The following is a 57,671-nucleotide window of genomic DNA, read 5'->3' on the forward strand; positions in this document are numbered from 1 at the left end:
CGTGAAGGGCGGCCCGCACTACGGCAGCCCCGACAAGGAACCCGCCGTCCGGCTGCGCGTGCTCACGGACGCGGGTCGGGTGAACGTGCCGTTCACCACCGGCATCCTGATCGGCATCGGCGAGACCGTCACCGAACGCGCCGAATCCCTACTGGCCATGCGGGGGATCGCGCGGCAGTACGGGCACATCCAGGAAGTGATCATCCAGAACTTCCGGGCCAAGCCGGACACGGCGATGCGCGGCATGCCCGACGCCGACCTGCACGAACTGGCCGCCACGATCGCCGTGGCCCGCCTGGTCATGCCCTCCTCCACCAGCGTGCAGGCCCCGCCGAATCTGGTGGGCGACGAGTTCGCGTTGATGCTGCGGGCGGGCATCGACGACTGGGGTGGGGTGTCACCGGTGACCCCGGACCACGTGAACCCCGAACGCCCCTGGCCCCACGTCGACACCCTGGCCGAACACACCCGTGCGGCCGGGTTCGAGCTCCAGGAACGCCTCGCGGTCTATCCCCGCTACGTCACGGCGACGGCGGGGCAGTGGATCGACACCCGACTCACCGCCCACGTCTCCGCCCTGTCCCGCGAGGACGGCCTGGCCGACCCCGATGCCCCGGTGGTGGGTCGGGAGTGGCAGGAACCCGACGGCGGCGTGGACACCTACGGCCGCGCGGACCTCAACACCGCCATCGACACCGAGGGCCGCACCGAGGACCGCCGGAGTGATTTCGACAGCGTGTATGGCGACTGGGCCTCGCTCACCGTGCCCAAGGCGATCGAGCGGCTACCGGAGGACACCGCCCGCGCCCTGCGCCTGGCGGCGGACAATCCGGCCGGGATCCTCGACGACACCGACGCCGCCATGGCACTGCTCACCGCCGACGGCGCGGCGTTGGAGACCATGACCCGCCTCGCCGACGAACTGCGGGCGGAGGTCGTGGGCGACGACGTGACCTACGTCGTGAACCGCAACATCAACTTCTCCAACGTCTGTTACGTCGGGTGCCGGTTCTGCGCCTTCGCGCAACGCGAGCGCGACGCCGACGCCTTCCGGCTCTCCACCATCGAGGTGGCGGATCGGGCGCAGGAGGCGTGGGACGCGGGCGCGACGGAGGTGTGCATGCAGGGCGGGATCGACCCGAAACTGCCCGTCACCTACTACGCCGACGTCGTCCGCGCGATCAAGACCCGCGTCCCCGGCATGCACGTGCACGCCTTCAGCCCCATGGAGATCGTCGCCGCCGCCGCCAAAGCCGGCGTCAGCGTCCGCGAATGGCTCACCGAACTGCGCGACGCCGGCCTGGACACCATCCCCGGCACCGCCGCCGAAATCCTCGACGACGACGTCCGCTGGGTGCTGACCAAGGGCAAACTCCCCGCCGCCACCTGGCTCGACGTCGTCGCCACCGCGCACGAGGTCGGCCTCCGGTCCTCCTCCACCATGATGTACGGCCACGTCGACCACCCCGGCCACTGGCTCGGCCACTTCCGGGCACTCGCCGCCCTGCAGGACCGCACGGGCGGCCTGACGGAGTTCGTGGGGTTGCCGTTCGTGCACCGCAACGCCCCCATCTACCTCGCCGGCGTCGCCCGCCCCGGCCCCACCCGACGCGACAACCGGGCGGTGCACGCCTTCGCCCGCCTGGCCCTGCACGGCCGCATCGACAACGTCCAGTGCTCCTGGGTCAAACTCGGCGACGAGGGCACCGCCGAAGTCCTCCAAGGCGGCGCCAACGACCTCGGCGGCACCCTCATGGAAGAAACCATCAGCCGCATGGCCGGCTCCGAACACGGCTCCGCCCGCACCGCCACCCAACTCCACACCACCGCAGCACTCGCCGGACGCCCAGCCCGACAGCGCACTACGACATATGGCCGAGTCGACGTCGTGAGGTAACCCCTGCGGGGAGGGGTGGGAGCGGTTGTGGTTAGTCTGCCGCCGGTCGCGTTTACCTGAACCGAACACCGCAGCCCCACAGCTTCGGTAGGTTCGCGGCCGTCCGTCAACAAGGTTCACTCCTCGGTGGAGTGGCACGGTGTTGGTGAGGAGGCTGGGCGGTGCGAGGTCGCGGTGCGGTCCTGGGTCTGGTCCTGGGCGCGGCGTCTTCCCTGGTCGTCGAAGGTGTCGCGGTGGCGGCCGACGGCGCGGTGGCGGCTCCCGTCTCCCTCGATGCACCGGTCGGCATCGCCGCGGTGGCGTTCGGCGCGATCGGCCTGGTGGCCGGTCTGGTCCGGCGTCGCCGGACCGCGGTGGTGCGCACGGCGGCGAACCAGCCCGTCGTCACCACCCCGGTGGTCGACGGCGGCGACCCGGCCGAGGTGCGGCCCGCCACCACGGGGGTCTGATCGGCCTGGGAGAATCCTCCCGTGGCCGTCGAAAACTCTACGGAGAACGCCGCAGGCGAGGCCGTGGGCCAGCCTGTCGAGAACCCGGCTCCGGTGAGCCGCCCCCGCGTGCTGTCCGGCATCCAGCCGACCGCGGGCTCCTTCCACCTCGGCAACTACCTCGGCGCGCTCCGCCAGTGGGTGGCGCTGCAGGAGACGCACGACGCGTTCTACTGCGTCGTCGACCTGCACGCGATCACCGTCGAGCAGGACCCCAAGGTGCTGCGCCAGAACACCCGCGTGTCGGCCGCGCAGCTGCTCGCGCTCGGCATCGACCCGGACCGCTCGGCGCTGTTCGTGCAGTCGCACGTGCCCGAGCACGCCCAGCTCGCCTGGGTGTTGCAGTGCCTGACCGGTTTCGGCGAGGCCAGCCGGATGACCCAGTTCAAGGACAAGTCCGCGCGGCAGGAGTCGGCCATCGGCGTCGGCCTGTTCACGTACCCGATCCTCCAGGCCGCGGACATCCTCCTCTACCAGGCGCACCACGTGCCGGTCGGCGAGGACCAGCGGCAGCACCTGGAGCTGACCCGCGACCTGGCGCAGCGGTTCAACACCCGCTATGGGAAGACGTTCCGGCTGCCCGAGCCCTACATCGTCAAGGACACGGCCAAGATCTACGACCTCCAGGACCCGACGTCGAAGATGTCGAAGTCCGTGCCGGCGGGCGTGGTGGAGCTGCTGGAGGACCCGAAGCGGTCGGCCAAGAAGATCAGGTCGGCGGTCACGGACACCGGCCGCGAGATCGTGTACGACCCGGAGCACAAGGCCGGCGTGAGCAACCTGCTGGTGATCTACTCCGCGTTGACCGGGCGTTCGATCGAGTCCCTGGTCGCGGACTACGACGGCAAGGGCTACGGGGACCTGAAGAAGGACCTCGGCGAGGTGTTCACCGAGTTCGTCACGCCGGTGCGGGCGCGGGTGGCCGAGTACCTGGACGACACCGCCGAGCTGGACAAGGTGCTCGCGCGCGGCGCGGAACGGGCGCGCGGCGTGGCCGCGAAGACGTTGGCGCGGGCCTACGACCGGATCGGCTTCCTGTCGAGTGGCGTGTGATCACCTGACGCACTAGCTTTTCCGTGTGGCGGAAAAGGCTGGGGCCGAGTCGAAGCTCGACCGGGTACGCCGTCAGCGGCCGTGGCTCGACCACCTGTTCCGGGCCGCCGAGCGGTACAGCGAGCAGTACGGGGCGCACTACGCGGCGGCGGTGACGTACTTCAGCGTGCTGTCGCTCGTGCCCATGCTGATGATCGGCTTCGCCGTGGCCGGTTTCGCGCTCGCCTCGGAGCCGGGCCTGCTGGACGAGCTGAAGGCCTCCATCGCGGAGGCGGTGCCGGGCACGCTCGGCAACACCATCAACGAGGTGGTCGAGCAGGCCATCGAGTCCAAGGGCACGGTCGGCGTGCTCGGCCTGCTGGCCGCCGCCTACTCCGGCCTCGGCTGGATGAGCAACCTGCGTGACGCGCTGACCGCGCAGTGGGGCCACGCGAAGGCCGACCGGCCGTTCCTGAAGACGATCGCGAAGGACTTCCTGGCGCTGATCAGCCTCGGGCTGGCGCTGGTGGTGTCGTTCGGCCTGACGGCCGCGGGCAGCGGGTTCGCCGAGCTGGTGCTGCGGTGGGTCGGCCTGGACGGCGTCGGGTGGGCCGAGGCGATGCTGAAGATCGGCACGATCGCGCTGGCGCTGGTCGCGAACTGGCTCGTGTTCCTCTGGGTGCTGGCCAAGCTGCCGCGCGAGCCCGTCGGCTGGCGCAGCGCGGTCAAGGGCGCGGCGGCGGCGGCGATCGGGTTCGAGACGCTCAAGCAGGTCGCGACGATCTACCTGAGCAGCGTCACGAGCTCGCCGGCCGGTGCGGCGTTCGGGCCGGTCATCGGTGTGCTGGTGTTCGCGAACCTGGTGGCCCAGTTCCTGCTGTTCATCACCGCGTGGACGGCCACGGCGCGGGAGAACGCGGTCAAGGAGCCGCCAGCGGCTCCGCCACCCGCCGTGATCCGGCCCGTGGTGGAGGTGCGGTCCGGGCCCAGCCCCCGCGCCGCCGTCGGGCTGGTCGGCGCGGGGCTGCTGCTGGGCGCGTTGTTCCGGCGGCGCTGAGGTCCCGCCTACGTCCAGAAGACGGCGATGCCGACGTTCACCACGACCAGGCCGGCCAGCACGGGCGTGAGCCAGGCGGCGGGCTTCTTCTTCAGGTTGACCGCGACCAGCGCCGCGATGACGACCAGGACCAGCAGCTTCACGCCGATCTTGATGTCGTTGTAGTCCTGGTCGGTGGCCGGGGCCAGGCCCATCAGCGCCAGGCCGGTGAGCAGCTGCAACGCGCTGCCGTGCAGCCAGCCGTTGTTCAGCGGGGCGTCGGCCCCGGACCGGCGCTGGACGAAGAACATCGCGATCAGCATGCCCATGCCGAGCAGGTGCAGGAACACCAGCAGTAGGCGCACGAACTCCACGGCGGAGCCTCCAGGTGTGGTGGGTTTACTCGCTCTTGGCGCTTCCGGCCGCACGCAGCCCGCGCACGCCCAGCACGCCGATGACCGTGCCGAATGTGAGCGACGCGACAACGAGCAGCAGGTGGACGGTGAAGAACGTGGTCGGGCCGCCGTCCCACGAACGGGGGTCCTTCCAGATGTTGCGCAGGAAGGTCGGCCAGATCACCCAGGACCACACCCCGAAGGCAAGCAGGAAGACGGACATGCCGCGGGAGAGCTTCACCTGAGCAGTATCGGACGTGGCGGGTGCAGGTCACTCATCCGGGGTGGATAGCCTGGGCGGGTGCGTTCCTCCGCGTTCCGACGGCCCGTTGCCCTGGTCCTGGCTGCTTGTGCGCTGATGGCCGGCGCGTCGTTCGTGGCCGCACCGGTCGCGGCCGCACAGCCGGCCTGCGAGAACAAGGTGTCACCGCCCCCTCCGGTCGACACCTCCGAACAGGTGGCGCCAGGCGAGAAGCCTCCACCACCGATCGAGGTACCGGAGAGCCCGATCGGGGGACAGCGCCTCGGTGAGTGCGGCCTCGTGCTGCCACCGAACGCGCCCGTGCCCCCGGACGGCATCACGGCCAAGAGCTGGCTGCTCGCCGACATGAACAGCGGCGCCGTGCTGGCGGCCCTCGACCCGCACGGCCGGCAGCGGCCCGCGTCGGTGATCAAGGTGCTGCTGGCCATGGTGGTGGCCAAGGAGCTGGCGCCCGACGCCACGGTGGCGGCGACGCCGGAGGACCTCGCTCAGGAGTGCACCTGCATCGGGCTGCGCAACGGCGCCGAGTACAGCGTCGAGCAGATGCTCCAGGCGCTGGTCATGGCGTCGGGCAACGACGTGGCGCACGCGCTGGCCCGTCGGCTGGGCGGGGTGCCGTCGGCGATCCGGAAGATGAACGCCCTGGCGGCCGAGCTGGGCGCGTTGGACACGCGGGCCGTGACGCCGTCCGGGCTGGACGCGCCGGGCACGTCGACGTCGGCCTACGACGTGGCGCTGATCTACCGCGAGGCGATGAAGTACCCGGACTTCGTCAAGGCCGTGATGACGCAGCGGATCGACTTCCCGGCGGCCAACGGCAACGGGACCGTGCCGATCGTCAACGACAACCGGCTGCTGACCACGTACCAGGGTGCGTTGGGCGGCAAGTCAGGGTTCACCGACGACGCGCAGCACACCTACGTGGGTGCGGCCGAGCGCAACGGCAAGCGGCTCGTGGTCGTGCTGCTGCGGGGTCAGCAGCAGCCGGTCCGGATGACCGACCAGGCCGCCCGCCTGCTCGACTACGGCTTCGCCCTGGAACCCGCCGCGGCGGGCAACCCGGTCGGCAGGCTGGTCGAGGGCGCGCCGCAGGCGAAGAAGAAGACCACCGAGCCCCGGCCGACGCCGACCAGCGCCGGTGTCGGCGAGGTCGCCAACTCCACGCCGGACGGCACCCAGCCCTCCGCCATGCAGACGGCGTTCGGCAACGTGGGCGGCCCGATCACCGCCGTCGCCGGCCTGGGCCTGCTCCTGGGCCTGCTGATGTACCTGCGCAACCGCCGCGCCAAAGCCGCCCGCGCCGCCCGCACCGCCACCCGACAACACCCCTAATCCCCGCGCGTGTCGAACCTCCAGGTCCCGCGTGTCGAACGCTCAGGACCACCGTGTCGAACGCTCAGGACCGCTGAGTTCAACGCTCAGGACAGCACCAGGCCGAAGTCCGTGCCGGCCCGCCTGTCCTGAGCGTTGAATTCGGGGGTCCTGAAGGTTCGACACGCGGGCGTTGAGCGTTCGACACGCGGGACCTGAGGGTTCGACACGCGGGGATGTGAAAGGGCCCCCGAGGGTGCTCGGGGGCCCGGGGTGGAGGGGGTTGGTCAGGTGCGCTTGAAGAGGAGGGCGCGCTTGACTTCCTGGATGGCCTTGGTGACCTGGATGCCGCGGGGGCACGCGTCGGTGCAGTTGAAGGTGGTGCGGCAGCGCCAGACGCCGTCGACGTCGTTCAGGATGTCCAGGCGCTCCTCGGCGCCCTCGTCACGGCTGTCGAAGATGAACCGGTGCGCGTTCACGATCGCGGCCGGGCCGAAGTAGGAGCCCTCGGTCCAGTACACGGGGCACGACGTGGTGCACGCCGCGCACAGGATGCACTTGGTGGTGTCGTCGAACCGCTCGCGGTCGGCGATGGACTGGACCCGCTCGCGCGTCGGCTCGTTGCCGTACGTGATGAGGTACGGCTTGACCGCCTTGAACGCCTCGAAGAACGGCTCCATGTCGACCAGCAGGTCCTTGTGCACCGGCAGGCCCTTGATGGGCTCGATGGTGATCGTGGTCGGCTTGCCGCCGCCCGCCAGCAGGTCCTTCAGCAGCACCTTGCACGCCAGCCGGTTCACGCCGTTGATGCGCATCGCGTCCGAGCCGCAGATGCCGTGCGCGCACGACCGGCGGAACGTCAGCGTCCCGTCGAGGTACCACTTCACGTAGTGCAGCAGGTTCAGCACGCGGTCCGACGGCAGGGCCGGGATCGCGAACGAGTCCCAGCGCGGCTCGTCGTCGAACTCCGGGTTGAACCGGCGCACCTTCAGGGTGACGGTGATCGCGCCGTCCGGCACGGGGGGCTGGTTCCCGCGCGAGCCGGTGGACACTTCAGCGGTAGCGGTCATCAGTACTTGCGCTCCATCGGCTGGTACCGGGTGAACGTCACGGGCTTGTAGTCGAGCCGGATGTCGGCCGCCAAGCCGTCGCCCTGCTTGTAGTACATGCTGTGGCGCATGAAGTTCGTGTCGTCGCGGTTCGGGTAGTCCTCGCGCGCGTGACCGCCGCGGGACTCCTTGCGCGCCAGCGCGCCCACGACGAGAACCTCGGCCAGCTCCAGGAGGAAGCCCAGCTCGACGGCTTCCAGGAGGTCGGTGTTGAACCGCTTCCCCTTGTCCTGCACGGTGATCCGCTGGTACCGCTCCTTCAACGCCTGCACGTCGTGCAGCGCCGTCTTGAGCGTGTCCTCGGTGCGGTACACCGACGCGTTGGCGTCCATGGTGGCCTGCAGCTCGGTGCGGATGTCCGCCACGCGCTCCTCGCCGTGCTCGGACAGCACCAGCGCCACCTGCGCCTCGACGGCGGCGGCCGGCTCCGCGGGCAGCTCGACGTGGTCGTGCGCCAACGCGTACTCGGCGGCGGCGATGCCCGCGCGGCGGCCGAACACGTTGATGTCCAGCAACGAGTTCGTGCCGAGCCGGTTCGCGCCGTGGACGGACACGCACGCGCACTCACCGGCGGCGTAGAGGCCGGGCACGACGTTGTCGTTGTCCCGCAACACCTCGCCGTGCACGTTGGTCGGGATGCCACCCATCGCGTAGTGCGCGGTCGGGTAGACCGGCACCGGCTCCGTCACCGGGTCGACCGCGAGGTACGTGCGGGCGAACTCGGTGATGTCGGGGAGCTTGGTCTCCAGCACCTCCGCGCCCAGGTGGGTGCAGTCGAGCAGGACGTAGTCCTTGTTCGGGCCCGCGCCGCGGCCCTCCAGCACCTCCAGCGCCATCGAGCGGGCGACGATGTCGCGCGGCGCGAGGTCCTTGATGGTGGGGGCGTAGCGCTCCATGAACCGCTCGCCGGACGCGTTGCGGAGGATCGCGCCCTCACCGCGGGCGCCCTCCGTCAGCAGGATGCCGAGACCCGCGAGACCGGTCGGGTGGAACTGGTAGAACTCCATGTCCTCCAGCGGCAGGCCCTTGCGGAACACGATGCCCATGCCGTCGCCGGTCAGCGTGTGCGCGTTGGACGTGGTCTTGAAGACCTTGCCGAAGCCGCCGGTGGCGAACACCACGGACTTGGCCTGGAACACGTGGATCTCGCCGGTCGCGAGCTCGTAGGCCACCGCGCCGGTGCACACCGGGCCGTCGGCGGTCTCGGTCATGCAGATGTCGAGCACGTAGAACTCGTTGAAGAACTCGATGCCGTGCTTGACGCAGTTCTGGTACAGCGTCTGCAGGATCATGTGGCCGGTGCGGTCGGCCGCGTAGCACGCCCGGCGCACGGCCGCCTCGCCGTGGTTGCGGGTGTGGCCGCCGAACCGCCGCTGGTCGATCTTGCCCTCGGGCGTGCGGTTGAACGGCAGGCCCATCTTCTCCAGGTCGAGGACCGCGTCGATGGCCTCCTTCGCCATGATCTCGGCGGCGTCCTGGTCGACCAGGTAGTCACCGCCCTTGATCGTGTCGAAGGTGTGCCACTCCCAGTTGTCCTCCTCGACGTTCGCCAGCGCGGCGCACATGCCGCCCTGAGCGGCGCCCGTGTGGGAACGCGTGGGGTAGAGCTTGGTGAGCACGGCCGTGCGGGCGCGCTGGCCGGACTCGATCGCCGCGCGCATCCCGGCGCCACCCGCGCCGATGATGACGACGTCGTACTTGTGGAACTGCATGGCTCTGAGCACTCCCCGCAGCGGGTCAGTCGGTGATGTTCGGGTCGAAGGTGAAGATCACGTACGTGCCGAGGGCGATGATCAGCACCATCGAGACGTAGAGCAGCACCTTGAGCCAGAACCGGGTCGCGTCCTTGCGGGCGTAGTCGTTGATCACGGTGCGCAGGCCGTTGCCGCCGTGGATCTGGGCCAGCCACAGCATGGCCAGGTCCCACATCTGCCAGAACGGCGAGGCCCAGCGGCCGGCGACGAAGCCGAAGTTGATGCGGTGCACGCCCCCGTCGAGGATGTTCATGATGAACAGGTGCCCGAGCACCAGCACCACCAGCGCGACACCCGAGATGCGCATGAACAGCCAGCTGTACAGCTCGAAGTTGCTGCGGCGGGCGGCGGGGCGGCGCGGTGCGCGCGGCTTGGCCAGGGTCGATTCGCTCATGATCAGTGACCCCCACCGAGCAGGTCGGTGACCGTGCGGACCATCATGTAGTAGGTGCCGGGGATCATCACCAGCACCCAGATGCCGAGCACCACCCACAGCATCTGCTTCTGGTAGCGCGCGCCCTTCTCCCAGAAGTCGACGAGCATCACGCGGATGCCGTTGAGCGCGTGGTAGAGGACCGCGCCGACGAGGCCGACCTCGAACAGGTTGACGATCGGGTTCTTGTAGGTCTCGATGACCTTGTCGTACGCGTCCGGTGACACCCGCACCAGCGCGGTGTCCAGGACGTGCGCGAACAGGAAGAAGAACGTCAACACACCGGTGATGCGGTGGGCGACCCAGGACCACATCCCCAGGTCGCCGCGGTAGAGCGTTCCGCCCCCTTTAGAGGTGCCCGCCCGCTCGGGTGCGGTGGTGCCGGCCATGCGCAACGGCCTCCAGCGTCAGTGGTGGACTGGTCTCCGGTACGTGCGTACTCGGACCTTGACCCCCGGATGCTAGACCCGCTCGAGCCACCCGACCCAACAGCCCGACCCGTCTGTGAGCGACGAGACACCGGGTGGTCACCGGACGGTTCCCCTCACACGCCGGGGCGTCCGGCTGTGCGGCGCCGATCACCCCGAAGGGTGACCGACACCGTCCACTGCGGACCTCGTCCGCTGGTCAGCGCGGCGGCGCCTCCGGCCGGCCGGAGGCCTCCGCCCGTTGACCGGGTGGCCCACGGACTCGCGGCCGCGGCGGTCGTGGCGGCGGGACCCGGAGCACGGCGGCCGTGCGCGACCGGGCGGGTGGCGAAGTCGGCCGGGACATCACTCCACCGGGTGTGGGTGGTGGTGTCCGTCACGTCGCCCACGCGGGCGACGGCGGCCGCGAACCAGGCGGCGGGGGCGCCGGCTGGTCCGCCTCGCCCGCGTCCCAGCGGGACAGCCACTCCCACGGGCCGGCGTTGGGCAGCCCGAAGGGGCGCGGCCCGGGTTCTTCGGCACGACGAGGGCCGCGTCGGGCATCTGGTCCCGGTGGTCACCCGAGGACTGCGCGGCACGGTCGTGCGGGCGAACCGTCAGCCGTTGGCCGGTTCGTTCTCCGGGGACGGGTCCACCGGGACCACCTCGTCGCCGTAGGCCCCCGCGAGGCGCCGCTCGGCCGCGCGGACGGCGGCGGGGAAGTCCGGTTCGGACACGGCCGGCCGCGGCCGGTGGAAGCGGGCCAGGACGAGGCTGCCGACGGTGGCCGTCTCCAGGTCGGCGAGGGAGCCCCGCACGGCGTCCAGCACGGCCACCTCGCCGTTGTCGTTGTGCGCGTAGAGCAGGTGGCCGGTCACCTCCACGCCCACCAGTTCCCGCCGCACCCAGATGACGCCCCTGGTGTCCGGTCCGCCGGCGCGCACCGCCTCGACCACCTCGGGCCACGTCGCGCAGGTCGCGACCTCCGCCGTCGGGAAGTGCCCGGCGCGGAGCCGGTCCCACCACCCCGGCTGTTCGTCGGTGGGACGCCACGGCAGCGCGGACGCCGGGGCGTGGTCGACGGTCGCGTCCAGGGCGATGACGCCGTTGCGCGCGTTGACGCGCCTGGTCCACTCGGCCTCTACCGGCGCGGGCCGGCCCGTCCCGTCCTCGTCGAGGCCCAGGTCGTCGAACGGGCGGTCGTTGGGCAGCGGGTACGGGGCCTCGCCGGTCGTCGGCACGGCGATCGCGGCGGCCAGCATCGGGTCGTGGCTCTCGCGGAACCGGCAGCCGAAGACCGCGACCCGCGTCGTCTCCAGGAGTGGGTGCCTGCTGGACTTCACCGCGCCGGCGTAGACCCGGTCGAGCCACTGGTCGGCAGTGTCCCGTGCTTGCGTCACGCGCACCTCTCGGCGTCGAAGGTCTCCATCTGCTCTGGTCGGTCGTCCGACGACGCTACGGGACGGAGCCGGTCGTCGGCGGCGCCGCGACCGGGGCGACCGTGCGGCGTCTCGGCGGTGGCGTTCACGCGGTCGGTGCGGTGACGTCGTGACCGGCGCCCTTCCTCTCGGAGTTCGTCCGGTTGACGTTCGAGAGGCCGGGGTAAGCCGTGTTCGCCCAGGTGCCCGCGGCATTCTCGTCGGCGAACGCCGCGAAGTGCTTCGTGCCCGACGGCAGCCACTCGGCCACCTCGGCCGCGTGCTCGGCGTCCTGCCGTGCGGTCAGCCGGTCCTCCGCGTCCTTGCGCTCCTCGGCTTGGCGGGTGTCGAGCGCCGCCTCGGCCTGCCGCAGCTCCACCAGGTGCCTGGCCTTGAGGTCCTGCTCCGCCTTGAGGCGCTCGGCGTCCTGCTTGACCTTGAGCTGCTGCGCGGCCTGCTGCCGCTCGGCGAGCTGCCGCTGGGTGAGCTGGTGCTCGGCGGCCCTGCGTTCGTCGTCCTGGCGGACGCGCAGGTCGTGCTCGACGCGCAGCCGCTCGGCGGCCTGCTCGTTGTCGAGCTGCTGCTCGACGTTGCGCAGGACGGCGGCCTGGTTGTTCAGGACCTGCTGCCGGACCTGGTCCGGGTCGAACGAGCCGGGCGCGGCGGCGAGCTGCTGCTGGATCCGCGCCTCCACCTGGTTTCGCTCCAGCGCCTGGTTCGCCAGGACCTGGGCGGCGACCCGCTGCCGGTGCGCCTGCTGGTCGGTCGTCAGCTCGGCGGCGACGCGGTGCTGCTCGGCCAGGAGCCGGGCGGCGACCGCGTTGCTCTCGGCGGTGTAGTCCTGCCGCTGCGTGGCGAGCAGGTCGGCCTCGGACTTGACGCGCTCGGCGTGGAACTTCGCGTCGGTGGCGGCGCTCTCGGCCTCGTGCTCGGCCTGCTGGTCCGCCTTGAGCACCAGTGCCGCGGCCTGCTTCTCGGCTGCCTGGCGGGCCGCGACGGCGTTGCTCTCCGCGGTCCGCTCGGACTGGTGGCGCGAGGCCAGGGCGGTGGGCGCGCCGGAGGTCTGCCCGACGGGCGGCGCCGCGGAGCTCGAGCCGGCGTTGGCGCTGCCGGGCGGGGGCGGAGGTGTGCCATTGGTGGACGGGGTGGTGTTGCTCGGCGGGGTGTTGAACGCCGCCAGCCGGCGGTCGGCCGCGGTCTTGGCCTGCCACCAGTTCGCCTGCTCGACGTCGGCCGCGTCCTGCTTCCCCGCCAGGTCGGCGAGGGTGGTGGTGATCCGCGTCTCCAGGTCGGCGCGGTCCCGCACAGCCTCCTGGTGCTCGCGCTCGGCCGCCTGCCTGTTCTCCTCGGCCTGGCGGGCCTTGGCACGGGCCTCGCGGAGCCGGTCGTTGGCCGCGTCGAAGTCGCGCCGCGCGTCGGCGGCGGTGCGCTCGGCCGCCTCCAGGTCGGCCGTGGCCCGGTCCGCCGCCGTCCTGGCGTCCCTGGCCGCGTCGGCCGCCGCCTGCTGCCGGTCGAGGGCGGTCCGGTGCTCCTGCCGGGCCTTCTCCAGGGCCGTCGCGGCCTTCTCCTGCTGGGCCTGCCGGTTGTCGCGGACCTCGGTCGCGTCCTGGACGTCCTTCACCAGGCCCGGCCGCACCTCGTCGGGTGCGGCGGCCGGGTCGGTGCTCGGCGGGTTGGCCTGGTCGTGCCGGGTGAGGGCGGCCTCGGCGTCGCGCAGGGCCTGGTCCGCCCGGGCCCGGGCGTCGTCGACGGCCCGCGCGTGGATCTCGGCCAGCTCGACGCCCTCCTGCGTCGTCCGGACGTCCTCCGCCGCGTCGCTCAGCGCCTTGTCGGCCCGCCGGGAGGCTTGGTCGAGGTCGACCGCGAGGGCCTCGGCGTCCTCCAGCGCGGTGTCCGCCGCGTCACGGGTGGTGCGGGCGTTGTCGATCGCGGTGTCGTGGGCTCCCAGAGCGTCGAACGCCGTCTCCGCTTCCTGCGCCCGAACGCCCAGCACGGTCTGGCGGTTGGTCACCTCGATGTCCGCGCCGGTGCGCTGGGCGAGCAGGTCCTGCGCCTGGTGGCGCGCGGTCTCCACGGCGGCCTCGGAGGCGCGCCACGTCTGCGCGGCGTTCCGCACGCCGTCCTGAGCGGTCGCCAGCTCCGGCGGGATGGTGCGGCCCAGCGCCGCCTCCACGGACGCCACCGGCATCCGCACGTCCACCGAGCCGGGCACGGTCAGGTCGTAGACGCCGACCTTGCCGCCGCCGAGGTCGGCGACGAACCGGTACACCACCGTGGACTCGGTCAGGCCCGTGCGCCCGGACGGCTTCAGGTTCTGCTGCGTGCCGCTGACCGGGCCGCCCGAGTCGGCGGTCGAGTCGTCGCCCGTGTGCTTGAACTCCGGGAAGGCGAACGCGGAGTTGGCCGAGTCGACCAGGTCCGGGTTGCCCTGCGCGTCGTCCGCCTTCTTGTTCACACCGCCCGTCGGCGCGACGACGACGTCCCCGCTCTGGGTGTGCTTCGCCTCGGACGTGGTGGTGTGCGTGGTGGAGGTCGGGTTCTCCAGCTTGACCCCGTCGCTGAGCGAGTCGAGCCGGGTGTCGACCACCTTCGCGTAGACCTTCAGGGTCGCGTGCTGCGCCTTGCCCAGCGTCGCCTCGTGCAGGCCGGGCACCTCCAGCGGGCTCGTCGTCATGCCGGGCAGCATCGACTGGAGCGTCTCGGAGCTGAGCGTGGACAGCAGCGAGTTGAGCGAGCCGGTGCCCTTGCCGGTGATGCCCTTGCCCGCGCCCGCGCGTTCGAGCGCCGCGATGGCCGCCAGCCGGATGTCCTGGATGCCGCGCATCCCCTCTACCGACGCGCCGTCGGGCACGTCGAGGCCGTCCCGCAGCCACTCGTCGATCTTGGCCTGCGTCGCCTCGGCCGGTGGTCGGCTGGTCGCCTCCGCGCCGTACGGGCGTCGGTCGTCCGGCACGTCCGGCGAGTCCGCGCGGACGTTGTCGGCGTGCAGCCGGACGGTGATCGGCGCCTCGTCGGCCTTGACCCGGCCGACCTCCTGGTCGCCCTTGTGCACCACCAGCTCGAACTCGACCGGCACCTCGTAGCGCACGGCCGGGCCGGTGGCGGTGTGCTTGTGGCCGAACAGCTCGGTCGTGGTGTCCGCGGTGGTCTTGCTCTGCGCGAAGGTGAGGCTCGCGCCGACCGCGCCGCCGACGGCGGGCGACTGGCCGTTCCGCACGTCCGGCAGGTGCTGACCGCCGGCCCTGGCGTTGACGCCCCAGGAGGAGCCCTTGGTGAGGGCGTCGGAGTTCTTGTTCGAGCCGGCCAGGATGTGCTCCATGTCGCGGCCGTCGTTGACCGCTTCCAGGAACTTCGGTTGCCCGACCTTGGCCTTCAGCGTGACCTGGTAGGTGTCCTTGCCGATCAGCGTGCCCGGCTTGTGCAGCAGCAGCGGCACGCCGCCGTCCACCGCGGAGTCGATCAGGCCCTTGACGCTCGTCGGCGACGTCAGGTCGACCAGCCGCTGGAGGTTGCGCATCGAGTCGTCCAGCACCGAGTCGGGGATGAGCCCGCCCTTGGTGTTCCGGTTGACGGCCGTCGCGAGCTGCGCGACCACGGGGGACAGGTCCGGCACGTCGTCCACCACGCTGAGGCCCAGCGCGCCGGGCTCGCCGGGGTTGAGCCGCTTGGGCGGGCGCATCGCGCCGTGGTCCGGCGAGTCGTGCGGCGGCACGTCCTCCAGCAGGCCCATGTCCCGCGCGACCTGCTCGCTGACCCGCACGAACACGCCGCCCGGCAGGGTCACCGTCTTGCCGTTGGCGTGCGGCGTGCCCTTGTAGAGCGCGTTGCCGGACCGGCTCTCGCCGACCATGGCGAACTCCGCGTCCAGCTGCACCAGCACGGTCCGCTCCCCGGACGGGCGGACCAGCTTGCGGTCGACGTTGCCACCGACCTCGCGGGCCGTCGTCTCCGTCTTCGACCACGGCGTCCACTTCGCGCCCGCCGTGAACGTCCCGCCGCCCTGGGGCGTCGTGTCGTTCGGCTTGCCGCCGAGCCCGACGCCCGCCGAGCCCTCCACCGACTGGCCGTGCGCGACGCTGTCACCGGCCTTGAAACCACCGGTGGTCCACGTCTCGACCGGTGTGGTGTCCGAAATGGACACCAACTTGGGCCGGCCGAGCTTGACGGTCAGGCCGATCGCGCCCGTCCGGTCGGTGACGCGGCGGTCGAACCGCAGGCTGTCGTCGACCAGGCCCGTCTCGGCCATCTTGCGCAGGTTCGCCTTGAGGTTCTCCGGGCTGAACATCCTGTCGATCTGGTTGCGCGCCTGCGTGCCGGGCACGGTCAGCGACCCGTCCGCGCCCGCCGAGGTGTTCACCAACCCGATCGCGGCGTCCCGCAACGCCTCCGCGTTCGTCACGGCCTCGACGTGCAGCCACTCGTGCCGTGGCGGGCGGGTCGTGCCCGGCTTGAGCAGGCCGGCGATGGTGGTGTTCGGCGGGAGCGCGCCGTCCACCGGCTCGCCGGGCTTGAACTCCGTCGACGGGGTCTTGAGCGCGGAGCCGTCCGGCACCCAGAGCTGCACCTTCCCGCTGATCTGCGGCAGGATCGTCGGGTTGTCGCGGGCGTTCGGGTCCAGCGGCTTCTTCGAGTCGACCGTCCGGACGACGGTCTTCTCCTTCGGCACCTGCAACAGCGGCGAGCCCGGCGTCATCCGCTTGACCCACGACTGGTTGCGGCGGAACGTGGTGATCTCGACGTCGAACTCGACGTCGTGCGCGAACACCTGGGACTTGGCGTCGCCGACGTTGAGCGCCACGTCGTTCACCACCGGACCGGCGACGGTCTTGTCGGCCGTCGTGCTGCTGTACTTCACGGCCGCGTTGCCGGTGGGCGCGAGCGCCGCGGTGCCCGGCTTGACGTTCGCGCCGCCGCGGCCCTCGACGCCCGCGCTCCAGCCCTTCGTCGTGGTGGTCGCGCTGTCCAGCTTCGGCGCGGAGGACGACAGGCCGCGCACCTGGCGGGCGTCCGCCTCCCCGAGGTGCTTCGCCCCGCTCAGCCTGGCCTTGACGGTGACGTTGACGAACTCGTTGGTGGCGAAGCCCTGCCGCTTGAGCTGCACCTGCACGCCGGGACCGAGCAGGCTGTCCATCTTCGCCTTCAGCGCGGTCGGGGACAGCTCCGCGTCGAGCTTGCGCTGGTTGTTCAGCATCTCCACGACGTCGGCGAAGTTCTTGCCGTCCGCGCGCGGGTCGGTGTCCCGGTTCCAGTCGGGCAGGAAGCCGTCGAAGCCGGGCAGGCCCTTGAGGGCGCTCTCGACCTGCGCCTGCACCTGGTTCGCCGCGGTGAACTCGCCGACGCGGATGTTGCCCCCCGCGAGGCCCTCGGCCAGGTAGGGCGGTTCGAACCGGGTGTTCTCCGTGTTCGGCTTGGTGATCGTGGTCCGGGTACCGGCCGGCACGGGCAGGCCGTGCGCGCCGGCCTCCGGCAGCCCGAGCCGCACGTGCGCGGTCGCCGGGATGGTCACGGTGTCGCCGTTGGGCGTGCGCACGTCGATGTCGACGGTCACCTTGTACAGGCCGGTCTGCCCGCCGACCTGCATGCCGGCGCGGTTGACCGACGTGACGCCCGCCGACGAGGTCTCTGAGGTCTTGGCGGACGCCGAACCCGTGATGCCCGCCGTGCCGATGGGCAAGCCCGGCGTGCCGACACCGCCGCCGACGGCCGCGTTCACCTCGACGCCCGAGCCGACGGTGGCCGTGACGCCCGTGTTGGTGGTCGCGGCGTCGTGCATCCGGAACTGCGTGCCGCCGTGCGTGCCGACGAGCTCGGCGTCCACCAGCGTCGCCTTCATCTGCACGGCCGAGCCGTACGCCGAGTGCGGGCTGGTCAGGTTCGGCGAGGTGACCCAGCCGTTCAGCATCACGTGCAGGTTGTCGCGGATGTTCGTGGCGGCGAGGAAGTCCCGGAGCACCGTGCGGCCGTCCGCGCCGGGCTTCGTGACCGACGGGTGCAGGTTCGCCGCCACGTCCTCGAACGCCTGGTCCACGTCGATGTCCGTGACCGCCTCCGGCACGAGGTGCTCGACCTTCGCGCCCCAGGCCGGGTCCGCGGGCCGCACCCTGCCCTGGGCGTTGTCGGTGTTCGCCAGGTTCCGCAGGTCGTCCGGGACCTGGAGGGCGACGCTGGTCCCGTCGGTGTGGACGTCCGTGCTGCCGACGACGCCGCCCTGCGCGTCGGTCAGCGTGACCCGGTAGGTGACCGGCACGTCGTGCCTGGTCGAGCTGTCGCCGCCGCGGATCTCGCGGTCGTCCGACGCGGTCGTCGTGGCGGTGCTGCTGGTGACGGGGGTGGAGAGCGTGGTCTTCACGCCGACCGTGCCGTACGCGCCCATGCCCTGGCTCGCGGTGGCGTTGAGCGAGACGTCGTTGCCGGTCGTCAGGCTCGTGGTCGTCGTGCTGGTCGCGCCGCTGTCCACCCGGCTGTCGACCTTGGCGGGCGACGCAGTGCCGGGGCCCGTCGCGGGGTCGAGGACCGCGGTGACCTTGGCGTCGTAGAAGTTCTTGCCGACCTGGACCTGGAACGTGCGGCCGTTGCCGAGGAAGGACTCGAAATCGTCGCCCAGCGCCTTGCCGATGCGGTCGAGGCCCTGCGGTGCCACGCCGCGCACCGCGGGCAGGAGGCCGTTCACGGCGGTCACGACCTGGTCCGCGCCCCGCACGTCGTTGACGGCGACCGAGCCGAGCGCCTGGTTGCCCTGGAAGAACGACGGCAGCGGCACGCCCGGCAGCACCGCGGGCATGTTCGGCGTCTTGCGGTCCGGGTCCGGGTCGTCGGCCCTGCTGTCGGGGGCGCTGATCGTGGGGTTGACCGGGTTGGTGACCTGGCCGGTGTCCGGGTCGACGCGGGACGGCGCGAGGAATTCCGGGCTCGGTCCGCGCTTGTCGGTCAGCCAGAGGTCGCGCGGCATGACGTGGGCGCCCGGCTGGTCGGCGTGGGGGCCCATGATGCCGAGGTCGTCGACGACGCGGCCCTTGCCGACGACCTCGGTGGTGCCGTCGAGGTGGGTGATCGTCTTGCCCGGCGAGTGCTGGAAGACGCTCGGGTTCTGGTCGGGCCCCTCGGCGTAGGTGTCGTCGAGGCCGCCGGAGTGCCCGCCGATCTCGTGGGCGAAGTGCGCCGGTGTGGCGTTGATCGGCAGTTCGAGCTGGTTGGGCCGGCTGCCCGGAGGGGTGATGGTGATGGCGCCGGTGGCGTCGTCGCGGTTCGTGGTGAACTCGATGTTGACGTTGAGCTGGTCACCGCGCGGCAGACCGAAGCCCTGGTTCCAGAACCGGTCGGCGCCCTTCTTGGCGTTGGCCTCGAAGTCCCGGAGCTGGTCGGGGGTGTAGGCGTCGGCGTTGGTCACGTAGAGCTTGAACGTGCGGTCTTGGACGACGGTGTCCGGCTTGCCGTCGACGCCCGGGAACTCGATGCGGCGCGCTTCGTAGCCGATCTGGTTGCCCCAGGTGGAGAGCTCGAACCTCGGCCGGCCGTCCGGACCGGAGGTGATCCTGCTGTCGTTCGTCAGGCCGCCGACGTCGGCGAAGTGCCGGACGGGCGGGACGTCGGCGCGCACGGCGTCGACCTCGGCCGGGCTGACCGGGTTCGGGTGCCGGGTCCAGGAGGTGCCGGGGTCGCCGTGGTCCTTGCCGCTGTGCCGCCAGCTCTCGTCGTCGATCAGCGCGTCGGTGCCGGGCTGGTTCGGGATCGGCGGTGCCGGCCGGGTGGTCGGCTGTGCTTGTGGTTGGGCCGGGGCCGCTGGTGCGGGGCGGGTGCTCGGCTTCGCCGGGGAGTCGGTGGTGGACCGGGTGTCGGCCGGCGGGGGCGGTGCCGGGCGGGTGGTCGGCGGTGCCGGTGGGGTGGTGGTGTCGGACGAGGTGCCGGCCGGCTGGGTGCTGTTCGTCGTGCTCGACGTGTCGGCCGGTGGGGTGCCGGCCGGCGGGGTCGGGCGGTTGAAGTCGGCGATCCGCTGGTCCACGTCGATGCGGGCGTTCCACCAGTCGCGCTGGCGGGCGTCGGCCTCGGCGCGGCGCTGGTCCAGCTCCACCTCGGCCGCGGTGATCTCCGCTTCCAGTTCCGCGATGGCGCTCTCGACCTGGTGGTGGGCCAGCGCCGCGGACTGCTGCGCGTCCGCCGTGCGCTGAGCGGCGTCACGGCCGGTCTCCAGGCCTGTTTCGGCGTTGTCGAGCTCGCCCTGAGCGGTCTCCAGGGCGCCGTTGGCCCGGTCGAGGTCGATCCGCGCCTGCTCGGCGGCGGTCCGGGCCTGGTCGACCTCGATCTGCGCGGCGGCACGGGCGTCGATCGCGCCGGTGTTCGCGGCCTGTGCCGCGGCGGCGACCTCGACCGCCGTCCCGACCTCGGTGGCACGGGTGTCGCGCGTGGCGCGGGCGTCGTCCACCTTGCCGACCAGGTCCTTGGCGACCTTGTCGTCGGCGATCGGCGGGGCGTCCTCGGGCCGGTTGTCGAGGTGCGCGTCGAGGTCGCCCTGGGCGACGTCCAACGCCGCCTGCGCGTCGTCGAGCCTGACCCGTGCGGCGTCCAGCTCCGCGTTCGCGTCCGCCAGGTCACGCCCGGTGGTGCGCACGTCCGCGTCGGCGTCGCCCAGCGCGGCCCGCGCGTCGCGGTGGGCCGCGTCGAGGCCGGGGATCCGGTCGCGCAGGTCCGCGACCACGTCGTTCGCGGCGTCACGCCGGGTCTGCGCGTCCTGGACCGCCTGCTCCAGGGCGGGCACGCGGCCGGCTTCGGTCAGTTGGTCGCCGATCGCGTGGTTGTGGTCGACCTGCGAGGTCGTCAGGTCGCTCTGGAGCCGCGCGACGTCGGCGGCCACCCGGTTGATCACGGCCTGCGCGTCGTGCCGCGCCTTGTCGACCGCCAGCTCCGCCTCGCGCCACGCCTTGGCGGTGTCCTTGACCGCGGTCTGCGCGTCGCTCAACCCGGCGTCGAACTCCCGCCCGAGCACGGTCTCGGCTTCGGTCGACGGCATCCGCACCGACGCCGAGCCCGGCACGCTCAGGTCGACCACGCTGGTCCGGCCGCCGACCGTGGCGACCACGCGGTACTCCACGTCGAAGTCGACCAGACCGGTGCGGCCCTGCGGCTTGAGGTTGTTGGTCTTGTTGGTCGCCGAGCCACCCGACACCGCCTCGGCGTCCTCGGCGGCGTGCCGGGTCTCCACGCCGCCGGTGGCGAAGTTCGCGGTGTCCTTCGGGTCCTGGCTCGGCGCGACCGCGGCGCTGCCGGTGGCCCAGCCCGCCGACACGTCGCCGGTCTCGCTGTGCTTGGCCTCGCCGGAGGTCGTGGTGACCGACGACTTCGGGTTCTCCAGGTTCACGCCGTCGCTCAGGCCGCCCAGCCTCGGGTTGACCAGCTTCGCGTAGACCTTCACGTCGGCGTGCTGCCCGAACGTCAACGCGGCCTCGTGCAGCCCCGGCACGTCCAGCGGGCCGTCGAGCATCCCCGGCAGGCTCGGCTGGAGGTTCTCCGAGCCGAGCGTCGCCAGCAGGGTGTTCAGCGGGCCGGTGCCCTTGCCGGTGATGCCCTGGTTCGCGCCCGCCGCGGTCAGCGCCTGGATCGCCGCGGCACGCAGGTCCTGGGCCCCGCGCAGGTTCTCCACCGACGCCTTGGCCGGCAACGTGGCCGGTGAGCCGTTCTGCTGCCAGGCCGTCGCGGCCTGCGGCGTGCCCTGCGCGGCCGGCCGCGGGGTCGTGGTCGACGTGTAGCCGGCCGGTGGCGTGGCGGCCGGGGTGAACACCTTCTGGTTGTCCCCGTGCAGCCGCACCACGACGTCCTGCGGCTGGGCGGTGGCCCTGGTGACGACCTGGTCGCCCTTCTCCACCACCAGCTCGAACTCGACGGGCACGGTGTACTTCACGGCCGGGCCGCCCCCGGCGCGCAGGTGGCCGAACTGCTCGGTGGTGGCCTTCGTGACGTTGCTGCTGTGCTGCTGACCGACGTTGGCCGCGGCGATCACGCCGACGCCGCCGGACACGTTCGGGTTCGCGCTGCCGGGCTGGGCGAGGCCGGGCGACTTGAGGCCGACGCCCCACCCGGTCGACCGGCCGAGGCCGTCGGTCGCCTTCCGGGCGCCCGCGATGGTGTGCTCCATGTCGACGCCGTCGTTGACGACGCCGGAGAAGCTCGGCGCGTCCGTGACCCGCGCCTTGAGCGTGACCTGGTAGGTGTCCTTGCCGAACGTGCCCGGCTGGTGCAGCAGCAGCGGCACGCCGCCGTCCAGCGCGCTGTCGATCATCGCCTTGACGCTCGTCGGCGAGGTGAAGTCGACCAGCCGCTGGAAGTTGTTCATCGAGTCCTTGAGGACCGAGTCCGGTACCAGGTCGCTCTTGAACGGACCGCTGGTCCGCTCGTTGAGGTCGGTGATCAGGCCGGAGACCATGCCCGACAGGTCCGGCGCGGTGTCCAGCGTGCTCAGGCCGAGCGAGCTGGGCCGGTCCGGCGTCACCGAGGCGGGCGGCGCCATCGTGCCGAACGCGGGCGGCGGCGTCGACGGCTGCACCTTCGGCAGCACGCCCAGCTCGCGCGCCACGTCCTCGCTGACCCGCACGAACACGCCGCCGGGCAGGGTGACCTTGGCGCCTTCGACGCGCGGGGTGCCGCCGTAGACGACGTTGCCCGACCGGCTCTCGCCGACCACGGTGACGTCCGCGTCGAGCTGGATCAGCACGGTCCGCGCGGCGGGCGGGGTGACGAAGTTGCGGTCGACGCTGCCGCTGACCTCGGTCGCACTGGTCTTCGACGACGAGTACGGCGTGATCTTGCCCGCCACGGCGACACCGCCCGAGCCCGACGCGGGCTTCGGCTCGCCCGCGGGCGCCGGCGCCGCGTTCGGCTTGACGGGCAGGTTGACGCCCGCGGTGAGGTCGACGGTGTGGCTGCTGGTCTTCGCGTCACCGGCCTTGTAGCCGCCGGTGGTCGCGTTCTCGGTGCCGGTGTTGTCGGAGATCGACACCAGCTTCGGGTTGCCCAGCTCGATCGCCATGCCGATGGCGCCGGTGCGGTCGGTGACCCGGCGGCCGTACTTCAGGCCGTTCTCCTGCATGCCGGTCTCGGTCAGCTTGCGCAGGTTGGCCTTGATGCTCTCCGGGCTGAACAGCTTGTCGATCTGGTTGCGCGCCTCCGTGCCCGCCACGGTGAGCGACGAGTCGCCCTTCGCGGCCAGGTTGAGCGCCTCGATGGCCCGGTCGCGCACCACCTCGGTGTTGACGACGGCCTCGACGTGCAGGAAGTCCGGCGCGGGCGGCCGCGGCACCGGCGGGTTGAGCAGGTCCTTGATCGACGGCGGCCGGTCGAGCTTGGTGGCCACCGGCTTGCCGGGCTCGAAGCCGGACGGGTCGTGGTCCATCGACGAGCTGTCCGACACCCACAGGTGCACCGGGCCGGAGATCTGCGGCAGGCTCACCACGCCGGGCGGGTTGGGGCCGCCGGTCTTGGCGACCGGCTTGGGGTCGGGCACCTGGAGGATCGGCGAGCCGGGCGTGACCCGCTTGACCCACGCCCGGTTGCGGCTGAACGTGGTGATCTCGACGTCGAACTCCAGGTCCTGCGAGAACACCTGGGCGTCCGGGCTGCCGACGTTGAGCCCCGTGCTGGTGACGGTCGGTCCGCCGGTGTTCTTGGCGCCCCACCCGTAGGTGTACTTCGCGCCGACCTGCGGCGTCGGGGTGAGCGACGCGGCACCGGTCTTGACCGGGAACACCGCCTTGCCCTCGACGCCGACGCTGACCGACTTCTGCGTGGCGGTGGTGCTGTCCAGCTTCGGCGCGGTGTTCGCCGAGCCGCGCACGTTGCGCGCGTCGACCTGGCCGAGGTGCCGGGTGCCCACCGGCCGGGCGCGGACGGTGATGTTGACGTACTCGTTGGTGCTCAGGCCGCGCTTCTTGAGCTGCACCTGCACACCGGGGCCGAGCAGGCTGTCCATCTTGGTCTTCAGGGCGGTCGGCGACAGCTCCGCGTCGAGCTTGCGCTGGTTCGCCATGGCCTCCGCGACGTCGGCCAGGCCCTGGCCCTTGCGCGAGCCGGTGGCCGGGTCGTTCCAGCCCGGCAGGAACTTGCCGAAGCCGGGTACGTCGCGCAACGTGGCCTGGACCTGCGCCTGCACCTGCGCGCCGGGGCCGAACTCGCCGACCTTGACGTTGCCCGCCGCCAGGTCCGCGGCCAGGTAGGGCGGGAGGTACTTGGTGCCCGCCGTGCCCGGCTTGGTCAGCCCGGCCTGGGTGCCCGGCGGCACCGGCAGGGTCAGGGAGGCGGCCTCGGGCAGGCCGACCCGCATGTAGCTGGTGACCGGCATGACGACGTCCGCGCCGTTGGGCGTGCGGATGTGGACGTTCGCGGTCACCTTGTAGAGGCCGGTGTCGCCCTTGAGCTGGATGCCGGTGCGGGTGCTGCTGGTCGTGCCCGAGTTCGAGGTGTCCGAGGTCCGGGCCGAGTAGCCGGCCGTGGCGCCGCCCGTGCCACCGATCACGCCGGGCACGCCCACACCGCCGCCGACGCCGGCCGCGACGTCGAAGCCGGTCTTGCTGGTGGCGGACAGGGAGCTGCCGGTGGCCTGGGACTCGTGCAGCCGCAGCTGGGCGGCGTCGGTCGTGCCGACCAGTTCGGCGGTCAGCAGGGTGGCCTTCATCTGCACGGCGTTGGCCTTGCTGCCGTGCGGGCTGACCAGGTCCGGGGAGGTGACCCAGCCGCCGAGCATCGCGCCGAGGTTGTCGCGGACGGTGGTGGGGTTGAGGAAGTCCTGCAACGCGGTGCGGCCCGGCGCGCCGATCTTGGTGATCGACGGGTGCATCTTCGCGGCGACGTCCGTGAACGCCTGCTTCGCGTCGAAGTCCGTCACGGCTTCGGGCGTCGGGTGCTCCAGCTTCGCGCCCCAGCCCGGCGGCAGGGCTGCGGCCGGTTGGGCGTTGCCGGAGTCGGCGATCGTCTCCAGGTCGTTCGGCACGGCGAGGGTGACGCCGCCGTTGACCGCTTGGGGCGGGCGCACGCTGCCGTTGGCGGCGGTCAGCGTGACCTGGAAGGAGACCGGGACGTCGACGTTCGTCGAGCTCTCGCCGCCGCGGATGAACCGCTGGTCCACCGTGCCGGAGGAGGTGTTGAGCGTGGTGGCGGGGGTGGCGAGCTGCGCCTTGCCGGCCAGGGAGCCGTACGGGCCGACGCCCGCGCTCGCCGCCGCGGCGAGGCCGACGTCGTTCGCGGTGGTGAGGTTGGTGGCGGTGCCCGTGTTGGCGGCGGACTGGGCGGCCATGTCCACCTTGGTGGTGGTGGACGGCGTGCTGGTGACCGCGGCGACGTCGGCCGGCGGGAGCATCGTGGCCCGGACGTTGGCCTCGTACCAGGTGCCGTCGATCTTGACCTGGAAGTCGCGGCCCTGGCCGAGGAACGACTCGAAGTTGTTCTTCACCGCGCTCTCGATGACGGCGGCGTCGGCCGGGGTGATGCCGGTCATCGTGCCGGTGACGTGCTCGGCGCCCCGCACGTCGGTGGGCGCGATCGTGCCCAGTGCCTTGCCCTGCTGGAAGAAGTCCGGCAGGTTCCGCGACCCGAGCAGGGGGTTCGGTGCGGGGTTCGGCGCTGGGGCGGGTGCTGCGGGCGCCGGTGCTGCGGGAGCGGGCGTGGTGGTGTCGGTGTTGGCGGGCGCCAGGTCGACCAGCGGGATCGGCGGTTGGACGTCGTGGTCGACGCCCCGCGTGGTGGTCGACGGCGCCGGGCGCGTCCCGGGCGTGGAGTCGGGTGGGGTCGCGCCGACGAAGTAGTCGCCGAGCATGGTCCGGAACGTGGGGCCGGGTTTGAAGCTGTCCCACTTGGACCGCGGCCGGTCGAATTCCCGGTTCAGCAGGTCGATGTTGGTCTGGTAGCGCGCGCTGCCGTCGGGGAACTGGTTGTACTGGCTGGGTTGTCCGAGGCGTTCGGAGAGCGCGTCGGTGATGGTGCGGGCCAGCAGTTCGGTGACGGCTTCGTCGGGGTTCAGGTTCTTGTTGTAGACGCCGCCCTGGCCGTCGCGGTGCGCGAAGGTGACGTCGCTGCCGACGGAGTGCACGTGCATGAACTCGTGGGTCAGCAGGTGCCGGATGGCGTCGGCCTTGCGCGCGGGGTCGGTGGTGAGGCCGTCGAGGTGGTCGGTGTTGAGCAGCACGTGCCCGTTGATCGCGCGTGCAGGGTTGGTGAGGGTGCTCTCGATCAGCCCGGCACGCATGCCGGCGACGTCGCCGTCGGGGCCGACCTTGGCTCGGGCGACCTGATCCAGCAGGGTGTCCAGGCGTGCGACCGCGGCGGGGTCGCCGTCGTTGAGCTGCCGCAGGAAGTCGGCGGACAGGATCTCGGCGCGGACCTGCGCCGGGTCGATGCCCTGCCCGTTGAGCTGACCGGTGGTGACGTCGGAATCGCCCCGGTCGGTGGTCTTCAACGCGGTGTCCAGCTCCTGCTGGACGGCGAAGTGCTTGGCGAACGTCTGCTGGTCGAGCTGCACGACCAGATCGGGGTTCACGTTCGGCGTGGTGGTGATGCCGAACTCGCCCAGCTTGCCGGACAGCGCGTCGAAACCGGCCTGCACCTGCCCGATGTCGACCTGGACGCCCGCGATCTGCAGCGGCACCGGGGTGATCCGGGCGGGCAGCCGGGTCAGGATGCCGTTCTTCAGGTCCGCGTCCCGGACGTTCGAGTACGGGCCGGCCGGGGTGGTGGTCGTCGACGTGGAGGGCGCGCCGGGTGGTGGCGGGGGAGCCTGCGTTCCCGGGGCCGGTGGCACTGCGCCGGGTGGTGGTGGCGGCGCCTGTGTCCCGAAGGCCGGCGCCGGTGGTGGTGGCGGGGGCGGCGGGGCTGCCGCTTGTTGCGTGGCGGTGGTGGCCGGTGGGGGCGGCGGAGGCGGTGGCGCGGGTGGGCCGGCGGGCTGGAGGTCGGCCTCGGTGGTGGCTTCGCTGTCGTTGTCGTGCTCGGCGTCGCTGTTGAAGTCGACATCGACCTCGACTTCAGCGTCGCTGTCGACTTCGACTTCGACGGTGACTCCACCGTAGGTGACGGCGAGGACGGCGGGTCGGGGGTCGGTGTCGGGCTGGGTGCCGTGATCGGGCCCTCGTGACGGCGGCGTCTGGCGCGGCGAGTCCGGGTCGTGCAGCGTGGCGTGGTCGGCGTCGGGCACCATCACCTGGCTGTTGGTGGTGCGCTCGATCAGCCACAGGTGCCGCGGCTTGATCGAGGGGTCGCCGTGCACCGCGACGCCCATCAGCCCGTCGTCGTTCACCACCAGGTTCGACGGCGTCTTCCCCGGTGGCAGCTTGCCGTCGCTGTTGAAGATGCGGGCGTCCGGCCCGGCCGCGTCCTTGTACTCGTCGGGCAGGCCGAAGTAGTGCGCGACCTCGTGGGCGAGCACGTTCTCCGAGGTCTGGGTGCCCCAGTTGAGCTGGTCCGCGGCGGTGGAGTCGGTCACGTCGACCGTGGTGTGCGCGTCGGCGGGGTCGGTGACGAACTCGACCCTGGCGTGGAACTGGTCACCGGAGGGCAGCCGGTAACCCTGGTTCAGCAACCGGTTGACGCCGTCGGTGGTCTTCTTCGCCACCGCGTCCACATCGGACTGCGGTACGCCCTCGCCGGGCTTGAGGTGCACCTTGACGGTGTACTCCTTCACCCAGCTCCCCGGCGCCACCTCCATCCGGCGCACGTCGTGCCGGATGATGCCGGTCAACGAGTTGAGGTTGTTCGAGGTGCTCGACCGCTGGACGTCGGCCACCTCGGTGTCGACCGTGCGCACGGGAGCCTTGTCCCGCACCGGATCCCACAGCGTCGACGGCTGCGGGTCCTTCGGCGCGAACCAGTCCGCGGTGCTCGTGGTGTCGTGCCGCCAGGACTCGTCGGTGATGACGTCCTTGCCCCTGGGCGGCGGGGGAGCGGTGTCGGGGGTCGTGGGCGCGTCGGTGTCGGCCGGGGCGGGGCGCGTCCCCGGTGCGCTGCTGTGCTCGTCGACGCCGAAGTAGTCGCCGAGCATCGTCTCGAAGGTGTGCTGCGCGCTGGGCTGCCCCTCGACCCGGGGTTGGTCGAGCTCGTTGTTGAGACCGTCGACGTTGCCCTGGTAGCGGTTGCCGCCGGTTTCCGGGTACTGGATGTACTGGCTGGGCTGCCCGGCGCGTTCGGCGAGGACGTCGGTGATCTGGCGGGCCAGCAGCTCCGTCATCGCCTCGTCGGGGTTGATGTCCTGGCGGTAGACGCCGCCCTCGTCGGCCCGGTGCGCGAAGGTCTGCTCGCTGCCGACCGAGTTGACGTGCATGAACTCGTGGGTCAGCAGGTGCTGGACGGCGTCGCCCTTGCGGGCGGGGTCGACGGCCAGGCCGTCGAGGTGGCCGGTGTTGACCAGGACGTGGCCGTTGATGGACCGCGCCGGGTTGTCGAGCGTGTTCTGGATGACCTCGGCCCGCTGGGTGTCGACCATGGCGGCGATCCGGGCGGGCACGGCGTTGGGCTTGGGGTCGACCTTGGCGGTGACCACCTGCTCGAGGATGGCGTCGAGGCGGTCGGTGGCCGTGGGGTCGCTGGTGGGATCGGCGTCGTGCCGGGCGAGGTCGTGCAGGAAGTCGGGGTTAAGGATCTCGTCGAGGACCGCCCGGGGGTCGGTGATGCCCTGACGTCCGAGCTGCGCGGGCGTGATGTCGAACTCGGTGCGGTTGACGGTGTTGAGCGCCGCGTCGAGTTCCTGTTGCACGGCGAAGTGCTTGGCGAAGGTCTGCTCGTTGAGCTGCACGACCAGGTCGGGCGTCACGGTCGGGGTCTTGGTGACGCCGTGGGTGTCGTGGAGGGTGTCGAACAGCGCGTCGAAACCGGCCTTGATCTGCCCGATGTCGACCGGTACGCCCGCGATGTCCAGCACGTCCGGGGTGATGGTGGTCCCCGCCAGCTTGTTCCGGATGCCGTCCTTGAGGGCGGTGTCCCGTTGGGTCGAGTACGGCGGCTGCGGCGGGGTGGCGGGCGTGCTGGTCTGTGTTGCCGGTGCGTCGGACTGCGGTGCCACCGGAACGCCGACCACCAGGGCCGGCGTCACCTGGGCGTCGGATCCCGGCAGCGGCGGGGGTGGCGGGGCGGCCTGGTTCCCGGATCCCGGCGGGGGTGGGGGCGGCGGTGGGGCTTGGTTGCCGAAGCCCGGCAGCGGTGGCGGGGGTGGCGGGGCGGTCTGGTTCCCGAACCCGGGCATCGGTGGGGGTGGGGGCGGCGGTGGGGCCTGGTTGCCGAAGCCCGGCAGCGGTGGGGCTGGTGGGGGTGCGGTCTGGTTGCCGGATCCGGGCAGGGGTGGGGGCGGAGGTGGTGGTGGGGCTTGGTTGCCGAACCCCGGCAGCGGAGGTGCGGGTGGTGGGGCGGCGGGTGTGTTGGTCTGCTGGCCGGGCAGCGGCGGGGCGACCGGCGGGGTGGTGGGCGGTGCGGGCCGGGTGGCAGGCGGCTGGGTGGCGGGTGGCGGGGTGGTGTTGCTGGGTGGCGCGGGGTCGGCGATCGGCGGGGCGGGCCTGGTCGCCGGGGCAGGTGAGGGTTGGGCCGGTGCCGTGTTGGTGGGTGCGGCGGTCGGCGGGGTGGTCGGTTGGGTGGTGGTCGGTGGGGTCGGGGAGACCGGCGGCGCGGTTGGCGGCGCGGTGTTGGCCGGCGGTGCCGTGACCGGTGCGGTGCCGGCCGGTGGTGCGGCAGGCGGCGGGGTGCTGATCGGTGGGGCGGCGGGCGGTGCGGTGACTGGTGGCGTGGAGCTGACCGGCGGAGTGGTGACCGGCGGAGTGGTGACCGGTGGCGGGGTGATCGTGGGTGGTGCCGGTCGGGTGGTCGGTGAGGGCTGGGTGGTGTTCGTCGGGGCAGGTGAGGGCGTGGAGGCCGGTGCGGGAGGGGTGGTGGCGGCTGGTGCGGCGGGCGGCGGGGTGATGGCCGGTGCTGCCGGGGGCGTTGCGGCAGGCGTGACGGGAGGCGTGCTGATCGGGCTCGGCGACGGCGGCGCGCTGATGGTGGGTTTGGGTGCGGGTGGTGGCGTCGAGGGCGAACTGGCCGGGGCCTTGTCGACGTTGCCGTCGCCGGTCGGGGGCTTGGGTGCGTCGAACACACCCTTGTCCGGACCGCCGGTGAACCTGCTCGAACGGTCCGTTGACGGGCTCGCGGCCGGAGCGCTCGCGGCCGGTGGCGCGGCCACCGGTGGCGCTGCCGGTGCGCTCACCGGGGGTGTGACGGCGTGGGTCGGCTTCGGGCTGGTCGACGGTGGAGCCGTGGTGGTGGCCGGTGCGCTGGTGGCCGGGGTGCCGCTGGGCGGGGCGCTGGGCGTGCTGACCGGCGGCGTGCTGACCGCAGGCGTGCTGACCGCAGGGGTGCTCACCGGCGGCGTGGTGATGGTCGGCTTCGGGGCCGGTGGCGGTGTGGAGGGCGAGGAGGCCGGGGCCTTGTTGATGTTGCCGTCGCCGGTGGGTGGCTTGGGTGCGTCGAAGACGTCCTTGCCGGGCCCGCCGGTGAACTTGCTCGAACGGTCCGACCCACCGGCAGCACCGGGAGCAGCGCCGGGAGCCATCGGCGCACCACCCATCGGAGGCACGGCCGGAGCGCCCACCGAGGGCACTGCGCCCGCGGTCGGCTTCGGACCGGTCGCCGGCGGAGCCGTCGCTGTGCTCTGAGTGCCGCTGCCGGGCGCACTGGTCGCAGGCGCACTGGTCGTGGGTGCGGTGATCGGAGGTGCGCTCGCGGTGGGCGTGGCCGGCATGCCGCCAGGCGTGCCGATGGTCGGCTTCGGGGCCGGTGGCGGTGTGGAGGCCGAGGACGCCGGGGCCTTGTTGATGTTGCCGTCGCCGGTGGGTGGCTTGGGCACGTCGAAGACGCCCTTGCCGGGCCCACCCGTGAACTTGCTCGAACGGTCCGACCCACCCGCAGCACCAGGTGCAGCGCCCGGAGCCATCGGCGCACCGCCCATCGGAGGCGGTGTCACGCCGGGCGCACCGGACAGCGCGCTGCCGATGCTGCGGGCCGCCGTGCTGCCGCCAGGCGCGGTGACGCCGGTCACCGGGCCGGCACCCGGCGTCGGACCGCCCTTGGCCGCCGGACCACCGGACGTCGACGAACCGGGTGGCGTCACCCCCGGCACACCACCGCCGGGCACACCACCGCCGCCGCGCGGGCCACCCGGCGAACCGGGAGCACCCGGAACGCCGGAGATCGGCCCCACCGCCGGTCCACCGGTGCCGCGCGGCCCACCGGGCGGCGTCACGCCCGGCGCACCCGGCAGGTTCTTGACCGGCCCGACGGCCGGCCCGCCGGGCGACTTGGACGACCCACCCTGATTCGGCCCGGACGCGCCGGGCACGTTCGTGATCGGCCCCACCGCGGGCCCACCGGTGCCACGGGGCCCACCGGGCGGCGTCACGCCCGGCGCACCGGGCAGGTCCTTGATCGGCCCCACCGCGGGCCCACCGGTGCCGCGCGGACCACCGGGCGGCGTCACGCCCGGCGCACCCGGCAAGTTCTTGACCGGCCCGACCGCCGGCCCACCCGGACCCTTCGCCCCGCCCGTCCCGTTCGGCCCGGTCGCACCCGGCAGGTTCTTCACCGGCCCGACCGCCGGCCCGCCCGGACCCTTGGGCCCACCCGTCGCATTGGGCCCGGTCGCACCGGGCACGTTCTTCACCGGCGTGACGGACGGCCCGCCCGGACCCTTCGGCCCACCCGTCCCGTTCGGCCCGGACGCGCCCGGCACGGTGTTCACCGGCGTCACCGCCGGCCCGCCGGGCCCCTTCACGCCGAGCGGTCCGTTGCCGGGTGAGCCGGGTGGCCGCTGGGCGTTCGAGTTCGGGTCGATCTTGGTGAACTGGTCGCGGCTGAACTGGTCGTTCTGCACGTGCGTCTGGAGCGTGGCCTTCAAGCCCGACTGGACGTTGCCCATCGCGCTCGACGCGTTGTTCGCCTGCTTCACCGAAGCGTCGTTCGAGCTGTTCAACGCGGGCACGGCGACGATGCCGATCGGGCCGAGCGCGTTGGGCGCGAGCTTGAGCCCCTGCAAGCCGTTGGAGATCGCGGTGAGCCGGTCCCGCAGGCTGCCTGCCCGCTTGTCCAGGTCGGACATGGTCGACTCGTTCATGCCGAAGCCGGAGTTGCCGGTCGACCCGCCCGGTGACGGCGGTGGCGGCGGCGGTGGCGGTGACGACGGGTTGCCCGAGGAACCCGGGGTGTTCGAGTCGACGCCTCCGCCACCGCGTGCCATGGCTGGTTCTCCGTGGTTCTACTAGACCGAGACGGAACTGGTGGACGTGCCGCCCGAAGCGGGCTGCGAGTACTGCGACTGGAACGAGTCGTAGCTCGACTTCGCCGCCTCGCCCGCCGCCTTCGCGTCATCCGCCGCCTGTTCGACGCTCGTGCCCGCCTGCTCGGCCTTGCGCGACGCCTCCTCGGCCGCCTTGATGTCGGCCTCGCTGCCGGACGCGAACGCCTTGGCGTTGGCCTCGGCCGCCGCCGCGTTGGCCGCCGCGAAGTCCGCGTTGGCCTGCTCGTAGGTGGCGTTCGCCGCCTTCGCCGCGTCGTTCTTGGCCGTCATGTCGTTCTCGGCTGAGGTGCGCGCCGGGTCGTCCGTGCCCGGGTTGTTGCGCTTGTACTCCTCGTACGCGGCCTTCGCGGCCTCGTCGGCGGGCTTCGCGTCGGCCAACGCTGCGTTGCTCGCCTTGGCCGCGTCGGCGACGTCGCGGGCTTCCTTCGCCGCCTTCTCCGCCGCCTGCGCCGCGTCGGCGCGCGCCGCGTCCGCCTCGACCTTGGCCGCCTCGTACTTGGCCATGGCCGCGTCCCGGCCCGCCTGGTCACCGCGCGCGGCGGCGGCGTTGGCCTCCTCGACGAACGCGTTGGCCTTGGCGTTGGCCTCGCTCGCCTTCGTGGCCGCCGTGTTCACGTCCTCGTTGGCCTTCTTGGCCTCCTCGGCGGCGGCGGCCTCTTCCTCCTTGGCCTTGCTGTACCGCTCGTTGGCCTCCTCCGCCTTCTTGTTGGCGTCGGTGACCTTGTCGTCCTGCACGTCCTTGGCCAGCGCCTTGTCGATCTCGCGGTCGACGCCCTTCTGCGCCTTCCACGACTCGTAGCCGACCTCGGCCACGTCGGCGATGTTCTCGAACCGGTTCCAGCCCTTGCCGACGTTCTCGGTGATCTCGTCGAGGTTCTTGATCCGGCCCATCTGCCTGGCCAGCGCGGCGGTCAGCCGGGCGATCCGCGACGCGATGTTCACGCCGAGCGCGACGGCCTTGCCGACCGCGAAGCCGATGTAGGCCGCGATCGACGCGCCGAACGTGATGACCGCGGTGGCGGCGGCGATCAGCGCGCCCGCCAGCAGCGACCCGAGCAGCTGGGCGATCAGGTCGCGCACGATGTCGCGCAGCACGGACACCAGCACGCCGCAGATCGCGACGATCTTGGCCTTCTGCTCGACGGCGTTGGCCAGCGCGTCCAGCTCCTGGCCCATCGACTCCATGTTCTTCTGGAACGCCTCGGACGACGCGCCGGTCCACCCGTCGAACGTGGCCAGCTCGCGCCGGTGGTCCTCGGCCAGCACGCGCAGCTCGGCGGCCTGCTTCTTGGTCGCCTCGACGTTGGCCTCGATCTCGTCGGGGTCGCCCATGAGCTGGTCGAGCGGTTCCTTCAGGAACGACACGTGCTCGATCAACCAGCCGATGCCCGCGCCGAGGATCGTGCCGAACGGGTCGACCGCCAGCATGGCCATGGACGACGCCGTGCCGATCGCGGCGAACGTGATGTCCAGCGCCTTCTCGGTCTCGGTCTCCGCGTCCTTGCCGATCGTCGTGATCATCTCGTCCCAGGCCGAGATGAACAGCGAGCCCTTGAACTTGTTCTTCTCGGTGATCTCCATGCCCGGCGGCGAGGCGATCGGGGTGTCGGGGGCGGTCATCGCTCAGGGTCTCCTCGTCACCAGGGCTGGTTGTCGTCGTCCTCGTCGTCACCGGGGCGCGAGGGGCGCGCCGGTCGCGACGGCGGCTGCGTCTGACCGCTGTACGGGGACGGGGCCGGGGCGTGGGTCGCGGCCGGGGCCGGGGCCGGCGGCACGTACTCGGGCTCCGGCTCGGCGTAGTCGGGCTCGTCGCCGTCCTCGACCTCGTCGTCCGGGATGGCGTCGCTGACCATCCGCATGGCCTCGGTGCCCTCGCCGAGCGGCTCGAACGCCGCCATCACCTGCTGCGCGGCCTGCTTCTGCGCGACCTTGGCCGTCTGCATGATCAGGGCGGTGAGGCGGGCGGAGCCGAGCTCGGTCGCCCGGTGGCCGAGTTGGATGTTCAGCAGTCCGCCGTTCGGGCCGACGGTGATGGTCACCGCGCCGTCCGGGCTCGACGCCGTGGCCTGCGAGTTCTCGAAGTTCTCCTGGAGGTCGGCCGACTTCCGCTGCAGATCGGCCAGCTTCGCCTCGAAGTTGTCGAGCCACTGCTGGGGGTCCAACACAACCTCCTAGGGGGGATATCGGTGCAGCGTGGAGTGCACCGGACCCCGCCAACGCCGCCCCAACGCCTCACCAACGGGTTAACCCTGCGGGCCTCCGAACCTTGATCGGCCCACGGTCACCGGACGGCCACGTCACCCGCTCCGCGTATTGACAGGGAGTAATCGGCTACGACGCGGGGAAGTCGCGCTATCACTACGAGTGGCGGAGTCGCCTGATGGCACCAACGATTAGGTCACGTGCGGACCGGTACGTGCGCGGGTGTCATTACTACGGGGTACGGTTCGCCACTCGGAAGCCCCGACGGCCTGGCCGTCGGGATTTGTCTGCTCCTAGACGAGCAGGGAGGGAGACGAGCCGTGCGTCGTCGAATGCGTGGCCTCGCGGTGGCCGCGATCGCGCTGACCAGCGTTCTCACGATGGCCGCCTGCGCCAAGGACACCGGTGGGAACAACACCGGGTCCGGGTCGACCAACACCGCCGGTGGCTGCAAGCTGGCTGACAAGCCGCCGGCCGCCACCGCGACTTCCAGCAGCGCCGCGTCGGGCGAGAAGGTCGACGGCAGCGCGCTGAAGGTGGGTCTGGCCTACGACATCGGCGGTCGGGGCGACGCGTCGTTCAACGACTCCGCCGCGGCGGGCCTGGACAAGGCCAAGGCCGACTTCGGCATCGCCGAGGTCAAGGAGCTGACCGCCGCGCCGAACGAGCCGGAGGACGCCAAGCAGACCCGGCTGCGCCAGCTCGCGAGCGAGGGCTTCAACCCGATCATCGGTGTCGGCTTCGCCTACGCCGAGTCCCTGAAGGTCGTCGCGCCGGAGTTCCCGAACGTCAAGTTCGCGATCGTCGACGGCGCGGTCGAGGGCGCGGCGAACGTCACGCCGCTGCTGTTCGCCGAGGAGCAGGGCTCCTTCCTGGCCGGCGTCATCGCCGCCTACAAGTCCAAGGCGTGCCACATCGGCTTCGTCGGCGGTGTGGAGATCCCGCTGATCCAGAAGTTCGACGCGGGCTACGCCCAGGGCGCCAAGACCGCCGCGCCGGACATCAAGATCGAGACGAAGTACCTGACCCCGGCGGGCGACTTCACCGGTTTCCAGGACCCGACCAAGGGCCAGGAGGCCGCGACCGGCCAGATCGAGGCCGGCGCCGACGTGCTCTACCACGCCGCCGGCGCGTCCGGGAAGGGCGTGTTCTCGGCCGCGAAGACGGGCAACGCGCTCGCCATCGGCGTCGACTCCGACCAGTACAACCAGAAGACGGTCGAGGAGTCGAAGGACGTCATCGTCTCGTCGATGCTCAAGCGGGTCGACGTCGCGGTGTACGACTTCGTCAAGGCGGTCGCCAAGAACGACCTGGCGAGCCTGCCGAAGGTGTTCGACCTGTCGGTGGACGGCGTCGGCTACTCCACCTCCGGCGGCAAGACCGACGACAACCTGAAGGCGGTGCTCGAGGGCTACAAGGCCCAGATCATCGCGGGCAAGATCAAGGTCGAGTCCACGCCGTAACCCCATCCGGCCTCCGGCGCACTGGGCCCTGCGAGCACCCTCGCGGGGCCCAGTGCGTGGTTAGCCCCGGCGCAGCCGGAGATCAGACGGAGCTTCCATGAGTACTGCCACCCCTGCCGTCGTCCTGTCGGGCATCACCAAGCGCTTCCCGGGTGTCGTCGCCAACAGCGACGTCCACCTCAGCGTGCAGGTCGGCGAGGTGCACGCGCTGTGCGGTGAGAACGGCGCCGGCAAGTCCACCCTGATGAAGATCCTCTACGGGATGCAGCAACCCGACGAGGGCACCATCGAGGTGGCGGGCGAGCAGGTCCGGTTCCGCACGCCGGCCGACGCGATCAAGGTCGGCATCGGCATGGTGCACCAGCACTTCATGCTCGCCGACAACCTGACCGTGCAGGAGAACGTCGTCCTGGGCGCCGAGTCCCTGCACGGCATCGGCGGCAAGGCGCGCAAGCGCATCCTGGAGCTGGCCGACGCCACCGGCCTGACCGTCGACCCCGGCGTGCTCGTCGAACGCCTCGGCGTGGCCGACCGGCAGCGGGTCGAGATCCTCAAGGTGCTCTACCGGGGCGCCAAGGTGATCATCCTGGACGAGCCGACCGCCGTGCTCGTGCCGCAGGAGGTGGACGAGCTGTTCGCCACCCTGCGCGGCATGCAGCAGCAGGGCTTCACGTTCCTGTTCATCTCGCACAAGCTGGACGAGGTCCGGGCGATCGCCGACTCGGTCACGATCATCCGCCGCGGCACCACGGTCGGCACCGCCGACCCGAAGGCCGTCAGCTCGCGCCAGCTGGCCGAGATGATGGTCGGCAGCGAGCTGCCCAGCCCGGAGACCCGCGAGTCCACCGTCACCGACCGCGTCGTGCTCCAGGTGGAGAACCTGGGCCTGGTCGCGGCGGAGGGCACCCGGCCGGTGCTCGACAACATCGACCTGGTCGTGCGCGCGGGCGAGATCGTGGGCATCGCGGGCGTCGAGGGCAACGGGCAGACCGAGCTGGTCGAGACGATCATGGGCATGCGCAGGGCCCACCACGGCCGCGTGCTGCTCGGCGACCGCGACCTCACCAAGCTCGGCACGCTGGCCCGGCGTGAAGCGGGCATCGGCTACATCCCCGAGGACCGGCACCGCCAGGGCCTGCTGCTCACCCAGCCGCTGTGGGCCAACCGCATCCTCGGCCACCAGACCCGCCGCCCCGTGTCGAAGGGCCAGTGGCTCGACCTCGCGGGCGCGAAGAAGGACACCGAGCGCATCGTCGAGGACTTCGACGTGCGCACGCCGGGCATCGACGTGGCCGCCGTCGCGCTGTCGGGCGGCAACCAGCAGAAGCTCGTGGTCGGCCGTGAGCTGTCCGGCGACCCGGTGCTGCTCATCGCCTCGCACCCGACGCGCGGCGTCGACGTCGGCGCGCAGGCGTTGATCTGGGACGAGATCCGCAGCGCCCGCGCCCGCGGCCTGGCCGTGCTGCTGATCTCGGCGGACCTGGACGAGCTGATCGGCTTGTCCGACACCATCCGGGTGATGCTGCGCGGTCGGCTGGTCGCGGACGCCGACCCGGCCACGGTCACCCCGGAAGACCTCGGCAGTGCGATGACCGGCGCCACGAGCGCCGAGCACGCCACTGGCGCCTCACCGGCGTCGGAATCGGAAGGCGCGTGATGGGAATCTTGCGCGGCAAACTGCTGCCGCCCGTGCTGGCGATCCTGTTCTCCGCCCTGCTGTGCGGTATCGCGCTGGTGGTGTCCGGCGCGAACCCCCTGCAGGCGTTCGGGGTGATGTTCGCGCAGGTCGGCGAGGGCACCACCGCCGTCGACATCGTCAACAGCACCGGCACCTACTACATCGCGGCGCTGGCGGTGGCGATCGGGTTCCAGATGAACCTGTTCAACATCGGCGTCGAGGGCCAGTACCGGGTCGCGGCGGTCGTCGCGGCCGTGGTCGGCGGCTCGATCGCCCTGCCGCCCGGCATCCACGCCCTGGTGATCATCCTGACCGCCGCCGTCGCGGGCGCGCTGTGGGCCGCGATCCCGGCGATCCTCAAGGTGACGCGCGGCGTCAACGAGGTCATCTCCACGATCATGATGAACGGCCTGGCGCTCGGCCTGGCCGCGTACCTGATCGGCGCGGACGTGTTCGGCGAGCTGCGCGGCAACAACATCCGCACGCCGGAGATCCCGGAGAGCGGCTGGGTGCCCGGCATCCCGCTCGGCTCGTCCGGCACGGTGTTCGGCCTGGTGTTCCTGGCCGCGCTGCTGGGCATCGGCTACTGGGTGATGATGAACCGCACCCGGTTCGGCTTCGAGCTGCGGGCCTCCGGCGAGTCGTCCACGGCCGCCGCCGCGGGTGGCGTGAACGCCAAGAAGATGGTGCTCATCGCCATGCTGCTCTCGGGCGGCATCGCGGGCCTCGTCTCCATGCCGGAGATCCTGGGCCGCGACCACACCTACAACCTGAACTTCCCGGCCGGGATCGGCTTCTCCGGCATCGCGATCGCGCTGCTCGGGCGCAACCACCCCGGCGGCATCGCGTTCGGCGCGCTGCTGTGGGCGTTCCTGGACAAGTCGGGCCTGGCGCTGGACAACGTGGGCGTGCCCCGCGAAATCGTGACGATCATGCAGGGGGCGATCGTGCTGTCGGTCGTCGTCGCGTACGAGGTGGTCCGCCGGTTCGAACTGGCCGCGCAGCAGCGGCAGGTCGGCCGGCAGCTCGGAACGGTGGATGCGGCATGAGTACCTCACTGATGAACCCGGCCGAAGCCCCCATGGCCGTCCCCCCGCCGCGCAAGTCGCGGCGGATCCCCGGCTGGGCCGTGGGCGCGCTGGGCGTGGCGGGTGCGGTCGTGCTGCTGTCCACCACGTCGTACCTGACCGATGTGCCGCAGCTGACGTCCACCGGCACCATCCAGACCGCGGTCCGGTTGGCGTTGCCGATCCTCCTGGCCGCGCTCGGCGGCCTCTGGGCGGAACGCGCGGGCGTGGTGAACATCGGCCTCGAAGGCATGATGATCATGGGCACGTGGGGCGCGGCCTGGGCCGGCTACCAGTGGGGCCCGTGGGCGGCGCTCGTCGCGGCAGCGGTGTTCGGCGCGCTCGGCGGCCTCCTGCACGCCATCGCCACCGTGACGTTCGGCGTGAACCACATCGTCTCCGGCGTGGCGATCAACCTGCTCGGCGCGGGGTTGACCAAGTACCTCTCCACGCTGATCTTCTTCCCCCTGTCGAACAACCCGCGGGAATCGCCCGCCGTCCCGAAGTTCGACACCTACTCCGCCTCCGGGCTCTCCGACTGGCTCGGCGAACTCGAAGCGCAGCAACGCGTGGGCCTGTCCGACGTCGCCGGCATCCTGCGCGGCCTCGTCACCGGCGTCTCCCCGCTCACCATGCTCGCGATCCTGCTGGTGATCGGCAGCTACCTGGTGCTCTGGCGGACCCGGTTCGGCCTGCGCCTGCGGTCGTGCGGCGAGAACCCCGTCGCCGCGGAGTCCCTCGGCGTCAACGTCTACTGGTACAAGTACGTGGCCGTGATCGGCTCCGGCGCGCTGGCCGGCATCGGCGGCGCGGCCCTCGTGCTCAACCCCGGCCAGCCCGGTTACCTCGAAGGCCAGACCAACGGCCGCGGGTTCATCGGCCTCGCCGCGATGATCTTCGGCAACTGGCGACCCGGCGGCCTCCTGGGCGGCGCGGCGCTCTTCGGCTACGCCGACGGCCTGCAACTGCGCTCGGGCGGCAAGACGTTCCTCGCCCTGGTCTACGGCGCGGTCCTGCTGCTGGTCGTCATCGTGATCTGGCAACTGGTCCGCCGCCGCTGGTTCGCCGCCGCGTTCGGCATCCTGGCCGCCGGCCTGCTCTACGCCGTGTACTACTCGGTGGACGAGGTGCCGAGCGAGCTGACCACCTACGCGCCGCACCTGGTGACCCTGATCGTCCTCGCGGTCGCCTCCCAACGATTGCGGATGCCCGCGGCGGACGGCGTGGTGTACCGCCGTGGTTGACATCGACTGGGACGTCCTGCGGAGCCGCGCCGTCGAGGCCGCGCAGTCCGCCTACTGCCCGTACTCCGGGCTCCAGGTGGGCGCCGCGGCCCTCTGCGACGACGGCCGGATCGTCGTCGGCTGCAACGTCGAGAACGCCGCCTACGGCGTCGGCCTGTGCGCCGAGTGCACGCTGGCCGGCCAGTTCACGCTCACCGGCGGCGGCAGGCTGGTCGCCCTCGCCTGCCGCAGCGGCGCCGGTGACCTGCTGATGCCGTGCGGCCGGTGCCGTCAGGTGATCTACGAGCTGGGCGGCGCGCCGTGCCTGATCGACACCCCGTCCGGCATCCTGCCGATGAGCAAGGTGCTGCCCGACGCGTTCGGCCCGGAGGACCTGCCATGACCCACACCGCCGTGGACGTGATCCGGGCCAAGCGCGACGGCCACCGCTTGACCGACGACCAGATCGACTGGGTCGTCGACGCCTACACCAACGGCGTCGTGGCCGACGAGCAGATGTCGGCCTTGGCCATGGCGATCTTCCTGAACGGCATGGACCCGGCCGAAACCGCCCGCTGGACCCACGCCATGATCGACTCCGGCGACCGGCTGACCCTCGACGTCGGCCGCCCCACCGTCGACAAGCACTCCACCGGCGGCGTCGGCGACAAGATCACCCTGCCCCTGGCCCCTCTGGTCGCCGCCTGCGGCGCCGCCGTGCCGCAACTCTCCGGCCGCGGCCTCGGCCACACCGGCGGCACGTTGGACAAGCTCGAATCCATCCCGGGCTGGCGCGCGCAACTCTCCGTGGACGAGGTCGTCTCCCAACTCCGCTCCGTGGGCGCCGTCATCTGCGCCGCCACGAGCGGCCTCGCCCCGGCCGACAAGAAGCTCTACGCCCTGCGCGACGTGACCGGAACCGTCGAGGCGATCCCGCTGATCGCCTCGTCCATCATGTCGAAGAAGATCGCCGAGGGCGCGGAAGCGCTGGTCCTGGACGTCAAGGTCGGCTCGGGCGCGTTCATGAAGTCCCTCGACCAGGCCCGCGCCTTGGCCGAGGCCCTGGTCTCGATCGGCGTCGACCACGGCCTGCGCATCTCCGCGCTCCTCACCGACATGTCCGTGCCGCTGGGCCGTGCCGTCGGCAACGCCGTCGAAGTGGCGGAGTCGGTCGAAGTCCTCCAGGGCAACGGCCCCTCGGACGTCGTCGACTTGACCGTCGCCCTGGCCGAGGAGATGCTGTCCCGCGCCGGCGTCTCCGCCTCACCACGCGACGTCCTCGCCTCCGGCGAGGCCTACGAGACGTGGGCGCGGATGATCAGGGCCCAAGGCGGCGACCCGGACGCCCCACTACCCGTCGGCCGGCACAAGCACGTCGTCACCGCTCCGTCCGACGGCTACCTGACCACCCTCGACGCCTACTCGGTCGGCGTCGCCGCCTGGCGCCTGGGCGCCGGCCGCGCCCGCAAGGAAGACCCGGTCCAAGCCGGCGCGGGCATCCTGTGCCTGGCCAAACCAGGCGACCGGGTCTCGAAGGACCAACCGCTCCTGGAACTGCACACCGACACCCCGGACGCCCTTCCCGCCGCCCTGCAACCCCTCTCCAACGGCTACGAAATCGGCGACACCCCACCCCCGGCCACCCCGCTGATCATCGACACCATCCGGGGCTGACCGCCCACTGACGGAAAGCCCTTGAAGCCCTTCCCCAAAGGAAGGGCTTCGTGTCATCCCGCCGACCTGGCTCCGCCCTACCGCGCGTGTCAAGGGGCTGTGCGTCCCTACCCCGGCGAGGACTCTTCAAATCTTTTGATCTTCCAACCCACGAAAAGGACCCGGCCCGCACACCGCGGACCGGGTCTCTCGACTTCACTGCTCACACGCGATCAGCGGCACCACACCGCAATCAGACGTGATCAGAAACGATCAGGCACCCTCAGCCGTCAGGTCGTCGTCGTCCACGTTCCGGTTCTCCCCGGGCTTGGGCCCGTTCTTCCGGGTCCGCCGCTGGGGCCGCGGCAACGCGGTGGGCGGCGGGGGCGGCGTGGGCGAACCCCCACCCAGGATCAGCTCGGCGAACGTCGCCATCGCCTCGTCCAACTGCCCGCCGATGCGCAGCTCCGACTCCTGGTTGCTCTTGCGCACCAAGCCGGCCAGCGAGTCGGCGTCCGGCCGGGTCGCCAGCGTCCCCTCGACCTTGGCGATGCCCTGCTCCACCACGCCGGACAGCTCGCCGAGCCGCGACGCGAAGTCGTCCTCCACCGAGTCGAGCCGGGTCGCCATGGTGTCGAGCCGCGACGTCACCTGCTCCAAGCGCTGCGCCAGCGCCTCCAACCGGTCCGTCGCGTCGACCTGGTCGCGCGTCTCGTCCAACGCCGCGTGCAGCGCCTCGCGGGCCTCGTCCAGCTTGCCCGTCATCGTGCTGCGCGTGTCGGCCAACGACGCCACGAGCGACTCGCGCGTCTCGGTCAACGTCGCGTGCAGCCCGTCCCGCGTGCTGTTGAGGTTGTCGCGGGTCTCGTCCAGCTTGCCGGTCAAGCCGTTCGCGGACTCCGTGACCGACCGCTGCAACGCCTCGCGCGTGCCGTCGAGGTGCTCGTGCACGCCCTCGTCGACCTCGTCCAAACGGCCGCGCAGCGCGGCCTCCAACGCCTCGATCCGCTCCCGCAACGGCCCGGTCACCGCACCCGGCACCTGCTCGACCTTGCCGTCCTGCTTGTCCAGGTGGCCGTCGAGGTCGTCGAGCCGCTTGTGGATGTGGGAGAGCTTGTCCTCCAGGCCGTCCATCCGCCCGGCAACGCCCTCGAACCGACCCGTCACCCCGTCGAGCCGACCGTCGAGCTGCGCGAACGGCTTGGCGAGCTTGTCGACCAGGCCCTCGACGGCCCGACCGATGCTCTGCACCGCGGAGTCCTGCGCCTCCAGCTTGGCCAGCGCCTCGTCCAGCCGCTCGGCCAGCACGCTGACCTCGGTCCGGTCGGGCAGCTCGGACAGGCGCTTGCGAACGGAACCCAGCGACTCGAGCGGGGACATCCGCGCGTGGATCTCGTCCAGTGCGTCGAAGATCTGCTGCTGTTCGCTCTCACGGATCTCCGCGGCGCGCGTGAGCATGTTGCGCATCCGATCGAAGGACATCGTGGAGTTGTTGTTCTCGTTCACGGCTCGGGTGCCTTCGTCCAGGGGAGGGGAGACCTCCGGGAGCCTAACCAGGTTGGGGCGGCGGGCAGTAGCGCCCCCCGATCGGGACCGCCTGGATCGACCTTGCGTGTACTCCGTTGGAGTGACAGTCGCCGACCTTACCCCAACGTAACCGGCAGCGCGCCTGTGACTGCTCCGTGTGAGCATCCGCCGAGTGAGTGACTAAAGCCCGGTCACCAGTAGCGGAAAGTTCTGCATCACGACTGCACAACGGGTGCACGACAGCGAAAGCGGCACCTGATCGAGTGGTTCTGAACACACCGGGTGACGTGGGGGTGATCATACCGGTTCTTGATCATCCCAGCTCCGAACGACACGGCGTGTCACCGGTATACGGTGACGCCCATGCCGACCCCGCTGACCCAGGAAGCCCTTCGCCGCGCGCCGAAGGTGCTCCTGCACGACCACCTCGACGGTGGCCTCCGCCCGCAGACGGTGATCGAACTCGCCGACGCATGCGGCCACCAGGGCTTGCCCACCACGGACCCGGTCGCGCTGGGCGCGTGGTTCCGCGACAACGCCAACTCCGGCTCGCTGGTCCGCTACCTGGAGGGCTTCGCGCACACGTGCGGCGTCATGCAGGACGAGTCCGCGCTGGTGCGCGTCGCCTCCGAGGCCGTGCAGGACCTCGCTGCCGACGGTGTCGTGTACGCCGAGATCCGGTACGCGCCGGAGCTGTTCACCGACAAGGGCCTGAGCATGGAGCAGGCCGTCGAGGCGGTGCAGGAGGGCTTCCGCCAGGGCGAGGCCGCGTCGGGCGGCCGCATCAGGGTCGGCACGCTGCTGTGCGCCATGCGCCAGAACGACGGTTGGCAGCGCATCGCCGACCTCGTGGTCCGCTACCGGGACTCGGGCGTGGTCGGCTTCGACATCGCGGGCCCGGAGGCCGGGTTCCCGCCGAGCAAGGAGCTGTCCGCGTTCGAGTACCTGCGGCAGCAGAACGCGCACTTCACCATCCACGCCGCCGAGGCCGCGGGTGCGGAGTCGGCGTGGGAGGCCGTGCAGCTCGCGGGCGCGGAGCGGCTGGGCCACGGCGTGCGGCTGGCCGAGGACATCAAGGGCGACGAGGTCGGCCCGCTGGCCGCGTACGTGCGCGACCGGCGCATCGCGCTGGAGATGTGCCCGACGTCGAACGTGCACACCGGTGCGGTGGCGTCGCTGGCCGAGCACCCGATCAAGCGGATGCACGACCTCGGCTTCCGGGTCACCGTGAACACCGACAACCGGCTGATGAGCATGGTGTCGCTGACCGGCGAGTTCGCCACCGCGGTCGAGCACTTCGGGTTCGGCTGGGACGACCTGCGCAAGTTCACCGTCAACGCCGCCAAGGCCGCGTTCATCTCGCACGAGGAGCGCCGGGTGCTGATCCAGGACGTGATCGAGCCGGCTTACACCGCTCTGGCGCAGCCGTAACGCAAAGCAGAGGTCGCGGGCCCTCGTGACCCGCGACCTCTGCCGGCGAACAACTGCTCAGTGGACCTTGAGCCGGTCCTCGAACGCCGCCACGAGCGTCCGCCACGCCACCTGCTCGTCGTCGAACGGCGCGCTGGGCGCCAGCCGCGTCGGGTCCGGCTTGAGCACGTACGACACCAGCCACCCCAGCCGCTCGGACTGGTTCAGCGCGACCTTCACGGTGTCGTCGTTCGCCCACTCGCCCGCGTCCTCCAGCAGTTCGACCACGAGGTCGAGCTGCGTGGGGTCGACCGCGTCCGGGCCGTCGGCGATGTCCTCGTCCAGACCCGTGAGCACGTAGACGTTGTCCGGGTCGACCTCGACCTCCAGGTCACCGCCGGTCGCCTTGGTGACCAGCTCGCCCCAGGTCGACACCTCGGCCAGGTCGTTGTCGTCGGCCTCGACGATGAACCGGGCCAGCGCGCGCGGCGAGCCGAACACGTCGATCCTGCCCTTGCGGCCGAGGAAGACCGGCTGGTCGTCCAGGTAGCAGCGCAGCGTGTAGTACTCGCCCGCACCGCTGATGATCTTGATCGGGTCGATGCCGACCTCGCCCCAGAAGCCGACCGGCTCGTCGCCGTCCTCTTCGTCCTCCTCCGCGGAGGCCGCCGCGGCGGCGTTGGCCTCCTCGAACTCGGCCAGTTCGTCCTGCGCGGCCTTGAGCGCGGTCTCGTCGACCTCCGGCGTGGCCACGACCTCGTCGATCGCGTCCAGCACCTCGTCCCACTTCTCGGCGACGACCTGGGAGATCTCGGTCCACAACGCCTGACCCTCGCGGCCGGTGAACGGCAGCGTGCCCTGCGGGAGCAGCGCGAAGCCCTCCGCCGAGTCGAGGATCTCGTGCACCTTCTCCAGCTCGCAGACGTCCGCGAGCGACCGCACGATGGAGATCACGTCGGCGAGTTCGCCGATGACCCACGTGTCGGGCTCCTCGGAGACCAGTTCGGGCACGCCGACCAGGTCGAACTGGTGGTTGTCGTCCGGCGACAGCTCACCGACCGACAGCGCGGGCACGACGTGCCACGCGGGGTGGTCGGTCAGGTCGTGCTCTTCGGCCTTGCGCACGAACGCCGCCAAGTGCGCGGCATCGGGGAACGCGTACAGGTCCTCCTCGTGGCCGAGGAAGGCTTCCCACTCCTCGCCCTCTTCCCGCCAGCGCGGGGCCCACAGGGTGACGACATCACCCTGGGTGAGCCCCAGCTCGATCGGGACGATGTCCTGTGCCATCCGACCTCCCGGTCACGCCATGCCCCTTTGCGATGCGGGGGCAAGAGTACGGGGTCGATCAGGTGCTACTGCCGTTGACCACGGAAAGGGTCCGCGAAGTAGTCGTCGTCGTCCGTTTCCTCGGGTCGGGGACGCGGCGCGGCGCGGCCCCTCACCTGTCCGGCCCACGGCGGCGCGGTGGCTCCGGCCGTCCTCGCCGGCGCCGTCGTCGGCGGCGTGACCAGCGGGGGAAGGGCCGGCGCCGTCTTCAAGGGCGGCGGCCCGGCGAACGCCTCCACCGCCATCGCCATGCCGTCGCCCAACGACTTGGCCAGCTCGTTGTAGCTCTTCTGCACCGCCGCGTCCGTGGCCAGCCGCGCCGTCTCCACGACCAGCCTGCCGACCGCGTCCGGTCCCTGCGCCAACGCGTTCGGGTGCAGGTCGAGCGCCTTCAGCTCACCCGACGCGGTCGCCGTGGCGCGGGCCAGGCGGGTCGGGTGCTCGGCGCTGCCGGTGGTGCGGGCCAGCACCTCGGTCAGGCCCTCGGCCGCCGCGAGCCGTTGTTCCTGCGTCACCGCGACTCCCTCAGGTACGTGCCGTGGAACTCGTCGTCGTCCGGACCGCGGTCGTCCGGGCCGGGCTCGAACCCGATCTCGGCCAACGCCCGCACCGCCGCCGGGTCGGCCACCCGCGCCAACGTCCGGTGCAGGCGCGACGCCGCGTCCCGGGACGCCCGCGCCGACACGCGCAGGATCTCGTCCGCCAACGCCCGCGGTCCCATGTTCAACGCCGACGGCGAAACCCGCACCTCCTGCGGCGGTCCGCCGGGCGCGGCGACGACCGTGACCGCGCCGTCGGGTGACGACGCCCGGCCGAGCACCGGGCCGGTGCGGGCCACGTGCTCGACCACTTGCCGCTCGGTGTCGGCGACCCGCCGGGCCGCCCGCTGCGTCTCGTCCACGTCTCAGCCCGTCTCAGCCGGTCGGTCGGTAGAAGCCCATGAAGCCCATGCCGCTGTTGCTCGTGCGGATCGGGTTGACCTGCACCGGATCGCCCGCCTCCACCATCTGCCCGTTGCCGATCACCATGGCCACGTGCCCGTCCCACACCACCAGGTCGCCGGGCAGCAGCTGGTCCGGCGGCACGGACGCGCCCATCGCCTGTGACGACGCGGGCCGCGGGATGTCGAACCCGGCCCCGCCGTACGCCCACTGGGTCAGGCCGCTGCAGTCCGTGCCCTGGGGCGGGTTCGCGCCGCCCCACACGTACGGGGTGCCCAGAGCGGACAACGCGTTGCGCACGGCGCGTGCGGCGGTCTCGTTGGGCGCTTCGGCGGAGCTGCCGTCGGGCAGGTTCACGCCGACGCCGGTGCCGGGCTGCGGCGGGATGGCCACGGGCAGGCGCGGCCCGGTGGGCTCACCGCCACCACCTCCACCACCGCCACCGCCACCTCCACCGGACCCGCCACCGCCACCAGACCCACCGCCGGATCCACCACCGGACGAGGAAGACGACCCACCCGCGTCGCCCGCCGACGACGTCGAAGTGGTGCCACCGCTCTCCACGCCCAACGGGTCGCCGATCCCGGCGAAGTCCGGCTGCGCCAAACCCTGCAACCGCGCGACCACGGCCGTCAGCTCGGCGCGGACCTTCTCCAGCTCCTGACCGGTCTTGCCCTCGTACTCACGGGCCTTCGCGGTCACCTCCGCCGCCACCGCGAGCACCGCGCCGATGCCGCCGAACGCGCCCGCCGCGACCGCCGCCGCCAGCCGGGGCCACGCCCAGCCGGTGAACTCGTCGATCAGGCCCTGGATCGCGGTCTTGCCGGCGTTCACCGCGTCCACCGCCGTGGTGGCGGCCTGCTGGGTCGCCGTCGCGTTGCGCGCCAACGTGCCGACGCCACCGGAGAACGCGGCGACGCGGGTCTGGAACGCGTTCGCCTTCTCCCCGTACCACTCGCTCATGGCGGCGTTCGCCGCGCCCGTGTGCCTGCCGTCGAGCTCGGCCAACGCCGAGGACGCCCGTCCGAACGCCTCGGCCGCGCCCGTCGCGCCGCCGGTGTCGCCCTCCAGCCTGGCCAGGTGGTCCTTCATCGGCTGGACCAGAGCCGCCAGGAAGCCTCCGACGTCCACGTCAGACCTGTGCCGCCCGGTCGAGGTCGGCGCTGGTGCGCGCCTCCTGCTCGGTGTAGGCCCGGCCGGTCTTCGCGACCTCCGCGGCGAACGCCGACAACCCGGCCGAGGCGGCGGCCACACCGTCCACTTGGGCCTGTGCCGCTCGCTGGAACGCCGCGCCGAGCCCGACCTCGTCGCCGATCCTGCCGAAGCTGCCCGCGGCCAACGACGTCGTGCCCGCCAACGTGGACGTGCCCACCGCGCCGACCTCGCCCGCCAGACCTGCCGCCGTGCTGCCGTACGCCGACAGCGCCGCGGTGTCGACGCCGAAACCCCGTTCCACCCTCGTCCCCCTTTTGGTGCCGTGCGAACGCGATCCTGCCCCATCCGCCGGCGGGTTGTGCGGCGTTCGGCGAGATCCTGCCCCGATGAGCGGTACCGCCGGCGGTGTCGTCACCTGATCATGTGTACGTGGGTGTTTTGCGCCATTGGGAACGGATTGTGGCGTGGCTCGACCACCACGCCCCCTTGACCGGATCGGCGTTCGTGCCCCCTGAGGACAGCGCCGCGGTCGAGGCGCTGGCGGCTGCGAGCGGCCTCGAGCCGCCCGCCGACCTGCGCGCGTGGTGGGCGGTGTGCGGCGGCACCGCCGACTTGGCGTTCGCGGAGGTGCTGCCGCCGTTCTACACGCCGCTCGGCCCGTCCAACGCGTTGCGCTCGTGGCGGTTGAAGGAGCGGTTCTGGCCCGCGGACCTCGGCACCGAGGCGGGCACGCCGACGACCGGGTTCCACCCGATGTGGCTGCCGATCGCGTTCGACGGGTGCGGTGACGCGTTGGCGGTCGACCTGCGGCCGGGCGTGCTGTCGGGGTGCGTGGTCGAGTGGGACCGCGAGGCGGGCGAGATGCTCAAACCCGAGTGGACGAGCCTGGACGAGATGCTGGACCAGGTCGCCACGGCCCTGGAGCACCGCGGCCGGCTCGGTCACTGCGAGCCGTTGGTGACGACGGACGGCCGGCTGGGCTGGTTCACGAACTAGTGAACCGTTCGTCGTGAGCGTTGAACTCGGGGGTCCTGGACGTTCGACACGCGCGTGCTGAACGTAGGACACGCGTGGTGATCACACTGGTGGGTGAAAGCTCGGGGTGCCGGCGTGCCGAGGTCGGCGAGGTGACGTTGGCTGCGGGGAGGGTGTCGACCTCCACGGGAGCCGGACATGCAGAGCAGCCGCATCGGAGCCGCCTGTCTGGCGGTCGTCGTCGCCGTCCTCTCGACCGGGTGGGCGCCGGGCCCTCAGCCGAGGCTCGCGGCGGCGGTGAACCCCTTGCGGCCGGTCGCGCCGGACGACGTGTACGCCGACCCGAGCCACGGGTTCCTCGTGCTGGTCGAAGGCGACGCCGCGCTGTACGAGAACGAGACCGAGGGGCCGGTGGCGATCGGCGGCGACGTCCGGTTCCGGCAGTACAACGCGGGCCCCAACCACCCCGGCACGTACGTCCTCCCCGGTGACACGCGGCCGACCAGCCTCGTCATCGGTGGCGCGCCCGACTTCGCGCACAGCACGGGCACGCTCAGCGTGCTCAACGATTCCTACGCCAAGATCGGCGACCTGAGCGGCTCGGACGTGCACCCGTCCGGCGGCGTGACGTGGGTCGTGCCCGCCGGGGCCGCCCCCGCCACCCCGCCGGGTATCTCGATCCAGAGCCCGCAGTCCGCCGAGTCGGTCGGCGGCCCGCACGGGTTCGACTTCGCGTCGTTGTTCGCGACCTACCGGGGGCTCAACGCGGAGATGTCCGCGTGCCCGGCGACGGTGACGCTGACCGACCAGAACGGGCAGGGCCCGTGGAACGGCACCGACCCGGTCGCGACCATCGGCCTGGAGCCGGGGCAGAACGTGCTGAGCCTGACCGCCGGTCGGATGAGCGCGCTGGACAGCGTCAACCCGCGCAACGGCTACCCGCAGCCGGGCGCCGAGGCGTGGCTGATCGTCAACGTCGACGTGACCGGCGACTACACCTGGGACGTGCCGCAGGTGAGCTGGCAGGGCAACGAGCCGTCACGGCACGTGCTGTGGAACTTCACCACCTCGGGCACGATCACGCTGCCGCCGGACTCGCCCACGGTGTGGGGCACCGTCTACGCGCCGAACGCCACCCTGGTCGACGACAGCGCGGCCAACATCGAGGGCGCGGTGGTAGCGAAGTCCCTCGTGGAGGGCCGCGCGACGAGCGGCAGCGGCGGCGAGATCCACTATGCGCCCTTCGCCGACGTCCTCGTGGAGTGCGCAATCCCCACAACCACAACCACCACGACCACGACTCCGTTCACCACCGAACCGACCACGACCGCGGGCTCCACCATCGGGACCACGAGCCACCCGGCGGCCGTTCGCCCGGACGGTGGCGAACTGGCCGCGAGCGGCACCCCGGTCCGCGGCCTGCTGGTGCTCGGCGGCCTGCTCCTGCTCTCCGGCGCGACCGCGCTGGCCCTGACCAGGCTGCGCGACCGCCGCGGCTAGCACGCGGACCATCCGACCAGCCGGCTGCCCCGCCGAAGCCCGCCCACCACGACCGCGATCTCCGGTAGAATGAGTAGTCGCAGCTCAGAGCACTCGCTGGAGGTGGCATGGCGGACGTCCACGACGTAGCCGCGGCCGTGCTCGACGGCACCGGGCCCGAGTCGCCGATGAAGCTGCAGAAGCTCCTCTACTACGCCCAGGCGTGGTACCTGGCCGAGCACGGCGAACCCCTGTTCGACGCCCGGATCGAGGCGTGGCGGCGAGGTCCCGTGGTGCCCGACGTCTACTACCGCCACCAGGGCCAGTCCGAAATCTGCGCGTGGGAAGAGGGCGATCCGCACCGGCTCACCGACCGTGAACGCGCGGTCGTCGGCTCGGTGGTCGAGCGGTACGCGCACTTCAGCAGGCACGAGTTGAGCGACATGGCGCACGACGAGGAGCCGTGGCGCGCCGCGCGCGGCGAGCTGGCCGAGTCCGAGCCGAGCAGCGCGCCCCTCTCGCACGAGGTGATGGCCCGCTACTTCCGCCGGCTGACCAGCGGCGGCGAGGAAGCGATCGCCGAGGCCGTCGGCAGCGCCCGGCTGGAGGGCCTGGACGTGCCGGACGACGTGGTGGCCACGATGCGTGCCGTCGCGGCCGGCGAGTTGACCGCGGACGAGGCGATCGCCAGGGAGATCGAGGCGCTGCGCCGGTAGTGGACGAGGACCCCTACCTGGACCCCGTGTCCGGGGTGCTGCGAAACAACCTGGGCCTGACCGACCCGATCGAGTGCGATTTCGCCGAGACGCGCCTGAGCACGATGCGCGTCGAGCAGCTCGCGCTGGCGCCCCTGCCCGGCCTGTACGACCTCGCCCACCTGCGCGCCTTCCACCGCCGCATCTTCGGCGACTTCTACCCGTGGGCCGGTGAGATCCGGCGGGTCAACATCGGCAAGTCCGCGTTGTTCGCCGCCTGGCGGCAGATCGAGCCGTACGCGATCGGCGTGTTCGACGACCTGAAGAAGGAGCGCTACCTGCGCGGCCTGCCGCGGGAGGCGTTCCTGGACCGGTTCACGCACTACTTCGCCGAGGTCAACGCCGTGCACCCGTTCCGCGAGGGCAACGGGCGCGCGCAGCGGGCGTTCTTCCGCCAGTTGGCGCGGGAGGCGGGCTGGCGGGTCGCGGTGCACACGCTGGACCGGGTCGCGTTCACCGACGCGTGCGAGCAGAGTCTGACGAGTTCGAACGACTCGTTGCGCGACCTGTTCGACACCGTCCTGAGCGTCGCGTGATGTGACTCGGCTCACATCGGGCCGAGAACCTTTTCCGCGAGCGGGGCGTCTTGCCGGGTGTGAACGAGGAGCAGTTGGTGCGCGCGGTGGCCCGTGGCGACCGCGCGGCCTTCGAGGAGCTCTACCGCCGCACGTCGCCGTGGCTGGCCGTGCGCCTGCGCCGCCGGTGCGCCGACGAGCAGGTCGTGGCCGAGGTCATGCAGGAGACGTACCTGGCGGTGTGGCGGGCGGCAGGGTCGTTCGCGGGTGCGGCGGTCGACGGCACGGCGGTCGGCTGGCTGTGGACGATCGCGGCACGGCGGCTGGTCGACGCGTTCCGCCGGCGTGCGCACCAGGCCCGGCCGCTGCCGGTGGCCGAGACCGCCGCCGCGCCCGCCGCCGAGGACGAGGTGCTGGCGGGCGCGCTGGGCGACGACGTCGGCGGCGCGCTGCGCGACCTGGCGCCGGAGCTGCGGCAGGTGTTGCAGGCGATGGTGCTCGACGGGCTGACCGTGCGCGAGACCGCGGTGCTGCTCGGGGTGCCCGAGGGCACCGTGAAGACCCGCGCCCGGCGGGCCCGGATCGCGATGCGGGAGGCACTGTCATGAGCGAGCACCCGAGCGCCGACTCGATCGCCCGTTACGCGGGCGGCGACGAGCTGCCCGCCGACGTGCTGTGGGCGGTCGAGGCGCACCTGGAGACGTGCGAGACGTGCCGGCTGCGCCTGGCCGACGTGGCTCCGCCGCGGGTCACGGCGCTGACCGCGACCGTGTGGGCGGGGCTGGAGCCCGCCGGGACGCCCGCCCGCCGACGGCACCGGCTCGCCCGCTGGGCCACGCCGTCGTTGCTGCCGTGGCTGGCCATGACGGCGTTCGTGGTGCTGGCGGCGCTGTCGCTGGACGGGCTGCCCGGTCACACGGCGTCGTCCGGGGTCCTGCTGATCGCGCCGATCGTGCCCGTGCTCGGCGTGGCGGCGGCGTGGTCGCGGGGGATGGACCCGGCCTACGAACTGGTCGTGTCCACGCCCCGGGCCGGGCTGCAACTGGTGTTGCGCCGCACGTTCGCGGTGCTCGTGGCCGTGCTGCCGGCGTTGCTCCTCGGCGGTTGGCTGGCCGGCGCGTCGCCCGCGTACTGGCTGCTGCCGTGCCTCGGCGTCACCGCGGTGACGCTCGCGCTCGGCGGCGTGATCGGGGTGCGCCGGGCCGCCGTCGCCGCCGCGTTCGCGTGGTCGGTGCTGGTGGTCGGTCCGGCGGCGGTCGTCGGCGGTGTGCCCGGCGTGCTCGCGCCGGGTGCGGCGCCGGTGTGGGCGGCGGTGCTCGTCGGGGGCGCCGCCGCCGTGTTCTTCAGGTCCGCGGCCTACGCGCGGCTGTGATGGAGGGAGGGCTGATGGCACGTGTGGTGAGCGCGGCGGAAGTCGCGCCGACGGGGTACGCCTGGCAGGTCGAGGCGAGGGGGCTGCGCGTGCGCGCGGGCCGGACGATGGCGGTGGACGGGCTGGACCTGCGGCTCGGCCGCGGCGTGCACGGGCTGCTCGGGCCGAACGGCGCGGGCAAGACCACGCTGATCCGGTCGCTGGCGACCGTGCTGCGGCCCGTGTCGGGGACGTTGGAGGTGCTGGGCACGCCGGTGTCCGGGCGGCTGGACCTGCGCCGGGTGCGCCGCGCGCTCGGCTACCTGCCGCAGGACTTCGGCTACTACAAGCGGTTCACGGTGCGCGAGTTCGTCGAGTACATGGCGTGGCTCAAGGAGATGCCGAAGCGGGACGTGCCCGGCGCGGTGCAGCGGGCCGTCGAACGGGTCGGGCTGGCCGACCGCGCGGACGACCGGCTGAAGACGCTGTCCGGCGGCATGGTGCGGCGGGCGGGCATCGCGCAGGCGATCGTGAACGACCCCGAGGTGCTGCTGCTCGACGAGCCGACCGCCGGGCTGGACCCCGGCCAACGGGTCCGGTTCCGGGAGCTGTTGCAGGAGTTGGGTTCCGACTCGTGCGTGGTCGTGTCGACGCACCTGGTCGAGGACGTCGCGGCGGCGTGCACGGACGTGGTGCTGGTCGCCGCGGGCAAGCTCGTCTTCCAGGGCACGCCCGCCGAACTGGCGGCGGCCGGCGGGCCGGACGACGTCGGTGACAGCCCGATCGAGCGCGGCTACTCGGCGCTGCTGGGCGGTGCGTGGTGAGGATCCTCGGGATCGAGGTGAAGCGCACCACGGCGCTGGTGCTCGGCGTGCTGGTCGCGGTGGTCATGGTCGGCATGCTGTCCTGGTCGCCGTCGACCAAGAACAGCACGGCGTGGAGCCGGCAGTGGACGACGTTGGCCGAGTGGGTCCGGTTCATCATGGCGTTCTCCTGGCCGTTGGCGCTCGGCGCGGGCGCGTTGCAGGGCTTGCGCGACCGGCGGTCGGGGGTGGAGGAGCTGTTCGGCTCCACGCCGAGGCCGCGTGCCCAACGGGTCGGGTGGACGCTCGGCGCGTTGGCGGTCGGGCTCGTGGCGGGGTACGCGCTGGTGTTCGCGGTCGGCGCGGTGCAAGTGGTGTCGGCGACGGACTACTTCCACTGGGGCTGGCTGCCGGCCGCCCTGGTCGGCGCGTTGGCGCTGGTCGGCGTGGCGTGGCTGGGCATGGGGCTCGGCCGGCTCGTGCCTTCGCCGTTGACGCCGCCGGTGCTGGCGGTCGCCGGGTTGGCGGTGACGTCGCTGGGGGTCGGTCGGCCGGGGGACGGCCTGCCGTGGACCGCGTTGCTGCCGACGCTGCCGTTCCCGAGGTCGGTGTTCACGGCGGTGGGCGGTTCGGTGAGCGCGGTGCAGGCGGTGTGGTTCGCGGGGATCGCGGCGACCGGGTTCCTGCTGGTGGCGCTGCGCCGGCGGTGGTTGGGAGTGCTGCCGGTGCTGGTCGCGGCGGCCGTCGCGGTGCCGTTGCTGCCCGCGACGGCGGAGGAGGCCGTGACGGCCGATCCGGTGGCCGCGGAGCTGGTGTGCGCGGATCAGCTGTGCCTGACGCGGGCGCACGAGCACGAGCGGGCCGCGCTGACGGGGCCAGCGCGGGAGGTGCTGCGGTTGATGGCGAAGCTGCCGTCACCGCCCACGTCGGTGCGGGAGGTCGCGCTGGTGGAGCGCGGGGAGCAGGACATGCGCCTGCCGGAGACGATCGACGCCGTGTGGGTCGACCTGGACGAGTTCACCTACTTCCGCCGCACACCGCTCACGCCGGACCAGGTGGCGACGTACTGGTTGGCGGGGGCCGGTACGCGCACCTGCTACGGCGATCACATCCCGAGGACGGTGACGCGCGAGGTCGCGGCCCGCACGGTGATGACGGCGTGGCTGACCGGCCGCCTGGAACCGCTGCCCGTGTACCGGCTCTGGCTGGGCGAGGAGACCGACGGGCTGGTCGCCGACGCCTGGGAGCAGCTGCGCACCCTGCCCGAGCCCGAGCAGGCAGCCCGGGTCCAGGCGGCGCGCGAGGTGCAGGCGGCCTGCTCCGGCGACCCGCTGACCACCCTCACGGGCGGTGCCCTGTGACGCGGTGGCTCGTCCTGCACGCCAAGTCCCGGCTGGTGCCGGCGTCGGCGGCGGCCGTGGTGGTCGGGGTGGCCGGGCTCGCCGCGCTCGCCCCGCCGCACGGCAGCCCGCAGCTGGCCGCGTTCGGCGCGGCCATCGGGGTCGCCGCCGTCGCGACCGGCCTCGGGGCGCACGACCCGGCGCTCGACCGCACGGCCGCGTTCGGCTGGCCGCCCCGCCGGGCCGCGCACCTCCTGCTCGGCGGCACGTTCGTCGCCGCGCTGCTGCTAGCGGCCGGCCGCGTCGCCGACCCGATCGCCACCGACGCGTTCCTGCTCCGCGACGTGGTCGGCCTCGGCGGCCTGGTGGCACTGGGCGCGCTGCTGTTCGGCCCACGTGCCGCCTGGGCGCTGCCGGTCGGCTGGACCGGCGCCACGCTCGTCGTCCCGCCCGGCGACGAGCACTGGCTCAGCCGCCTGCTGACGTGGCCGGTGCAACCGACCGGCACCACCTCGGCCACCGTCACCGCGGTCGTGCTCGGCTGCACCGGCCTGCTCGCCTACAGCTGGTTCGGCTGCCGCCGCTAGACGCCCACCGGGTGCCAGACCGTCTTCATCTCCAGGAACGCCCGCAGCCGGGCCAGGTCCGGCTCGCGGGTGAAGTCCTCCGACGGACGCGCCCGCAGCACGCGCTTCACCGTCCCCGCCGCCGCGCGCTCCAGGTCCGCCCGCGTCGACTCCGGCGCACCGGTCAGGTCCAGGGCGTTCACGTCCGCGTGCGACGCCAGCCAGGGCGCGATCTCCGCCGTGCGCCCGGTCAGCACGTTCACCACACCGCCGGGCAGGTCGGACGTCGCCAGCACCTCCGCCAACGTCACCGCGGGCAACGGCCGGTCCTGCGACGTCACGACCACCGCCGCGTTGCCGGTCGCGATCACCGGCGCCACCACGCTGATCAACCCCAGCAGCGACGACTGCTGCGGCGCGAGCACCGCCACCACACCCGTCGGCTCCGGCACCGAGAACGAGAAGTACGGCCCGGCCACCGGGTTCGACGCGCCCAGCACCGTGGCGACCTTGTCGGTCCACCCCGCGTACCAGACCCACCGGTCGATGGCCGCGTCCACCAGCGACTGCGCCTTCTTCACCGCGACGCCCTCGCACGCGGCGACCTCGGCGGCGAACTGCTCCCGCCTGCCCTCCAGCACCTCGGCCACCCGGAACAGCACCTGCCCGCGGTTGTACGCCGTCGCGCCCGACCAGCCGGGGAACGCCTTGCGCGCCGCCGCGACCGCGTCCCGGGCGTCCTTGCGCGAACCCTGCGCCGCGTTGGCCAGGAACGCGCCCTTGGCGTCGACCACGGGGTAGGACCGGCCGGACTCCGACCGGGGGAACGCGCCGCCGATGTAGAGCTTGTAGGTCTTCGCGACGGCGATCCGGTTCTCGGCCTTGCCGAGGGAAATCCGGTTCTCAGACATCGAGGTACGCCTCCAGCCCGGTGCGACCGCCCTCGCGGCCGAAGCCCGACTCCTGGTAGCCGCCGAACGGGGCGGTGGGGTCGAAGCGGTTGAACGTGTTGGCCCACACCACGCCGGCGCGCATCTTCTGCGCCGCCCACAGGATGCGCGACCCCTTCTCGGTCCAGATGCCGGCCGACAGCCCGTACGGCGTGTTGTTCGCCTTGGCCACGGCCTCGTCCGGCGTGCGGAACGTCAGCACCGACAGCACCGGGCCGAAGATCTCCTCGCGCGCGATCCGCATTGCCTGCGACACGTTCGAGAACACCGTCGGCGCGAAGTAGAAACCCTTGTCCGGCAACGGGCACGCGGACGTCCACCGCTGCGCGCCCTCGGCGTCACCCGTCTCGACCAGCTCCTGGATCTTCGTCAGCTGCTCGCGCGAGTTGATCGCGCCGACGTCCGTGTTCTTGTCCAACGGGTCGCCGACGCGCAGCGTGGACACGCGGGCGTGCAGCTTCTCCAGCAGCTCGTCGGCCACGGACTCCTGCACCAGCAGCCGCGAACCCGCGCAGCACACGTGACCCTGGTTGAAGAAGATGCCGTTGACGATGCCCTCGACGGCCTGGTCCAGCGGCGCGTCGTCGAACACGATGTTCGCCGCCTTGCCGCCCAGCTCCAGGCTGAGCCTGCGGCCGGTGCCGGCCAGCTGCCGCTGGATGATCTTGCCGACCTCGGTCGACCCGGTGAACGCGACCTTGTCCACGTCCGGGTGCGACACGAGCGCCGCGCCGACGTCACCGGCGCCGGCGAGGATGTTCACCACACCGGGCGGCAGGTCGGCCTGCTGGATGATCTCCGCCAGCACGAGCGCGCTCAGCGGCGTCGTCTCGGCGGGCTTGATCACCACCGTGTTGCCGGTCGCCAGCGCGGGCGCGATCTTCCACGCCGCCATCAGCAACGGGAAGTTCCACGGGATGACCTGGCCGGCCACGCCGAGCGGACGCGGGTCGGGGCCGAGGCCCGCGTAGCCGAGCTTGTCCGCCCAGCCCGCGTGGTAGAAGAAGTGCGCGGCGGCCGTCGGCACGTCCACGTCACGCGATTCCTTGATGGGCTTGCCGTTGTCCAACGACTCCAGCACCGCCAGCTCCCGCGACCGCTCCTGGATCAGGCGGGCGATGCGGAAGATGTACTTGGCGCGCTCGGAGCCGGGCATCTTGCCCCAGACCCGGTCGTAGGCGCGGCGCGCGGCCTTCACGGCCTTGTCGACGTCGGCGGGCGCGGCCGTGGAGACCTCGGCCAGCACCTCCTCCGTGCCGGGGTTGACGGTCTTCAGCGGCTCACCGGAGCCCTCGACGAACTGGCCGTCGACGAACATCCGGTAGGTCGGCTTGAGGTTCGCGATGTCCCGTGATTCGGGCGCGGGCGCGTATTCCCACATGTCAGTCCACCGTCACGTAATCGGGGCCGCTGTAGTGGCCGGCCAACTGGGTGCGCCGCTGCATCAGCAGGTCGTTGAGCAGCGT

At 72.0% G+C, this 57,671-nt stretch carries 43 protein-coding genes (1 of these 43 running past the window's edge); 24 read left to right on the plus strand and 19 right to left on the minus strand.

Going from position 1 to position 57,671, the window contains the following annotated elements:
* The 4 genes from LNK82_RS30590 to yhjD form a co-directional block, all read left to right on the plus strand.
* Nucleotides 1-1,897 (plus strand): bifunctional FO biosynthesis protein CofGH (locus LNK82_RS30590; protein WP_230570360.1); only part of this gene is annotated, 1,897 nt, incomplete at its 5' end.
* 161 nt (nt 1,898-2,058) lie between these two features.
* Nucleotides 2,059-2,346 carry a hypothetical protein gene (locus LNK82_RS30595; protein WP_230570361.1) on the plus strand — a complete coding sequence of 96 codons (288 nt, stop codon included), beginning with the start codon at nt 2,059-2,061 and terminating at the stop codon, nt 2,344-2,346.
* Between the two features lie 93 nt (nt 2,347-2,439).
* A complete protein-coding gene (trpS, locus tag LNK82_RS30600) occupies nt 2,440-3,438 on the plus strand; it encodes a tryptophan--tRNA ligase (protein ID WP_230570362.1) in 999 nt (332 codons plus the stop codon).
* A gap of 25 nt (nt 3,439-3,463) precedes the next feature.
* Nucleotides 3,464-4,474 carry an inner membrane protein YhjD gene (gene yhjD / locus LNK82_RS30605; RefSeq protein ID WP_230570363.1) on the plus strand — a complete coding sequence of 337 codons (1,011 nt, stop codon included), beginning with the start codon at nt 3,464-3,466 and terminating at the stop codon, nt 4,472-4,474.
* An 8-nt stretch (nt 4,475-4,482) separates the two neighbouring features.
* On the opposite strand, the gene LNK82_RS30610 is transcribed toward yhjD, so the two are convergent.
* Together LNK82_RS30610 and LNK82_RS30615 are read right to left on the minus strand one after the other, a co-directional pair.
* Complete coding sequence (locus tag LNK82_RS30610) at nt 4,483-4,827, minus strand: hypothetical protein (RefSeq protein ID WP_230570364.1); 345 nt, start codon at nt 4,825-4,827, stop codon at nt 4,483-4,485.
* Nucleotides 4,828-4,852: 25 nt separating this feature from the next.
* Nucleotides 4,853-5,089: an SCO4848 family membrane protein gene (locus LNK82_RS30615; protein WP_230570365.1), complete on the minus strand. Its 237-nt coding sequence runs from the start codon at nt 5,087-5,089 to the stop codon at nt 4,853-4,855.
* A gap of 60 nt (nt 5,090-5,149) precedes the next feature.
* On the opposite strand from LNK82_RS30615, the gene LNK82_RS30620 reads away from it, so the two are divergent.
* Complete coding sequence (locus LNK82_RS30620; protein ID WP_230570366.1) at nt 5,150-6,442, plus strand: D-alanyl-D-alanine carboxypeptidase family protein; 1,293 nt, start codon at nt 5,150-5,152, stop codon at nt 6,440-6,442.
* 266 nt (nt 6,443-6,708) lie between these two features.
* Here LNK82_RS30620 and LNK82_RS30625 read toward each other — a convergent pair whose 3' ends face one another.
* The 6 genes from LNK82_RS30625 to LNK82_RS30650 form a co-directional block, all read right to left on the minus strand.
* The gene (locus LNK82_RS30625) at nt 6,709-7,491 is read right to left on the minus strand and encodes a succinate dehydrogenase iron-sulfur subunit (RefSeq protein ID WP_230570367.1); all 783 of its coding nucleotides are present in this window, start codon (nt 7,489-7,491) and stop codon (nt 6,709-6,711) included.
* Complete coding sequence (gene sdhA, locus LNK82_RS30630) at nt 7,491-9,242, minus strand: succinate dehydrogenase flavoprotein subunit (RefSeq protein WP_230570368.1); 1,752 nt, start codon at nt 9,240-9,242, stop codon at nt 7,491-7,493. The genes LNK82_RS30625 and sdhA overlap by 1 nt, the downstream gene beginning before the upstream one ends.
* Before the next feature lie 25 nt (nt 9,243-9,267).
* Entirely contained in the window at nt 9,268-9,678 is a 411-nt protein-coding gene (locus LNK82_RS30635; RefSeq protein ID WP_230570369.1) for a succinate dehydrogenase hydrophobic membrane anchor subunit, read from the minus strand.
* 2 nt (nt 9,679-9,680) lie between these two features.
* Nucleotides 9,681-10,106 (minus strand): succinate dehydrogenase, cytochrome b556 subunit, encoded by a 426-nt coding sequence (gene sdhC, locus LNK82_RS30640; protein WP_230570370.1) that lies wholly within the window; start codon nt 10,104-10,106, stop codon nt 9,681-9,683.
* A 635-nt stretch (nt 10,107-10,741) separates the two neighbouring features.
* On the minus strand, nt 10,742-11,524 hold the full coding sequence (locus LNK82_RS30645) for a toxin glutamine deamidase domain-containing protein (protein WP_230570371.1): 783 nt from the start codon (nt 11,522-11,524) through the stop codon (nt 10,742-10,744).
* 124 nt (nt 11,525-11,648) lie between these two features.
* Nucleotides 11,649-28,568, minus strand: a complete 16,920-nt coding sequence (locus tag LNK82_RS30650; protein ID WP_230570509.1) for a coiled-coil domain-containing protein — start codon at nt 28,566-28,568, stop codon at nt 11,649-11,651.
* A gap of 349 nt (nt 28,569-28,917) precedes the next feature.
* Between LNK82_RS30650 and LNK82_RS30660 the strand changes: the two genes are divergently transcribed.
* The 3 genes from LNK82_RS30660 (at nt 28,918) to LNK82_RS30670 (ending at nt 31,791) form a co-directional block, all read left to right on the plus strand.
* A complete protein-coding gene (locus LNK82_RS30660) occupies nt 28,918-30,189 on the plus strand; it encodes a hypothetical protein (protein WP_230570510.1) in 1,272 nt (423 codons plus the stop codon).
* A 48-nt stretch (nt 30,190-30,237) separates the two neighbouring features.
* Entirely contained in the window at nt 30,238-30,849 is a 612-nt protein-coding gene (locus LNK82_RS30665; protein WP_230570511.1) for a hypothetical protein, read from the plus strand.
* A gap of 105 nt (nt 30,850-30,954) precedes the next feature.
* Nucleotides 30,955-31,791: a hypothetical protein gene (locus LNK82_RS30670; RefSeq protein WP_230570512.1), complete on the plus strand. Its 837-nt coding sequence runs from the start codon at nt 30,955-30,957 to the stop codon at nt 31,789-31,791.
* Here LNK82_RS30670 and LNK82_RS30675 read toward each other — a convergent pair.
* Together LNK82_RS30675 and LNK82_RS30680 are read right to left on the minus strand one after the other, a co-directional pair.
* Entirely contained in the window at nt 31,788-33,446 is a 1,659-nt protein-coding gene (locus LNK82_RS30675) for a WXG100 family type VII secretion target (protein ID WP_230570372.1), read from the minus strand. The two genes, LNK82_RS30670 and LNK82_RS30675, sit on opposite strands and share 4 nt — an antisense overlap.
* Nucleotides 33,447-33,463: 17 nt before the next feature.
* Nucleotides 33,464-33,988 (minus strand): YbaB/EbfC family nucleoid-associated protein, encoded by a 525-nt coding sequence (locus tag LNK82_RS30680; protein WP_230570373.1) that lies wholly within the window; start codon nt 33,986-33,988, stop codon nt 33,464-33,466.
* Between the two features lie 372 nt (nt 33,989-34,360).
* Here LNK82_RS30680 and LNK82_RS30685 point away from each other — a divergent pair, with 372 nt between their 5' ends.
* The 6 genes from LNK82_RS30685 to LNK82_RS30710 all read left to right on the plus strand — a co-directional run bounded on the left by LNK82_RS30685 (nt 34,361) and on the right by LNK82_RS30710 (nt 41,133).
* Nucleotides 34,361-35,491 carry a BMP family lipoprotein gene (locus LNK82_RS30685; protein WP_230570495.1) on the plus strand — a complete coding sequence of 377 codons (1,131 nt, stop codon included), beginning with the start codon at nt 34,361-34,363 and terminating at the stop codon, nt 35,489-35,491.
* A 97-nt stretch (nt 35,492-35,588) separates the two neighbouring features.
* Nucleotides 35,589-37,148 carry an ABC transporter ATP-binding protein gene (locus LNK82_RS30690; RefSeq protein WP_230570374.1) on the plus strand — a complete coding sequence of 520 codons (1,560 nt, stop codon included), beginning with the start codon at nt 35,589-35,591 and terminating at the stop codon, nt 37,146-37,148.
* Entirely contained in the window at nt 37,148-38,218 is a 1,071-nt protein-coding gene (locus tag LNK82_RS30695) for an ABC transporter permease (RefSeq protein ID WP_230570375.1), read from the plus strand. Before LNK82_RS30690 ends, LNK82_RS30695 begins: the two co-directional genes overlap by 1 nt.
* Nucleotides 38,215-39,480 carry an ABC transporter permease gene (locus tag LNK82_RS30700; RefSeq protein ID WP_230570376.1) on the plus strand — a complete coding sequence of 422 codons (1,266 nt, stop codon included), beginning with the start codon at nt 38,215-38,217 and terminating at the stop codon, nt 39,478-39,480. The genes LNK82_RS30695 and LNK82_RS30700 overlap by 4 nt, the downstream gene beginning before the upstream one ends.
* Nucleotides 39,473-39,862 carry a cytidine deaminase gene (locus tag LNK82_RS30705; RefSeq protein WP_230570377.1) on the plus strand — a complete coding sequence of 130 codons (390 nt, stop codon included), beginning with the start codon at nt 39,473-39,475 and terminating at the stop codon, nt 39,860-39,862. The genes LNK82_RS30700 and LNK82_RS30705 overlap by 8 nt, the downstream gene beginning before the upstream one ends.
* On the plus strand, nt 39,859-41,133 hold the full coding sequence (locus tag LNK82_RS30710; RefSeq protein WP_230570378.1) for a thymidine phosphorylase: 1,275 nt from the start codon (nt 39,859-39,861) through the stop codon (nt 41,131-41,133). The genes LNK82_RS30705 and LNK82_RS30710 overlap by 4 nt, the downstream gene beginning before the upstream one ends.
* A gap of 252 nt (nt 41,134-41,385) precedes the next feature.
* On the opposite strand, the gene LNK82_RS30715 is transcribed toward LNK82_RS30710, so the two are convergent.
* Nucleotides 41,386-42,594: an apolipoprotein A1/A4/E family protein gene (locus LNK82_RS30715; protein WP_230570379.1), complete on the minus strand. Its 1,209-nt coding sequence runs from the start codon at nt 42,592-42,594 to the stop codon at nt 41,386-41,388.
* 408 nt (nt 42,595-43,002) lie between these two features.
* Between LNK82_RS30715 and LNK82_RS30720 the strand changes: the two genes are divergently transcribed.
* Nucleotides 43,003-44,070, plus strand: a complete 1,068-nt coding sequence (locus tag LNK82_RS30720) for an adenosine deaminase (protein WP_230570380.1) — start codon at nt 43,003-43,005, stop codon at nt 44,068-44,070.
* A 57-nt stretch (nt 44,071-44,127) separates the two neighbouring features.
* Here the strand turns inward: LNK82_RS30720 and LNK82_RS30725 are convergent, their stop codons facing one another.
* From LNK82_RS30725 to LNK82_RS30745, 5 genes are all read right to left on the minus strand, one after another.
* Nucleotides 44,128-45,336, minus strand: a complete 1,209-nt coding sequence (locus LNK82_RS30725; RefSeq protein ID WP_230570381.1) for a SatS C-terminal domain-containing protein — start codon at nt 45,334-45,336, stop codon at nt 44,128-44,130.
* A 65-nt stretch (nt 45,337-45,401) separates the two neighbouring features.
* A complete protein-coding gene (locus LNK82_RS30730; protein ID WP_230570382.1) occupies nt 45,402-45,890 on the minus strand; it encodes a YbaB/EbfC family nucleoid-associated protein in 489 nt (162 codons plus the stop codon).
* Entirely contained in the window at nt 45,887-46,276 is a 390-nt protein-coding gene (locus tag LNK82_RS30735; RefSeq protein ID WP_230570383.1) for a YbaB/EbfC family nucleoid-associated protein, read from the minus strand. The genes LNK82_RS30730 and LNK82_RS30735 overlap by 4 nt, the downstream gene beginning before the upstream one ends.
* Before the next feature lie 13 nt (nt 46,277-46,289).
* Nucleotides 46,290-47,447 (minus strand): C40 family peptidase, encoded by a 1,158-nt coding sequence (locus LNK82_RS30740; protein WP_230570384.1) that lies wholly within the window; start codon nt 47,445-47,447, stop codon nt 46,290-46,292.
* 1 nt (nt 47,448) lies between these two features.
* On the minus strand, nt 47,449-47,772 hold the full coding sequence (locus LNK82_RS30745) for a hypothetical protein (RefSeq protein WP_230570385.1): 324 nt from the start codon (nt 47,770-47,772) through the stop codon (nt 47,449-47,451).
* 185 nt (nt 47,773-47,957) lie between these two features.
* On the opposite strand from LNK82_RS30745, the gene LNK82_RS30750 reads away from it, so the two are divergent.
* The 9 genes from LNK82_RS30750 to LNK82_RS30790 all read left to right on the plus strand — a co-directional run bounded on the left by LNK82_RS30750 (nt 47,958) and on the right by LNK82_RS30790 (nt 55,276).
* Nucleotides 47,958-48,467, plus strand: a complete 510-nt coding sequence (locus LNK82_RS30750) for an SMI1/KNR4 family protein (RefSeq protein WP_230570386.1) — start codon at nt 47,958-47,960, stop codon at nt 48,465-48,467.
* Between the two features lie 177 nt (nt 48,468-48,644).
* Entirely contained in the window at nt 48,645-49,946 is a 1,302-nt protein-coding gene (locus LNK82_RS30755; RefSeq protein ID WP_230570387.1) for a choice-of-anchor A family protein, read from the plus strand.
* A 107-nt stretch (nt 49,947-50,053) separates the two neighbouring features.
* The gene (locus LNK82_RS30760; RefSeq protein WP_230570388.1) at nt 50,054-50,641 is read left to right on the plus strand and encodes a type II toxin-antitoxin system antitoxin SocA domain-containing protein; all 588 of its coding nucleotides are present in this window, start codon (nt 50,054-50,056) and stop codon (nt 50,639-50,641) included.
* Nucleotides 50,641-51,216 carry a Fic/DOC family protein gene (locus LNK82_RS30765; protein WP_230570389.1) on the plus strand — a complete coding sequence of 192 codons (576 nt, stop codon included), beginning with the start codon at nt 50,641-50,643 and terminating at the stop codon, nt 51,214-51,216. The genes LNK82_RS30760 and LNK82_RS30765 overlap by 1 nt, the downstream gene beginning before the upstream one ends.
* Nucleotides 51,217-51,275: 59 nt before the next feature.
* Nucleotides 51,276-51,803 carry an RNA polymerase sigma factor gene (locus tag LNK82_RS30770; protein WP_230570390.1) on the plus strand — a complete coding sequence of 176 codons (528 nt, stop codon included), beginning with the start codon at nt 51,276-51,278 and terminating at the stop codon, nt 51,801-51,803.
* Nucleotides 51,800-52,567 carry a cupin domain-containing protein gene (locus tag LNK82_RS30775; protein ID WP_230570391.1) on the plus strand — a complete coding sequence of 256 codons (768 nt, stop codon included), beginning with the start codon at nt 51,800-51,802 and terminating at the stop codon, nt 52,565-52,567. Before LNK82_RS30770 ends, LNK82_RS30775 begins: the two co-directional genes overlap by 4 nt.
* A 14-nt stretch (nt 52,568-52,581) precedes the next feature.
* A complete protein-coding gene (locus tag LNK82_RS30780; RefSeq protein WP_230570392.1) occupies nt 52,582-53,370 on the plus strand; it encodes an ABC transporter ATP-binding protein in 789 nt (262 codons plus the stop codon).
* Nucleotides 53,367-54,710 (plus strand): ABC-2 transporter permease, encoded by a 1,344-nt coding sequence (locus tag LNK82_RS47110; RefSeq protein WP_268997325.1) that lies wholly within the window; start codon nt 53,367-53,369, stop codon nt 54,708-54,710. The genes LNK82_RS30780 and LNK82_RS47110 overlap by 4 nt, the downstream gene beginning before the upstream one ends.
* Nucleotides 54,707-55,276 carry a hypothetical protein gene (locus LNK82_RS30790; RefSeq protein ID WP_230570393.1) on the plus strand — a complete coding sequence of 190 codons (570 nt, stop codon included), beginning with the start codon at nt 54,707-54,709 and terminating at the stop codon, nt 55,274-55,276. The genes LNK82_RS47110 and LNK82_RS30790 overlap by 4 nt, the downstream gene beginning before the upstream one ends.
* Here LNK82_RS30790 and LNK82_RS30795 read toward each other — a convergent pair.
* The 3 genes in view from LNK82_RS30795 to deoC are tightly spaced (at most 1 nt apart) and all read right to left on the minus strand, a layout consistent with a single transcriptional unit that may run on beyond the window.
* Entirely contained in the window at nt 55,273-56,166 is an 894-nt protein-coding gene (locus LNK82_RS30795) for an aldehyde dehydrogenase family protein (RefSeq protein WP_230570394.1), read from the minus strand. The genes LNK82_RS30790 and LNK82_RS30795 overlap by 4 nt on opposite strands.
* Nucleotides 56,159-57,586, minus strand: coding sequence for an aldehyde dehydrogenase family protein (locus tag LNK82_RS30800; protein ID WP_230570395.1), 1,428 nt, complete (start codon nt 57,584-57,586; stop codon nt 56,159-56,161). The genes LNK82_RS30795 and LNK82_RS30800 overlap by 8 nt, the downstream gene beginning before the upstream one ends.
* Before the next feature lies 1 nt (nt 57,587).
* Nucleotides 57,588-57,671, minus strand: the 3' portion of a protein-coding gene (deoC, locus tag LNK82_RS30805) for a deoxyribose-phosphate aldolase (RefSeq protein WP_230570396.1). Its footprint extends 882 nt past the window's final position; the window shows 84 of its 966 coding nt (coding positions 883-966); its start codon lies beyond the right edge, outside the window; it ends in the stop codon at nt 57,588-57,590.

The organism is Saccharothrix luteola, from assembly GCF_020859565.1.
Lineage (GTDB): Bacteria > Actinomycetota > Actinomycetes > Mycobacteriales > Pseudonocardiaceae > Actinosynnema > Actinosynnema luteola.

Excerpts from the sequence above, each read along its gene's own strand:
- LNK82_RS30725 (WP_230570381.1), bottom strand. The coding sequence starts at position 45,336 with ATGGCACAGGACATCGTCCCGATCGAGCTGGGGCTCACCCAGGGTGAT.
- LNK82_RS30635 (WP_230570369.1), bottom strand. The coding sequence starts at position 9,678 with ATGAGCGAATCGACCCTGGCCAAGCCGCGCGCACCGCGCCGCCCCGCC.
- LNK82_RS30800 (WP_230570395.1), bottom strand. The coding sequence starts at position 57,586 with ATGTGGGAATACGCGCCCGCGCCCGAATCACGGGACATCGCGAACCTC.
- LNK82_RS30755 (WP_230570387.1), top strand. The coding sequence starts at position 48,645 with ATGCAGAGCAGCCGCATCGGAGCCGCCTGTCTGGCGGTCGTCGTCGCC.
- LNK82_RS30780 (WP_230570392.1), top strand. The coding sequence starts at position 52,582 with ATGGCACGTGTGGTGAGCGCGGCGGAAGTCGCGCCGACGGGGTACGCC.
- LNK82_RS30675 (WP_230570372.1), bottom strand. The coding sequence starts at position 33,446 with ATGACCGCCCCCGACACCCCGATCGCCTCGCCGCCGGGCATGGAGATC.
- LNK82_RS30690 (WP_230570374.1), top strand. The coding sequence starts at position 35,589 with ATGAGTACTGCCACCCCTGCCGTCGTCCTGTCGGGCATCACCAAGCGC.
- LNK82_RS30685 (WP_230570495.1), top strand. The coding sequence starts at position 34,361 with ATGCGTGGCCTCGCGGTGGCCGCGATCGCGCTGACCAGCGTTCTCACG.
- sdhA (WP_230570368.1), bottom strand. The coding sequence starts at position 9,242 with ATGCAGTTCCACAAGTACGACGTCGTCATCATCGGCGCGGGTGGCGCC.
- LNK82_RS30710 (WP_230570378.1), top strand. The coding sequence starts at position 39,859 with ATGACCCACACCGCCGTGGACGTGATCCGGGCCAAGCGCGACGGCCAC.
- LNK82_RS30760 (WP_230570388.1), top strand. The coding sequence starts at position 50,054 with ATGGCGGACGTCCACGACGTAGCCGCGGCCGTGCTCGACGGCACCGGG.
- LNK82_RS30695 (WP_230570375.1), top strand. The coding sequence starts at position 37,148 with ATGGGAATCTTGCGCGGCAAACTGCTGCCGCCCGTGCTGGCGATCCTG.
- sdhC (WP_230570370.1), bottom strand. The coding sequence starts at position 10,106 with ATGGCCGGCACCACCGCACCCGAGCGGGCGGGCACCTCTAAAGGGGGC.
- LNK82_RS30700 (WP_230570376.1), top strand. The coding sequence starts at position 38,215 with ATGAGTACCTCACTGATGAACCCGGCCGAAGCCCCCATGGCCGTCCCC.
- LNK82_RS30795 (WP_230570394.1), bottom strand. The coding sequence starts at position 56,166 with ATGTCTGAGAACCGGATTTCCCTCGGCAAGGCCGAGAACCGGATCGCC.
- LNK82_RS30720 (WP_230570380.1), top strand. The coding sequence starts at position 43,003 with ATGCCGACCCCGCTGACCCAGGAAGCCCTTCGCCGCGCGCCGAAGGTG.
- LNK82_RS30625 (WP_230570367.1), bottom strand. The coding sequence starts at position 7,491 with ATGACCGCTACCGCTGAAGTGTCCACCGGCTCGCGCGGGAACCAGCCC.
- LNK82_RS30715 (WP_230570379.1), bottom strand. The coding sequence starts at position 42,594 with ATGTCCTTCGATCGGATGCGCAACATGCTCACGCGCGCCGCGGAGATC.
- LNK82_RS30775 (WP_230570391.1), top strand. The coding sequence starts at position 51,800 with ATGAGCGAGCACCCGAGCGCCGACTCGATCGCCCGTTACGCGGGCGGC.